This window comes from Geodermatophilus sp. URMC 61 (assembly GCF_052931555.1).
In genome coordinates this window covers 4,454,368-4,511,228 of record NZ_JBRFHZ010000002.1, presented here as the reverse complement: position 1 = coordinate 4,511,228, position 56,861 = coordinate 4,454,368, and the positions used below count along the sequence as shown (strand labels likewise).

General features: G+C 75.1%; 52 protein-coding genes (2 of these 52 only partly in view). 27 read left to right on the top strand and 25 right to left on the bottom strand.

All coding sequences use genetic code 11. The features are described from left to right. From ACU610_RS21115 to ACU610_RS21105, 3 genes are all read left to right on the top strand, one after another. Positions 1 to 210, top strand: partial view of a PaaI family thioesterase gene (locus tag ACU610_RS21115; protein ID WP_446769656.1) — the final stretch only. It extends 216 nt beyond the left edge of the window; 210 of the gene's 426 nt are visible here — the last part of the coding sequence; its start codon lies beyond the left edge, outside the window; it ends in the stop codon at positions 208 to 210. 95 nt (positions 211 to 305) lie between these two features. Then, a complete protein-coding gene (locus ACU610_RS21110) occupies positions 306 to 1,907 on the top strand; it encodes a 4-coumarate--CoA ligase family protein (RefSeq protein WP_446769655.1) in 1,602 nt (533 codons plus the stop codon). A 42-nt stretch (positions 1,908 to 1,949) separates the two neighbouring features. After that, the gene (locus ACU610_RS21105) at positions 1,950 to 2,918 is read left to right on the top strand and encodes an alpha/beta hydrolase (RefSeq protein WP_446769654.1); all 969 of its coding nucleotides are present in this window, start codon (positions 1,950 to 1,952) and stop codon (positions 2,916 to 2,918) included. Positions 2,919 to 2,993: 75 nt separating this feature from the next. On the opposite strand, the gene ACU610_RS21100 is transcribed toward ACU610_RS21105, so the two are convergent. Continuing rightward, positions 2,994 to 4,001: an AraC family transcriptional regulator gene (locus ACU610_RS21100; protein ID WP_446769653.1), complete on the bottom strand. Its 1,008-nt coding sequence runs from the start codon at positions 3,999 to 4,001 to the stop codon at positions 2,994 to 2,996. Positions 4,002 to 4,152: 151 nt separating this feature from the next. Between ACU610_RS21100 and ACU610_RS21095 the strand changes: the two genes are divergently transcribed. Together ACU610_RS21095 and ACU610_RS21090 are read left to right on the top strand one after the other, a co-directional pair. Further along, positions 4,153 to 4,875, top strand: coding sequence for an NAD(P)-dependent oxidoreductase (locus ACU610_RS21095; protein WP_446769652.1), 723 nt, complete (start codon positions 4,153 to 4,155; stop codon positions 4,873 to 4,875). A gap of 92 nt (positions 4,876 to 4,967) precedes the next feature. Then, positions 4,968 to 5,960, top strand: a complete 993-nt coding sequence (locus ACU610_RS21090) for an NAD(P)H-quinone oxidoreductase (protein ID WP_446769651.1) — start codon at positions 4,968 to 4,970, stop codon at positions 5,958 to 5,960. A gap of 58 nt (positions 5,961 to 6,018) precedes the next feature. On the opposite strand, the gene ACU610_RS21085 is transcribed toward ACU610_RS21090, so the two are convergent. Continuing rightward, on the bottom strand, positions 6,019 to 7,242 hold the full coding sequence (locus ACU610_RS21085) for a cysteine desulfurase-like protein (protein ID WP_446769650.1): 1,224 nt from the start codon (positions 7,240 to 7,242) through the stop codon (positions 6,019 to 6,021). A gap of 88 nt (positions 7,243 to 7,330) precedes the next feature. Between ACU610_RS21085 and ACU610_RS21080 the strand changes: the two genes are divergently transcribed. Next, a complete protein-coding gene (locus tag ACU610_RS21080; protein WP_446769649.1) occupies positions 7,331 to 7,885 on the top strand; it encodes a bacterial proteasome activator family protein in 555 nt (184 codons plus the stop codon). 150 nt (positions 7,886 to 8,035) lie between these two features. Here ACU610_RS21080 and ACU610_RS21075 read toward each other — a convergent pair whose 3' ends face one another. From ACU610_RS21075 to ACU610_RS21055, 5 genes are read right to left on the bottom strand one after another with little or no spacing between them, the layout of a single operon-like run. Next, positions 8,036 to 8,395 (bottom strand): glycerol dehydratase reactivase beta/small subunit family protein, encoded by a 360-nt coding sequence (locus ACU610_RS21075; protein WP_446769648.1) that lies wholly within the window; start codon positions 8,393 to 8,395, stop codon positions 8,036 to 8,038. After that, on the bottom strand, positions 8,380 to 10,275 hold the full coding sequence (locus tag ACU610_RS21070) for a diol dehydratase reactivase subunit alpha (RefSeq protein WP_446769647.1): 1,896 nt from the start codon (positions 10,273 to 10,275) through the stop codon (positions 8,380 to 8,382). Before ACU610_RS21070 ends, ACU610_RS21075 begins: the two co-directional genes overlap by 16 nt. After that, positions 10,272 to 10,871 (bottom strand): propanediol/glycerol family dehydratase medium subunit, encoded by a 600-nt coding sequence (locus ACU610_RS21065; RefSeq protein ID WP_446769646.1) that lies wholly within the window; start codon positions 10,869 to 10,871, stop codon positions 10,272 to 10,274. The genes ACU610_RS21070 and ACU610_RS21065 overlap by 4 nt, the downstream gene beginning before the upstream one ends. A gap of 3 nt (positions 10,872 to 10,874) precedes the next feature. Then, positions 10,875 to 12,569, bottom strand: coding sequence for a propanediol/glycerol family dehydratase large subunit (locus ACU610_RS21060; RefSeq protein ID WP_446769645.1), 1,695 nt, complete (start codon positions 12,567 to 12,569; stop codon positions 10,875 to 10,877). A 35-nt stretch (positions 12,570 to 12,604) separates the two neighbouring features. After that, a complete protein-coding gene (locus tag ACU610_RS21055; RefSeq protein WP_446769644.1) occupies positions 12,605 to 13,051 on the bottom strand; it encodes a diol dehydratase small subunit in 447 nt (148 codons plus the stop codon). 173 nt (positions 13,052 to 13,224) lie between these two features. On the opposite strand from ACU610_RS21055, the gene ACU610_RS21050 reads away from it, so the two are divergent. Next, the gene (locus ACU610_RS21050) at positions 13,225 to 13,632 is read left to right on the top strand and encodes a GlcG/HbpS family heme-binding protein (RefSeq protein ID WP_446769643.1); all 408 of its coding nucleotides are present in this window, start codon (positions 13,225 to 13,227) and stop codon (positions 13,630 to 13,632) included. A 98-nt stretch (positions 13,633 to 13,730) separates the two neighbouring features. Next, positions 13,731 to 15,251 (top strand): GAF domain-containing protein, encoded by a 1,521-nt coding sequence (locus ACU610_RS21045; RefSeq protein WP_446769642.1) that lies wholly within the window; start codon positions 13,731 to 13,733, stop codon positions 15,249 to 15,251. A 139-nt stretch (positions 15,252 to 15,390) separates the two neighbouring features. Here ACU610_RS21045 and ACU610_RS21040 read toward each other — a convergent pair whose 3' ends face one another. From ACU610_RS21040 to serS, 4 genes are all read right to left on the bottom strand, one after another. Further along, positions 15,391 to 16,986: a methyl-accepting chemotaxis protein gene (locus ACU610_RS21040; RefSeq protein WP_446769641.1), complete on the bottom strand. Its 1,596-nt coding sequence runs from the start codon at positions 16,984 to 16,986 to the stop codon at positions 15,391 to 15,393. Positions 16,987 to 17,140: 154 nt separating this feature from the next. Continuing rightward, the gene (locus ACU610_RS21035; RefSeq protein WP_446769640.1) at positions 17,141 to 17,944 is read right to left on the bottom strand and encodes an HAD-IIB family hydrolase; all 804 of its coding nucleotides are present in this window, start codon (positions 17,942 to 17,944) and stop codon (positions 17,141 to 17,143) included. Further along, positions 17,937 to 18,863 (bottom strand): HAD family hydrolase, encoded by a 927-nt coding sequence (locus tag ACU610_RS21030; protein ID WP_446769639.1) that lies wholly within the window; start codon positions 18,861 to 18,863, stop codon positions 17,937 to 17,939. The genes ACU610_RS21035 and ACU610_RS21030 overlap by 8 nt, the downstream gene beginning before the upstream one ends. After that, on the bottom strand, positions 18,860 to 20,161 hold the full coding sequence (serS, locus tag ACU610_RS21025; protein ID WP_446769638.1) for a serine--tRNA ligase: 1,302 nt from the start codon (positions 20,159 to 20,161) through the stop codon (positions 18,860 to 18,862). Before serS ends, ACU610_RS21030 begins: the two co-directional genes overlap by 4 nt. A 192-nt stretch (positions 20,162 to 20,353) precedes the next feature. On the opposite strand from serS, the gene ACU610_RS21020 reads away from it, so the two are divergent. The 4 genes from ACU610_RS21020 (at position 20,354) to ACU610_RS21005 (ending at position 23,402) form a co-directional block, all read left to right on the top strand. Beyond that, on the top strand, positions 20,354 to 21,070 hold the full coding sequence (locus ACU610_RS21020) for a hypothetical protein (protein WP_446769637.1): 717 nt from the start codon (positions 20,354 to 20,356) through the stop codon (positions 21,068 to 21,070). Positions 21,071 to 21,172: 102 nt separating this feature from the next. Beyond that, positions 21,173 to 22,606, top strand: coding sequence for a GuaB1 family IMP dehydrogenase-related protein (locus tag ACU610_RS21015; protein WP_446769636.1), 1,434 nt, complete (start codon positions 21,173 to 21,175; stop codon positions 22,604 to 22,606). Then, a complete protein-coding gene (locus ACU610_RS21010) occupies positions 22,603 to 22,950 on the top strand; it encodes a metallopeptidase family protein (protein ID WP_446769635.1) in 348 nt (115 codons plus the stop codon). Before ACU610_RS21015 ends, ACU610_RS21010 begins: the two co-directional genes overlap by 4 nt. 122 nt (positions 22,951 to 23,072) lie before the next feature. Further along, positions 23,073 to 23,402, top strand: a complete 330-nt coding sequence (locus ACU610_RS21005) for a GroES family chaperonin (protein ID WP_446769634.1) — start codon at positions 23,073 to 23,075, stop codon at positions 23,400 to 23,402. A gap of 209 nt (positions 23,403 to 23,611) precedes the next feature. Here the strand turns inward: ACU610_RS21005 and ACU610_RS21000 are convergent, their stop codons facing one another. Beyond that, positions 23,612 to 24,085 (bottom strand): MarR family winged helix-turn-helix transcriptional regulator, encoded by a 474-nt coding sequence (locus tag ACU610_RS21000; protein WP_446769633.1) that lies wholly within the window; start codon positions 24,083 to 24,085, stop codon positions 23,612 to 23,614. A gap of 78 nt (positions 24,086 to 24,163) precedes the next feature. Between ACU610_RS21000 and ACU610_RS20995 the strand changes: the two genes are divergently transcribed. Then, positions 24,164 to 26,299, top strand: a complete 2,136-nt coding sequence (locus tag ACU610_RS20995; RefSeq protein ID WP_446769632.1) for an MMPL family transporter — start codon at positions 24,164 to 24,166, stop codon at positions 26,297 to 26,299. A 109-nt stretch (positions 26,300 to 26,408) separates the two neighbouring features. On the opposite strand, the gene pheA is transcribed toward ACU610_RS20995, so the two are convergent. Continuing rightward, complete coding sequence (pheA, locus tag ACU610_RS20990; protein ID WP_446769631.1) at positions 26,409 to 27,344, bottom strand: prephenate dehydratase; 936 nt, start codon at positions 27,342 to 27,344, stop codon at positions 26,409 to 26,411. Positions 27,345 to 27,458: 114 nt separating this feature from the next. Here pheA and ACU610_RS20985 point away from each other — a divergent pair, with 114 nt between their 5' ends. Both ACU610_RS20985 and ACU610_RS20980 read left to right on the top strand, forming a co-directional pair. Beyond that, complete coding sequence (locus ACU610_RS20985; RefSeq protein ID WP_446769630.1) at positions 27,459 to 29,114, top strand: GGDEF domain-containing protein; 1,656 nt, start codon at positions 27,459 to 27,461, stop codon at positions 29,112 to 29,114. Positions 29,115 to 29,218: 104 nt separating this feature from the next. Further along, positions 29,219 to 31,939 (top strand): diguanylate cyclase domain-containing protein, encoded by a 2,721-nt coding sequence (locus tag ACU610_RS20980; RefSeq protein ID WP_446769629.1) that lies wholly within the window; start codon positions 29,219 to 29,221, stop codon positions 31,937 to 31,939. Positions 31,940 to 32,057: 118 nt separating this feature from the next. On the opposite strand, the gene yczR is transcribed toward ACU610_RS20980, so the two are convergent. Beyond that, on the bottom strand, positions 32,058 to 33,491 hold the full coding sequence (yczR, locus tag ACU610_RS20975; RefSeq protein ID WP_446769628.1) for a MocR-like transcription factor YczR: 1,434 nt from the start codon (positions 33,489 to 33,491) through the stop codon (positions 32,058 to 32,060). A 58-nt stretch (positions 33,492 to 33,549) separates the two neighbouring features. Between yczR and yczE the strand changes: the two genes are divergently transcribed. After that, the gene (gene yczE, locus ACU610_RS20970) at positions 33,550 to 34,173 is read left to right on the top strand and encodes a membrane protein YczE (protein WP_446769627.1); all 624 of its coding nucleotides are present in this window, start codon (positions 33,550 to 33,552) and stop codon (positions 34,171 to 34,173) included. Here yczE and ACU610_RS20965 read toward each other — a convergent pair. After that, positions 34,166 to 35,314: an MFS transporter gene (locus ACU610_RS20965; protein ID WP_446769626.1), complete on the bottom strand. Its 1,149-nt coding sequence runs from the start codon at positions 35,312 to 35,314 to the stop codon at positions 34,166 to 34,168. The genes yczE and ACU610_RS20965 overlap by 8 nt on opposite strands. 279 nt (positions 35,315 to 35,593) lie before the next feature. Here ACU610_RS20965 and ACU610_RS20960 point away from each other — a divergent pair, with 279 nt between their 5' ends. The 6 genes from ACU610_RS20960 (at position 35,594) to ACU610_RS20935 (ending at position 40,698) form a co-directional block, all read left to right on the top strand. After that, the gene (locus tag ACU610_RS20960) at positions 35,594 to 36,193 is read left to right on the top strand and encodes a TMEM165/GDT1 family protein (RefSeq protein ID WP_446769625.1); all 600 of its coding nucleotides are present in this window, start codon (positions 35,594 to 35,596) and stop codon (positions 36,191 to 36,193) included. A 111-nt stretch (positions 36,194 to 36,304) separates the two neighbouring features. Then, positions 36,305 to 37,792: a diguanylate cyclase domain-containing protein gene (locus ACU610_RS20955; RefSeq protein WP_446769624.1), complete on the top strand. Its 1,488-nt coding sequence runs from the start codon at positions 36,305 to 36,307 to the stop codon at positions 37,790 to 37,792. A 107-nt stretch (positions 37,793 to 37,899) separates the two neighbouring features. Next, the gene (locus ACU610_RS20950) at positions 37,900 to 38,280 is read left to right on the top strand and encodes a hypothetical protein (protein WP_446769623.1); all 381 of its coding nucleotides are present in this window, start codon (positions 37,900 to 37,902) and stop codon (positions 38,278 to 38,280) included. A 41-nt stretch (positions 38,281 to 38,321) separates the two neighbouring features. Continuing rightward, positions 38,322 to 39,311 carry an ABC transporter ATP-binding protein gene (locus ACU610_RS20945; RefSeq protein WP_446769622.1) on the top strand — a complete coding sequence of 330 codons (990 nt, stop codon included), beginning with the start codon at positions 38,322 to 38,324 and terminating at the stop codon, positions 39,309 to 39,311. A 32-nt stretch (positions 39,312 to 39,343) separates the two neighbouring features. Further along, the gene (locus ACU610_RS20940; protein ID WP_446769621.1) at positions 39,344 to 40,177 is read left to right on the top strand and encodes an ABC transporter permease; all 834 of its coding nucleotides are present in this window, start codon (positions 39,344 to 39,346) and stop codon (positions 40,175 to 40,177) included. Positions 40,178 to 40,251: 74 nt separating this feature from the next. Further along, entirely contained in the window at positions 40,252 to 40,698 is a 447-nt protein-coding gene (locus tag ACU610_RS20935) for a DUF1905 domain-containing protein (protein ID WP_446769620.1), read from the top strand. Positions 40,699 to 40,838: 140 nt separating this feature from the next. Here the strand turns inward: ACU610_RS20935 and ACU610_RS20930 are convergent, their stop codons facing one another. After that, a complete protein-coding gene (locus tag ACU610_RS20930) occupies positions 40,839 to 41,744 on the bottom strand; it encodes a haloalkane dehalogenase (protein WP_446769619.1) in 906 nt (301 codons plus the stop codon). Between the two features lie 11 nt (positions 41,745 to 41,755). After that, positions 41,756 to 42,367: a DinB family protein gene (locus ACU610_RS20925; protein WP_446769618.1), complete on the bottom strand. Its 612-nt coding sequence runs from the start codon at positions 42,365 to 42,367 to the stop codon at positions 41,756 to 41,758. A gap of 92 nt (positions 42,368 to 42,459) precedes the next feature. On the opposite strand from ACU610_RS20925, the gene ACU610_RS20920 reads away from it, so the two are divergent. Further along, positions 42,460 to 43,212 carry a MerR family transcriptional regulator gene (locus ACU610_RS20920; protein WP_446769617.1) on the top strand — a complete coding sequence of 251 codons (753 nt, stop codon included), beginning with the start codon at positions 42,460 to 42,462 and terminating at the stop codon, positions 43,210 to 43,212. Between the two features lie 106 nt (positions 43,213 to 43,318). Here the strand turns inward: ACU610_RS20920 and ACU610_RS20915 are convergent, their stop codons facing one another. The 3 genes from ACU610_RS20915 to ACU610_RS20905 are packed head-to-tail and all read right to left on the bottom strand — an operon-like array spanning position 43,319 to position 46,207. After that, on the bottom strand, positions 43,319 to 44,623 hold the full coding sequence (locus ACU610_RS20915; protein WP_446769616.1) for a (Fe-S)-binding protein: 1,305 nt from the start codon (positions 44,621 to 44,623) through the stop codon (positions 43,319 to 43,321). Then, positions 44,620 to 46,002: an FAD-binding oxidoreductase gene (locus tag ACU610_RS20910; protein WP_446769615.1), complete on the bottom strand. Its 1,383-nt coding sequence runs from the start codon at positions 46,000 to 46,002 to the stop codon at positions 44,620 to 44,622. Before ACU610_RS20910 ends, ACU610_RS20915 begins: the two co-directional genes overlap by 4 nt. Before the next feature lie 55 nt (positions 46,003 to 46,057). Further along, entirely contained in the window at positions 46,058 to 46,207 is a 150-nt protein-coding gene (locus ACU610_RS20905) for a hypothetical protein (protein WP_446769614.1), read from the bottom strand. A 15-nt stretch (positions 46,208 to 46,222) separates the two neighbouring features. Here ACU610_RS20905 and ACU610_RS20900 point away from each other — a divergent pair, with 15 nt between their 5' ends. Then, a complete protein-coding gene (locus tag ACU610_RS20900; protein ID WP_446769613.1) occupies positions 46,223 to 47,929 on the top strand; it encodes an FAD-binding oxidoreductase in 1,707 nt (568 codons plus the stop codon). 125 nt (positions 47,930 to 48,054) lie between these two features. On the opposite strand, the gene ACU610_RS20895 is transcribed toward ACU610_RS20900, so the two are convergent. After that, positions 48,055 to 48,660 carry a hypothetical protein gene (locus ACU610_RS20895; protein ID WP_446769612.1) on the bottom strand — a complete coding sequence of 202 codons (606 nt, stop codon included), beginning with the start codon at positions 48,658 to 48,660 and terminating at the stop codon, positions 48,055 to 48,057. A gap of 5 nt (positions 48,661 to 48,665) precedes the next feature. After that, complete coding sequence (locus tag ACU610_RS20890; RefSeq protein WP_446769611.1) at positions 48,666 to 49,433, bottom strand: SDR family oxidoreductase; 768 nt, start codon at positions 49,431 to 49,433, stop codon at positions 48,666 to 48,668. Between the two features lie 94 nt (positions 49,434 to 49,527). Here ACU610_RS20890 and ACU610_RS20885 point away from each other — a divergent pair, with 94 nt between their 5' ends. From ACU610_RS20885 to ACU610_RS20875, 3 genes are all read left to right on the top strand, one after another. Beyond that, a complete protein-coding gene (locus ACU610_RS20885; protein ID WP_446769610.1) occupies positions 49,528 to 50,754 on the top strand; it encodes an arginine deiminase in 1,227 nt (408 codons plus the stop codon). A 137-nt stretch (positions 50,755 to 50,891) separates the two neighbouring features. Then, positions 50,892 to 52,394, top strand: coding sequence for an MFS transporter (locus ACU610_RS20880; RefSeq protein ID WP_446769609.1), 1,503 nt, complete (start codon positions 50,892 to 50,894; stop codon positions 52,392 to 52,394). Continuing rightward, positions 52,391 to 53,824: a M20/M25/M40 family metallo-hydrolase gene (locus tag ACU610_RS20875; RefSeq protein ID WP_446769608.1), complete on the top strand. Its 1,434-nt coding sequence runs from the start codon at positions 52,391 to 52,393 to the stop codon at positions 53,822 to 53,824. The genes ACU610_RS20880 and ACU610_RS20875 overlap by 4 nt, the downstream gene beginning before the upstream one ends. 81 nt (positions 53,825 to 53,905) lie before the next feature. On the opposite strand, the gene araA is transcribed toward ACU610_RS20875, so the two are convergent. The 3 genes in view from araA to ACU610_RS20860 are tightly spaced (at most 14 nt apart) and all read right to left on the bottom strand, a layout consistent with a single transcriptional unit that may run on beyond the window. Beyond that, a complete protein-coding gene (gene araA / locus ACU610_RS20870; protein WP_446769607.1) occupies positions 53,906 to 55,414 on the bottom strand; it encodes an L-arabinose isomerase in 1,509 nt (502 codons plus the stop codon). 14 nt (positions 55,415 to 55,428) lie between these two features. After that, positions 55,429 to 56,112, bottom strand: a complete 684-nt coding sequence (locus tag ACU610_RS20865; protein ID WP_446769606.1) for an L-ribulose-5-phosphate 4-epimerase — start codon at positions 56,110 to 56,112, stop codon at positions 55,429 to 55,431. Beyond that, positions 56,109 to 56,861, bottom strand: partial view of a xylulokinase gene (locus tag ACU610_RS20860; RefSeq protein WP_446769605.1) — the end only. It continues 924 nt past the right edge of the window; 753 of the gene's 1,677 nt are visible here — the last part of the coding sequence; the start codon falls outside the window, past its right edge; it ends in the stop codon at positions 56,109 to 56,111. The genes ACU610_RS20865 and ACU610_RS20860 overlap by 4 nt, the downstream gene beginning before the upstream one ends.

Below are 56,861 nucleotides of genomic sequence, written 5' to 3'. Positions count from 1 at the left end.
TTGCTGCCGGAGGGGTCGGTGGGCTTCACCACCATCGAGCTGAAGAGCAACTTCCTCGGCACCCTGCGCGAGGGTCGGGTGACCACCGTGGCGACCAACGCGCACGCCGGACGGACGACGCAGGTGTGGGACGCCGTGGTGACCGCGGACGGCACGGGGAAGACGATCGCGTTGTTCCGGTGCACCCAGTCGGTGCTCTGGCCGCGCTGACCACCCGTCCGGGTACTCACCGGTAACCCCGTTGGAGCCGCGACCACCAGGGATGTGAGACTGGCGCCACACCGTCGTGCGAAGGAGTGCTGTCCGTGGCGCTGGCCAGTCGTTACCCCGACGTCGAGATCCCCGACGTCTCCGTCCCCGAGTTCGTCCTCGCCGCCGGGCGCGAGAAGCCCGACGCGCCCGCGCTCATCGACGGCCTCAGGGGCGACGTCATCACCCACGGACAGCTGGCCGCCTACGTCGACCGCGTCGCGGCCGCGCTGCACGCCCGCGGCCTGCGCAAGGGCGACGTCGTGGCGGTCTTCTGCCCCAACACCCCGTGGTTCCCGGTGGTCTTCCACGGCATCGCCGCCGCCGGCTGCGTGATGTCGCCGATCAACTCGCTGTACACGCCCGACGAGATCGCCTTCCAGCTGCGCGACTCCGGCGCGAGGATCCTCGTCACCGTCTCGCCGTTCCTCGACCGGGCGCTGGCGGCGGTGGAGAAGTCCCCGGTCGGCGAGGTCGTCGTCATGGACGGCGCTGAGGGCCACGCCTCGCTGGTCGACCTGCTCTCCACCGACGCACCGTCGGTCCAGGTCGACATCGACCCGGCCGACGACCTCGTCACGCTGCCCTACTCGAGCGGCACCACGGGCCTGCCCAAGGGCGTCATGCTCACCCACCGCAACCTGGTGGCCAACGTGGCGCAGTGCCGGCCGCTCATCCAGCTCGGCTCGGACGAGCGGATCATCGCCGTCCTGCCCTTCTTCCACATCTACGGGCTCACCGTGTTGATGAACCAGGGCCTGGCCTGGGGCGGCGCGGTCGTGACGCTGCCGCGCTTCGACCTCGAGGACTTCCTGCGCACCATCCAGGACCACAAGATCACGCGGGCCTTCGTGGCGCCGCCCATCCTGCTGGCGCTGGCCAAGCACCCGCTGGTCGACCAGTACGACCTCTCCTCGCTGACCTCGATCACCTCCGGCGCCGCCCCCCTCGACGAACAGCTCGCGCTCGCCGCCGAGAAGCGGCTGCGGAGGGGCGCGGACAGCGGCGTCACGGTGGCGCAGGGCTACGGGATGACCGAGCTGTCGCCGGTCTCGCACACCACCCCCGACCTCGGCTCCGAGCCGCCGGGCGTGCCCGCCGGGTCGGTCCCCAAGGGCTCGGTCGGCTTCGCCGTCCCGAACTCCGAGTGCCGGCTGGTCGACCCCGCCACCGGCCAGGACGCCCCCACCGGCGAGCGCGGCGAGCTCTGGGTGCGCGGCCCGAACGTCATGAAGGGCTACCTGAACAACCCCGAGGCGACGGCGGACACGATCGACGCCGACGGCTGGCTGCACACCGGTGACGTCGCGATCGTCGACGAGAACGGCTGCTACACCGTCGTCGACCGGGTCAAGGAGCTGATCAAGTACAAGGGCTACCAGGTGGCCCCGGCCGAGCTCGAGGCCGTGCTGATCAGCCACCCGGAGATCGCCGACGCCGCGGTCATCGGCGTCCCGGACAAGGACAGCGGCGAGGAGCTGCCCAAGGCCTTCGTCGTCCGGTCGCCCGGCTCGGCGCTGACCCAGGAGGCGGTCATCGAGTACATGGCCGGCAAGGTGGCGCCGCACAAGAAGATCCGCATCGTCGAGTTCATCGAGGCGGTGCCGAAGTCAGCGGCCGGCAAGATCCTGCGCAAGGACCTCCGCGCGGCGGGCTGAGGACGGCGGGGACGGGGCCACCGGGACGGGGAGGGCTGGCCGATGGCACGCATGGACCTGCGGGTGCGGCTGCTGGGACTGCTGTCCCGCCGCTTCTCGATCACCCGCTTGGACGCCGAGGGGATCGCGCAGGCGCAGGCACGGCACCTGGGCCACAACCGCGTGGTCGACGTCGTGTTCGGCGGGGTGGCGCCCGGCACCGAGCAGGAGGACGTCGAGGTGGCGGGCCAGGTCGGGCGCCTGCCGGCGCGGGTGCACCGACCAGCGGGCGAGGAGGGTCCGCTGCCGCTCGTGGTGGACTTCCACGGCGGGGGCTGGGTGCTCGGCGACCTCGACGGGGTCGACTGGCACTGCAGCAGCGTCGCGGCCGCGGTGGGGGCGGTCGTGGTGTCCGTGGACTACCGGCTCGCGCCCACCCATCGCTGGCCGGCCGGCTCCGAGGACTGCTACGCCGCGCTGTGCGACGTGGTGGCCCGCGCGGCGGAGTTCGGCGCCGACCCCGACCGCGTGGCGGTCATGGGCGACAGCGCCGGCGGCAACCTCTCCGCCGTCGTCGCGCTGATGGCGCGGGACCGCAACGGACCCCGGATCGCCTTCCAGGGGCTGGTCTACCCCGCCACCGACCTCACCCTGTCCAGCCCGTCGATCGAGGAGAACGCGGACGCGCCGGTGCTGACCAAGGCCGACTGCGTGGCCTTCCGGGACCTCTACCTGGGCGGGCAGGACCCGCGCGATCCGTACGCATCGCCGCTGTTCGCGACCGACCACTCCGGACTGCCGCCCGCCCTGGTCCAGGTGGCCGAACACGACCCGATCCGCGACGACGGCCTGCGCTACGCCGCTGCGCTGCGGGCGGCAGGGGTGCCGGTGCGGACGACGACGTACGTCGGCATGCCGCACGGCTACCTCAGCTTCCCCGGTTTCTGCCGCAGCGCCCCGCAGGCGATGGCCGAGCTGTGCGCCGAGCTGGCTCTCCACCTCCGCACCGAGGCGCCGGCGGCCCGCTCCTGAACGAGGCCCCCTGCTCCCCACCGCTCGCAGGCCCGCGGCGGGCCCCTGCAGGGGCCGGCGAGGCCGCCAGAGGTCTCAGTCGGCCGCACCCGCTGCGGCCGGCGGTTCGGTGAGTCCGGCGTCCCGCCGCGTCGCCGTGACCGGAGGGACGCCGACCACCCGCTTGTAGGCCCGGGAGAAGGCGGCCTCCGACTCGTAGCCGAGGTGCCGGGCCAGCTCCCCGACCCGCGCACCGTCGGCCAGGGCGACGGTGGCCAGGTGCATCCGCCAGCGGGCGACGTAGTGCATGGCCGGTTCCCCGGCGAGCTCGGTGAACCGGGCGGCGAACGAGGAGCGGGACATCCGCGCCTCGCGGGCCAGGCGGGTCAGCGTCCACGCCGTCCCCGGGTCCCGGTGCAGCTGCGCCACCGCGCGGCCCACCTGCGGGTCCCGCAGGGCCCGCAGCCAGCCCGGCCCGGTGGCCGCGGTGTCCAGCCAGCCCCGCACGGCCTGGATGACGACGACGTCGGCGAGCCGGGTGACCACCGCCTCGGCGCCGGGCCGGTCGTGCCGGGCCTCGTCGGCGATCACCCCCAGCAGCACCGGGAGCCAGCCCCCGCGTGCCGCGTCGCGCCCGTCGACGTGCAGGACCGGCGGCAGCAGCCCGAGCAGGTGCGCGGCCCCGGGCCGGTCGGGTTGGACGACGCCGCAGACCAGACCGGTGCGGGCACCGCCGCCGTCGAGCCGCAGCACCGAGTAGTGCTCCCCGAGGTAGTGCTGGGGCAGCACGTCCGCCCGGCCGGCGATCCGCGCGCCCGGGTCGCTGCGCAGCAGGTGCCCTCGCCCGTGCGGCACCAGCGCCAGGTCCCCGGGGCCGAGTACGGACCGCACACCGTCGACCTCGAGCACGCAACCGCCCTCCGTGACGACGTGGAAGCTCATGCAGCCGTCGAAGGAGGGCATCTCCAGGCCCCACGGGGCGGTGACCTCCGCACGGCAGTAGAAGGTGCCCCGGATGCGCAGGTCCGCGAGCACCCCGCCGATCGGGTCGACCGGCACCCACGGGCGGTCGCGAGGTGGAGCGCGCAGCTCCCCGGTGGTCATGCGTCCAGCCTGGCCAGGCGGGCACCGGGCGTCCAGGCCGTCCGGACGAACGGGCACGGACCCCGGACGCGCGGTCATGGGCGGCACGGCCCGGGCTCGCCAGTCTCGGGGTGCCGGTCAGCAGGCCGGTACTCCGGAGAGGAGCAGGGACGTGAAGGTGCTGGTCGTGGGGGCAACCGGGGGATCGGGCCGGCCGGCGGTGGAGGCGCTCGCCGGCCGTGGGCACGAGGTGACCGCCTTCGCCCGCCGGGCGAGCGCGGTGTTCGGGGACCGTGCCGGGGTCCGGGCGGTGGACGGCGACGCCACCGTGCCGGGGGACGTCGGACGCGCCGTCCGCGGGCAGGACGCGGTCGTGGTGACGCTGGGCATCAGCGAGCCGCCGCTGCGGGTGCGGCTGCTCGGCAGCGCGGGGACCGCGCTCGACGTGCGCTCGCGCGGCACCGCGACCGTGGTCGCCGCCATGCGGGAGCACGGCGTGCGGCGGCTGGTCGTCCAGTCCTCCTACGGCGTGGGAGAGACGCGCGACCGGCTGCCGCTGTCCAGCCGGCTGGTGTTCGCCCTGCTGCTGCGCCCGCAGATCGCCGACCACGAACGGCAGGAGCGGATCGTCCGCGGCAGCGGGCTGGACTGGACGCTCGTGCAACCGGTGTACCTGACCGACGGCGACGAGCCGGCCGCCCTCTCCCGCACCGGGGACGTCGACGGCATGCGGGTGTCACGGCGAGCGGTGGGCGGGGTCCTCGCGGACCTGGCCGAGACCCACGGTGGGTACGGGCGGGTCCTGGCCGTGTCGGGGGCCACGGCGGGAGCACGCAGCGGCGCACTCCCGGGCCTCCCCGAGCCCGTGGGGGAGAACGGGGGTGGCCCTGCCTGAGCTCGGGTGGGGTGGGGGGACGGCCGGCCCCTGCTGGGTCCCGCCGCGAGCCTGCGAGCGGTGGAGGGCAGGGGTCCTTCTAGGGTCGGGCCATGCGCGCGGTGACCCTCAGCGGATCCGGTGGCCCAGAGGTGCTCGGCTGGGGCGAGGCCCCCGACCCGGTGCTGCGGCCCGGCGAGGTGCTCGTCGACGTCGTCGCCACCGCGGTCAACCGGGCCGACCTGCTCCAGCGGGCCGGCTACTACCCGCCGCCACCCGGGGCCAGCGAGATCCTCGGCCTGGAGTGCAGCGGGGTCGTCAGCGAGATCGGCGAGGGCGTGACCGGCTGGTCGGTCGGCGACGAGGTGTGTGCCCTGCTGTCGGGCGGCGGCTACGCCGAACGGGTCGCCGTCCCCGCCGGGCAGTTGCTCCCCCGCCCCGCCGGGGTGGAGCTGGCCACTGCGGCGGCGCTGCCCGAGGTCGTGTGCACCGTGTGGTCCAACGTGTTCATGCTCGCCCGCCTGCGCCGCGGCGACACGTTCCTGGTGCACGGCGGGTCCAGCGGCATCGGCACCATGGCCATCCAGCTGGCCGCCCGCGCCGGCGCCCGCGTGTTCACCACGGCGGGCACCCAGGCCAAGCTCGACGTCTGCCGGGAGCTGGGCGCGGAGGTGGGCGTCAACTACCGCGACGAGGACTTCGTCGAACGGGTGCTGGAGGAGACCGACGGGGCCGGCGTGGACGTCGTCCTGGACAACATGGGCGCCAAGTACCTGGCCCGCAACGTCGACGTCCTGGCCACCGGTGGACGGCTGGTCTGCATCGGGATGCAAGGCGGCACCAAGGCCGAGCTCGACCTCGGCAAGCTGATGCGCAAGCGCGCCTCGGTGCACGCCACGACGCTGCGCTCCCGACCGGCCACCGGGCCCGGCGGCAAGGCCGAGATCGTCGCGGCGGTGCGCCACGACGTGTGGCCCGACGTCGAGCGGGGCGTGGTGCGGCCGATCGTCGACCGGCGGCTGCCGATGTCGCAGGCCGCCGAGGCGCACCGGGTGGTGGACGCCAGCGAGCACGTCGGGAAGGTCCTGCTGCTCACCCAGGCATAGGAGGCAATGCATGCGTCCGCGACCCCCGGGACGTATGCATCGGTTCCAATGCCTCGAGTCAGCGCGGGCGTAGCGCGGCGACGGCGTCGACGATGTAGCCGACCTCCTCGGCCGTGTTGTAGTGCATCAGGCCCAGCTGCACGGCGCCGCCCTCCTCGTTGGCCCCGAGCGCGTCGAACAGCTCCCGCGCCGAGAGGTCGCCGTCCCACGCGCAGATGCCCCGCCGGGACAGCTCGTGGGCCACCTGCCGCGGACGCATCCCGGGGACGGTGAACGACAGCGTCGGCGTGGTCTGCGGAGCCGAGCCGATGACCTGCACGTGTCGCATCGCGCGCAGGGCCTGGTCCAGCCAGTCGAACAGCCCGCGTTCGTAGGCGGCCACCGCGGTCATCGAAGCGCGCAGCCGGTCCCGCCGGGTGCCGGTCGCGATGTCGTCCAGCGACGCGAGGTGTTCGACGGCCGCGGTGACGCCGGCCAGCAGCTCGAAGGCGTATCCGCCGCTCTCGAACCGGTCGGGCACCCGGTCGGGCACCGGCGCCAGCTTCTCGGGCTCCAGCTCCGCGAGCAGCCCCGGGTCGGCCACGACCGCGCCCACGTGCGGGCCGCACCACATGTCGGCGGCGACGACGAGGAAGTCCGCACCCATGGCCCGGGCGTCGAGCAGGTGGTGCGCCGCGGCGTGCGTGCCGTCGACGTAGACCAGCGCGCCGACCGCGTGCGCGCGGCGGGCGATCGCCGCGACGTCCGGGCGGGTGCCGATCGCGGAGCTGGCCGCCGTCACCGCGACCAGCCTGGTGCGGGGGCCGAGCAGCTCGTCGTACTGCCAGTCGGGCAGCTCGCCGGTCTCGATGTCCACCTCGGCCCAGCGCACGGCCACGCCGGCACGGGCGGCCAGCTCCACCCAGGGCCGCACGTTGGCGTCGTGGTCGAGCCGGCTGACCACCAGCTCGTCGCCGGGCCGCCAGGTCCGGGCCAGCGCGCGGGCCATCGTCCAGGTCAGCCGGGAGGCGTCCGGCCCGAGGACGACGCCGGCGGGTACCCCGCCGACCAGGTCGGCGACCGCGGTGCGAGCGCTGGCGACCAGCCCCTCCGCGCGGGCGGACGCCGGGAAGACCCCGCCGCGGTCGGCCACCGGCACCCGCATCGCCTGCGCCACCGCCAGCACGACGTTCTCGGGCAACAGCGCCCCGGCCGACCCCTCGGCGTGCACCAGACCGTCGGAGAGCCCCGGGAACAGGCCCCGGACGCGGGCGACGTCCAGCCGCCCCTCCCCCGGTCCCATGGGCCTCGACACTAGACGTTGCCTCCCGCGGTCGGACCCGGACCGGGCCGCCCCGGCAGGCCGCCGCGACGCCGGGGAGGATGGAGGCATGACCGCACCTGACAACGGCAGTGGACGCCCTCAGCAGGTCGTCGTGGTCGGCCCCGACGGCCGGCCCGTCGGCACGATGCCCGTGCCCGACGGCGGAGCCGCTGGTGGGGACGGCGAGGGTGGCGGCACCATCGGCGACATGGTCGAGCAGCCGGCGAAGGTCATGCGGATCGGCACGATGATCAAGCAGCTGCTCGAGGAGGTCCGGGCCGCGCCTCTGGACGACGCCAGCCGCAACCGGCTGCGCGACATCCACGCCTCCTCGATCCGCGAGCTCGAGCAGGGCCTGGCCCCGGAGCTGCGCGAGGAGCTGGAGCGGATCACGCTCCCGTTCAGCGAGGACGCCACGCCGTCCGACGCCGAGCTGCGCATCGCCCAGGCCCAGCTGGTCGGCTGGCTCGAGGGCGTCTTCCACGGCATCCAGACCGCGCTGTTCGCCCAGCAGATGGCCGCCCGCGCCCAGCTGGAGGAGATGCGACGCCGCGCGCTGCCCGGCGGCTCGCAGCCGGCCCCCGGCCCCCTTGCGCACCCCGGCGGCGGCCAGTACCTGTGACGCTGTCGGCCTACCGGACGACACCGCGGCCAGGTGCCGTGCCCCGGCCGCTGTCGCGGTGATCATCGGAGGTCACCGTTCCCGTTCCTGGCTCAGGACCGGTGGTGGGTCAAGAACCGGAACGACGAGCTGAGCTGATCATCGGGGTCGTCAGACCAGCGGGAGGTGCTTGACCACCCGGGCGGCGATCCGGCCCACTCGTCGCCCGTCCGAGGACGGCGCCCGGGCCGGTGTGGTGACCACCGGCGTCCGCTCGGGCAGGGTGCTGTGGTGCACGGCGGCGGCCCCGGCCGCGTCCAGGCCGATGCCCACGCCCAGCCGGGACTCCGCGGCGGCCGCGTGGGCCAGGGCGGTGGCGTCGTCCGGGCCGGGGACCTCCGTGACGTCCGTGGGCACCCCCTCCTCCTCGACGCCGGCGCAGACCTGCCGCAGCACCGCCGCCGGAGCCCCGGGGTGCCGGTACACCAGCACGGCCGGCCGCGGGCCCGGCGCCGTCACCTGCTCGGGCACCGGGCCTCCTCCGCCAGGAGAGCAGCGTGCGCCCGCACCAGGCCGGACGCGACCGCGTTGCGCGGCCCCTCGGTGCCCAGCACGTTGCCCGTCCCGCACACCACCCCGTGCGGGGCCAGCGCGTCCGCGATCAGGTCGGGGATCTCGAAGTCCAGGGCCGACCCGCCCAGGAGCACCACGAAGTCGAGCGCGCGGAGGTTGGCCCCCGGCGCCACCTGGCGCAGCGCCCGCAGCGCGTTGACCACGAACACGCGACGCTTCGCCTCACGGCGCACCCGCCGGACGTGGTCCAGGCCGTGCCGGGTGGGGACCGGGGCGGGTCCGTCCGGGGTCAGCACCACGACCCGCGCGAACACGTGCGGGGGCAGCGGCTGGTCGAAGAACTGCACGGTGCCGTCCTCGTGGCGCACGTGGAAGAAGCTCTCCACCTTGGCCAGCGGGAACCGCTTGACGCTCTCGGCGGCCTCGCGGTCGTCGAGCGCGAGCTCGGAGTCGATGAGCTTGGTGACCAGCTCACCGGCTCCGGCCACGTGCACGGCCGTGCACTCGCCGTCCCGGGTGAGCAGGGCGGCGTCGGTCGAGCCTCCGCCGAGGTCCAGGACGGCGACCGGCCGGTCGACACCCGGGGTGGTGAGCGCACCGCCCACGGCCATCTCGCCCTCGACGCCGCCGATCTCTGCGGCCGCTCCCAGCTGCTCGGACACCAGGTCCGCGACCAACCGCATGCGGCTGCGGCTGGTGCTCACCATCGCCGCCAGCGCCACCGCGTTCTCCAACGCCACCTCGCCGGCCAGCCCGCCGCGCACCTCGGCCGGGACGAAGGTGTCGACCGCGAGCACGTCGCGGATCGCGATCTCCGACACCGGCACGTCCGGCTGCCCGGCGACGTCCATGACGTCGACCATCGTGTCGCGGACCTGGGCGAGCATGCCGCCGACGTGGGTGCCCGGCTCGCCGCGCGCGTCGTCCAGGGGCTGCACCCGGGCGACGGTGTCCATGATCGCCTCGGCCCCGGCGTCGACGTCCACCCGGAGCGTCTTGCCCGCGCCGTGCAGCACGAGCTCACCCACCGGGATCCGGCGGTCGGTGACGTCCCCGGTCGGGGTGCGCACGACCACGGCCGAGCGGTTCCCGGTCAGCGCTCGTGCCACCGGGGAGACCTGCCGGGTCTGTGCCGGGTCCAACTCGAACACGGTGGCCAGCCCGTAGGAGTTCGACAGCGTCCGGATCGTCCGCCCCGGGGCGGCCACCTCGACGGCGGCGAGCATCCCCAGCGGGACCCGCTCCACCGCCGCGACCTCGTCCACGACCGGGATCGGCCGCTCGAGCCGGTTCGTCACGAGCACCGCGTCGTCCCCGGCCAGGACGGCGGCGACGACGTCCACCCCCGCGCGGACGGCCGCGTTGACGGTGGCGGCGACGTCGTCGAAGTCGACCTCCGCGGGGACGACGCACACCACCGGCCGGCCGGGCTGCTGCTCCGGGAGCGCGCCGATCGGCACGGTGGTGCCGACCCCCAGTCCCTCCCCGCCCGGGGTCGCCGGGTTGTGCCCGATCATCGTGGACTCGGTGATGATCGTCTCGGTGATCGTCTCCATGGCCAGCCCGCTGATCACCGGCGTCGCCTCGTTGAGCAGGACGGTGCGCACGTCACCGACTCGCCGCCCGGCTCGTTCCAGGGCTCCCCGGATGGCGGTGACCGCCCCGGCGGTGTTGTCCGGGGTGCCCTTGACGCCGGTCGTCCTGGTCAGGTCGGTGGCCAGGTAGCTGATCGAGCCGTCCGACCCGATCGAGGCCAGGCAGGCCTCGGTCGTCGAGTTGCCGATGTCCACGCCGACGACGAGCCGCGCCGGCGGCCGGCCGGGGTCGACCGTCGTCACCCCAGCGGGCGCGACCCGACCCGCCCGAAGACGGGTTCGACCTCGACCGCCGGGCGGCCGGCCTGGATGCACTCGAACTCCTTGAGGTGCAGCAGCGCCGCCTTGGCCTGCCACCGGGGGCGGGCCATCTGGTCGTTGCGCGTCGGCACCGGCTGCGGCGACTCGCCCTTCGCGTACTGCGCGGCGTTCGCGCCGATCATCCGGAACACCGGCGGGTCCAGGAGCGGGGACTGGGGGAAGAGCTCCAGGTTGCTCAGCCGGGGGAGGTCCCTCTGGTGGATCATCGTCGTCCCGCGGGACAGGATCCCCACGGCGATGCCGGACCCGGACAGCTTCGCGCCGCCGTGGGCGATCGCGGCCAGGTCCGCGGTGTCGAACACCCGGATGACGCGCGCCGTGACGCCCTGCTCCTCGATGCCCGCCAGCACCTGGCGCAGCACCTCGGCGTGCGGGACGTCGACGATGGTCTTCGTGAAGTGCCCGGCGAACGCCGGTGACACCGCGATCACGACCTCGTCGGGGCGGGTCCCCCGGCCGGCCGGGCCGACCTCGCGCAGCGTCACGGTGCGGTCGGACGCCGTCGTGGGAGCGGTCATGGCTCAGCCCACCTCGGTCTCGGGGTTCGTGGCGGAGGTGACGTGGCGCAGCTTCTTGAGCTCCTCCCAGCGTTCCCCCGACAGCCGGTAACCGGTGCCCGGGCCGGCGTAGTCGTTGACGTCGTTGATGGCCGACAGCGGCGTGAAGTCGGCGGTGAGCACCGCCGAGGTCTGCAGCAGGTCACCCGAGACCCGCTGCCGCAGCACGTTCAGCAGGCTCTGCGCCACGTCGGGGAAGCCGGTCGTCTCCAGGCCCTTCACCAGGTCCAGCCCGGTGATGCCGCGTTCCATGACCGACTGCGCGCCCTTGAGGTCGGAGAGCACGTCGCGCAGCGGGTAGTCGTTCGAGGAGTTGGCGTAGGTGGCCGCCTCCACCTCCTCGTCGGTGATCGGCGGCAGGTCCAGGTGGGCGAACAGCGCCTGCAGGGCCCGCGCCGCCTTGTTGCGGGCCTGCAGGATCTCGGCCTCCCGGACGTGCCGCAGCCCGCCGTCGACCTGCAGGTCGCGCTGGATGGTGTTCCAGTCGTCGTAGTCCTCGGTGTCGAAGTTGGACCCGGCGAACATGTTGTCCGCGTTGGGGACCGCCGAGTACCCGGAGCAGACGAAGTCGGTGCCGGGCAGCAGCTGGGGCATCATCCGTGCGGTCCGGCGCATCGACGAGTGCGAGAAGGACTGGTCGTTCCCGGAGGCACACTCCAGGTCGACCATGCTGGCGACCAGGTTCTCCGCGGCGACCGCGCGGATGCCGCCCGGCACGGCCCCCGGGACGCCGATGCAGCTGATCGAGCCGTTCTGCAGTCCCTGCACCCCGGCGCCCTTGGCCATGAGGATGCAGCGGATCTCCAGGTACAGCATGGACCTGCCCTCGGCGTTGCCCATCTGCACCTCCGACCCGGTGCCGGACGTGAAGCGCATCTTGATGCCGCGCGAGGCGTAGGCCGAGGCGAGGAACGCCTTGGACCAGGGGGTGTCGTCGCCGTCGACGAACACCGACTCGGTGCCGTAGATCGAGATCGTCTCGGCGTAGGCGGTGATGCCGCGCATGCCGAGTTCGAGCTCGGTGGCCTCCTCCAGCGCGCACTGGGTCAGCACGCCCCCGCGCCCGACCTGGGCGCCGACCTGCAGCGCGATGGCGACCAGCGGGGCGTAGCGCACCACCCCGAGGGTGGTCTCGAGCTCGGCGAACCCGCGCAGCGCGCCCTCCGCGGCGTCGGCGGCCACCTGCACGGGGTTGTCCCGCGCGCTCGTGGAGTGCGCCTGGTTCGCGGGCGTCCGCCGGGCCCGCATCTTCTGCATCGCCTGCATGATCTCGACGACGTTCATGAGCTTGACGACGTCGAGGACCTTGGCCGGCGTGAGCCCCCGGGTCACCGCCAGCACCTCGCTGCGGGAGACACCCGGGTCGATGAGCATCCGCGCGATCTCGACCGACGGGATCGCCGTGCACGCCTCGGCCGACGCCACGTCGATCGCGTGGTTGGCGATGAACGTGTCCATGAAGTCGAAGTCGGCCCGCGCCCGGCCGTCGAGCTCGACGATGCGGCCGTCCTCCACGCGGACGCTCGGCGCCGGGTCGAAGTCGCTCTCCATCGCGACGAGGCCCTTCTCGGGCCACTCCTCGACGAACCCGTCGAGGTTGACCGGACGGCTCTCGAGGACCTCGGTGCGCGTCGAGGTCCGGGGCTTCGTGCTGGTCATGGGCGGGACGTCCCCTCTCGGTCCGGCGGAACGGGTCAGCCGACGTCGGCGGTCGGGCGGGCGAGGAGGTCGCGGCGCGCGTAGACCTCGGCGGCCTCGCGGACGAGAGCGGCACAGACCGGCGCCCCGTACGTCCCCTCCAGGCGGTCGGCCAGCTCCCCGAGCTGCGCCGCCGTGGACGCACGCGGGCGGAGCGCGTTGTACATGGCCAGGACCTCCTCGTCGGGGATGGCCGTCATCTCGGCGGCCCGGCGGAAGTTGGCGGCCAGCTGGGGACGACCGCTGGCGTCGGCGAGCTGGGCCTGGAGCTGCAGCGTCTCGGGAGCGATCCGCAGGTCCTCGGCCGACAGCTCACCGGAGACGACCGCGTCCATCGTCAGGGCCGTGATCGGCTTGCCGGTGGGCGTGCGCAGCAGCTCGGGACGGTTGATCGACAGGGGGTAGTCGGCAGCGGTCAGCTCGGGAGGCGGCTGGGCGCTCATCGCAGGCTCACTCCTCGGTTGGTGCTCGCATCGACGCGCCACTGTGGCACGCGCCACGTTGCACCGACGTTGCCCCGGCCCGGCCCTGAGCAGGACCTGGCCACCCGGAGAGGGCGGCACCTACCCGACCGGAGAGGTGTCCGGCCCGGCCCGGTGCGGTTGGCTCCCCGGGCATGGGTGCCTCGTTGACGTACGACTCCGCCCGCCGCGTCCTGGACGCCGGGATCGCCTGCGCCCAGGAGATCGGCCAGCCGATGAACATCGCCGTCGTCGACGACGGCGGTCACCTCCTGGCGTTCGGACGGATGGACGGCGCGATCAAGGCGAGCATCGACATCTCCACCCGCAAGGCGGTCACCTCGATCCTCATGGCCCTGCCCACGGAGGCCCTCACCCCGCTGGTGCAGCCCGGCGCGGAGCTCTACGGGCTCGAGCAGACCGCCGGCGGCCTCGTGGCCTTCGGCGGCGGCGTGCCGCTGTACCGCGACGGCGAGATCGTGGGCGCCGTCGGCGTGAGCGCGGGGTCGGTGGAGCAGGACGTCGCCGTCGCGAAGGCGGCCGCCGCCGCGCTGGAGGGCTGAGGCCGGCACCTCCGGCGCGCCTTGCTGGGCGGACGGGCATGGGTGATGATCCGCGGCAGGCCGGCGCCGCCCGCCCGGCGAGGACGCTCGGGGGTGTCATGACCCGCTCTGCCCGGCACCGGCTCCCGTGCACCGGCCCCGACGTCCTCGGTACCGATGCCGCCGCCCACGCCCGGCAGCTCGCCGAGACCTTCGACGCCGTGCTCGGCAGCGGTCCGGTCCGCCGGGCGCCCCGCCCGGTGGTCTCCGCCTCCTGGGAGCGCAGCCTCGCGGCCCGCGTCGACCCCGACCGACGGACCCCGCCGGTGGTGCACGCCCCCGACGAGCTGGGCGACATCCGGGCTGCCCATCCGCTGGGCGCCGTCATGCCCCTGGTGCGGGACAGCCTCGTCGGCATCGCCGAGGACGCGGTCCACCTCGTGCTCGTCACGGACGCCGCGGGCCACGTCCTCTGGCGGGAGGGTGCCGTCGAGCTGCTCGGCCCTGCCGACCGGGTCGGTCTGTTCCCGGGCACCAACTGGAGCGAGGCCGCCATCGGGACCAACGCGATGGGCACCACGCTCGTGCTCGACGCGCCGGTGCAGATCCACTCCGCCGAGCACCTGGTCCGCACGTACCACTCGTGGACCTGCGTGGCCGCGCCGGTGCACGACCCCGACACCGGCGCGGTCCTGGGCGCGGTCGACGTCAGCGGCCCGCTGCGGACCATGCACCCGTCGCTGGCCCAGCTGGTGGCGACCACCGCGCAGCTGGCGGAGACCGAGCTGCGGGTGCGACTGGCCGAGTCCGACCAGCGCTTCCTGCTGCGCAACGCGCCGCACCTCGCCTCCCTGCGGGGCACGCCCGGCGCGCTCGTCACCCCCACCGGCCGGGTGCTCGCCACCGAGCCCTCCGGCGGGTGGCCCGAACGCGTCGACCTGGACGGGGCGACCGAGTGGGTCCTGCTGCCGGGCGGCCGGGAGGCGCAGGTCGAACCCCTCGCCGAGGGCTACCTGCTCCGCGCGCCGCAGCGCCCGTCCCGGGCGCCGGGCCAGGTGCGCCCGTCCGCGCTGTCGCTGAGGGTCACGGGCAACGGCGCACCGAGCGCGGTGCTCGACGGTCGCGCCGTCCCCCTGCCGCTGCGGGCGGCGGAGATCCTCACCGCCCTCGCCCTCCACCCCGAGGGCCTCACCGGGGAACAGCTCGCCTACCTGCTCTACGGGGACGACGGCAACCAGACGACCGTGCGCGTCCAGGTGCGCAGGCTGCGCGCGCTGGTCGGCGCCGACGTGCTGCGCACGCGGCCCTACCGGCTCGTGGGCGCGGTGGACAGCGACTTCGGTTCGGCCCGCCGTGCCCTCCGGGCCGGACAGGTGGCCGCGGCGCTGCGGGCGTGCGCCGGTCCCCTGCTGCCGCGGTCGGACGCTCCGGAGATCCGGCAGCTGCGCGAGGAGCTCACCGCCGGGCTGCGCTCCGCGGTGCTGGCCACCCGGGACGTGGAGCTGGTGCACGCCTTCGTGCTGCACCCGCAGGGCCAGGACGACCTCGACGCCCACGACCGCCTGCTCGCCCTCCTGCCGGCCGGGGACCCGCGGGCGGCCGGCGTGGCCCTGCGAGCGGCCCGGCTCCGCGCCGAGTGAGCAGACGACGACGGCGCCGTCCCCGGGCGGGGACGGCGCCGTCGTCAGGGCGCGGGGTCAGCGGGTGGCGCGGTGGACGGCGTCCTGCAGGGCAGGAGTCGGGCCGGGTGCCCGGCCGCCCCGGGCACCCGGCCCCTGGTCAGAACCGGAAGCCGTCGACGAGGCCGCGCAGTCGCGCGGAGACGTTCGCCAGCTCCTCCGCCGCCTCCTGGGAGGCCCCCACGTGCTCGGACGTGGCACGGGCGACGGCCGCGACACTGTCGATGCCGGTCGCGATCTGCCCCGACCCGGTGGCGGCCTCGGCGACGTTCCGGTTCATCTCGGTGGTCGTCGCGGTCTGCTCCTCGACGGCGGAGGCGATCGAGGTCTGGTAGTCGTCGATCTGCGCGATCACCTCCGCGACGTCGGCGATCGCGCGCACCGCGCTGCCGGTGTCGGCCTGGATGGCCTCGATCCGCCGGGCGATGTCCTCGGTGGCCCGGGCCGTCTCCTGCGACAGCTCCTTGACCTCGTTCGCGACGACGGCGAACCCCTTGCCCGCGTCGCCGGCACGCGCCGCCTCGATCGTGGCGTTCAGCGCCAGCAGGTTGGTCTGCTCCGCGATCGTCGAGATCACCTTGACCACGTCGCCGATGGTGCGGCTGGACTCGCCCAGCCGGGACACCGTCTCGGTCGTCGTCCCGACGGCGACCACCGCGCGCCCGGCGACCGATGCGGCCTCGGCAGCGTTGTGCGCGATCTCGCGGATCGAGGCGCCCATCTGCTCGGAGCCCGCGGCGACCGTCTGGACGCTGTGCGAGACCTCCCCCGCCGCGGCCGCGACGACGGCGGCCTGGGCCGAGGACTCCTCGGCGCCGGTGGCGATCTGCGCGGAGAGGCCGCCGACCCGGGCGCTGGCGGTGCTCAGCGCGCCGACGGCCTCGTGGAACGTGGCCATGAGGCGGCCGAGCGACTCCAGGGCGGTGTTCGCCGACCCGGCCAGCCGGCCGATCTCGTCGTCCCGGTGGACCTCGAGCCGGCGGGTCAGGTCGCCCTCGGCCACCGCGGCGAAGGCCTGCCCGGCCTCGGCCAGCGGCCGGGTGATGCCCCGGATGATCCGCCAGGCGATGACGACCGCGAAGACGGCGGCGGCCGCGCAAACGAGCACCATCGTGAGCAGGAAGCTCCCGGCGATCCCGCGCGCCTCGTCACTCAGCTGCGCGTTCATCGCCTCCTCCAGGTCGATGAGGACGTTGATCGCAGCCAGCCACTCGACGAACGCCGGCTTGGCCTGCCCCGTGAGCAGGGCGAGCGCCGCGGCGTCGTCCCCGGCCCGGGCCAGGTTGACCACCTGCTCGACGAGCGGCAACGTCTCGCCCTCGATCCGCTTGATCTCGGCGAGCGCGGTCACCTCGTCGGCGCCGACGTTGCCCTCGACGGCGAACATCTCGTCCATCGGGCCGGCCGACGCGGCGTACTTGGCGGCGAGCTCCTCGATGAGCGCGACCTCCTGCTCGAGCTCAGCGGGCGTCGTCGCCAGGACGACGTCGCGCAGCGCGATCGCCCGGTCGTGCACACTGCCGCGGAAGTTGATGGCGTACCGCTGCTTGACGCTGTTGAGGTCGTTGATCGTGGTCAGGTGGCTGTCGACGGTCTCCACCCGCCACACCCCGACGCCGGTGAGGCCGACCATCGCGAGGACGACGACGAGGAAGCCGAGGACGAGCCGCCGGCTGATGGACAGGTGCTTTCCCATGGCGTTCTCCGGACTGACCGCGGTGCCTGTGGTGGAGGTGCTCTGCGCAACAGGTCTCGGAGTCCGGAGCGCCGGGTTGAGTCGCTCCAGGTGGAGAATCGATAACGGTCGCCGACCGGCGGTCGGTCAGTGGTGGACGGCTGGTGCTCCGCGACTACAGCGACGTCAGGAACGCGGCGACGCCGTCGTCCTCGTTGGTGCCGGTCACGTCGGTGGCCGCGGCCAGCAGGTCGGGGTGGGCGTGCGCCATGGCCACCGCCCGGCCGCCGCCCTCGCGCACCCAGTCGAACGCGGCGATGTCGTTGGGCATGTCGCCGAAGACGACGACGTCCTCGGGACCGACGCCGTGCTGGGCGGCCACCTTGGCGATGCCGCTGGCCTTGGTGACGCCGCGCGCGGAGATCTCGGCGAGCGCGTCGGTGGAGGAGTTGGTGACCGTCGCGGTGTCGCCCACGACCCGCTCCACGAGCGCGACGAAGTCGTCGCGCGGCAGGGTCTCGTGGCGGGCCAGCAGCTTCGCCACGGGCGCGGCGACCATCTCCTCCAGCGTCGCCACCGCCACGCCGGGCGCGTCGACGTCCCACCGCGGCTGGTACACCGGCTCGTGGCGGAACTCCAGGCCGTACTCGACGGCGAACCAGGTGTCGGGCTGGTGCCGGCGCAGCTCGGCGGTGACCTCCTGCAGCACCGCCGGCTCCAGGGCGTCCTCCTCGAGCACCTCGAACGCGGCCAGGTCCAGCAGGACGGCGCCGTTGCAGCACACGGCCGTGCCGTACCGCAGCACCTCACGGATGCGCACCATCCAGCGCGGCGGCCGGCCGGTCGCCAGCACGACCGGCACGCCGTCCGCGCGCCAGCGCTCCAGCTCGGCCACCGTCGCGTCGCTGACGGTGTCGTCCCAGCGCAGCAGGGTGCCGTCCATGTCGGTCGCGATGAGCCGCGGCTTCCAGTCAGACACCCGGCCGCCTCCCGTCGAGCAGGGCCTCCAGGTACCGGGCGACGCCGTCGACGTCGTGCCCGCTGGTGACCAGTGGCGTGGCCGCCCGGACGGCGGGGTGCGCGTTGGCCACCGCGACCGCCCGGCCGCCGGCGGTGCGCACCGCCTCGATCATGGGCAGGTCGTTGGGCATGTCGCCGAACACGAGCACGTCGCCGAAGCCGACGCCGTAGCGCTCGAGGGCGATGGCCAGGCCGGTCGCCTTGGTGATGCCGGGCGGCAGCACCTCGATGAAGCCCAGCCCGGCGTGGGTGACCTCGGCCTGGACCGGGTCGACCACCTGACGGGCGCGGGCGAGGAGCTCGTCCTGGCCGAGGGTCTGGGAGCGGAGGAAGACCTTGAGCACCGCCCCGGTCGGCAGCACCTGGTGCCGGGGCAGCAGGTGCGCCGGCTCGGGGTAGGGCCAGTCGAAGCCGTGCTGCACCCGCAGCGGGGAGTGCACCTCGCCCTGCTCGGCGGCGTCCTCCACCGCGATGACCAGCTCACCGGCGACCGCCTCGATCCGCTCGATGACCGCGGTGGCCTGCTCGCGCGGCAGGCCGACCGTGCGCAGCACCTCGTCGCGCTCCAGGTCGACGACGAAGCCGCCCTGGGCGAGGACGGCGATGCCCCGCCCGTCGAGCGCGGCGCGGACGCTGTCGAACAGCCGCGGGCCTCGGCCGGTCACCCCGACCACCGGGATGCCGGCGTCCCAGCACGCGGTCAGGGCCGCCCGGGTGCGCGGGCTGACCTCCCCGTCGGAGGTGAGCAGGGTGCCGTCGAGGTCGCTGGCCACCAGCTTCGGCCGCCAGGTGCCGAGGTCGCCCAGCTCGACGACGTCGTCCGCTCCGGCGCCGGCGGTACCGGTGCTGGGGAGCACGCCCGGCCGGTCAGCCGTCATGCGACCGGCGCCGGCACCGGCGCCGCGAGCGTCATGCCAGGGGTGAGCGCCTCCACGCCGCCCAGCCAGGGGCGCAGCGCCTCGGGGACGTACACCGACCCGTCGGCGCGCTGGTGCACCTCGAGCAGGCAGGCGATGGTGCGGGCGATCGCGCACAGCGTGCCGTTGAGCGTGGCCGCGGTCTGGTTCTTCCCGTCGGCGTCCCGGTAGCGGGTGTTGAGCCGCCGGGCCTGGAAGGTGGTGCAGTCCGAGGTCGAGGTGAGCTCGCGGTAGGTGCCCTGCGACGGGAACCAGGCCTCGATGTCGTACTTGCGGGCGGCGCTGGTGCCCAGGTCGCCGGCGGCGATGTCGACGACGCGGTAGGGCAGCTCGAGGGCCTGCAGGAACTGCTCCTCCCAGGCCAGCAGCCGCAGGTGCTCCTCCGCGGCCTCCTCGGGCCGGCAGAAGCTGAACATCTCGACCTTGTCGAACCAGTGCACGCGGATGATGCCGCGGGTGTCCTTGCCGTAGGAGCCGGCCTCGCGGCGGAAGCAGGACGACCAGCCGGCGTAGCGCAGCGGCCCCCCGGAGAGGTCGAGGACCTCGTTGCCGCGCATCCCGGCCAGCGCGACCTCGGAGGTGCCCACGAGGTAGAGGTCGTCGCGCTCGACCCGGTAGACCTCCTCGTCGTGCTCGCCGAGGAAGCCGGTGCCCTCCATGGCCGCGGGCTTCACCAGCGCCGGGGCGACGACGGGGGTGAAGCCAGCCGACACCGCCTGGCCGATCGCCAGCTGGGCCAGCGCGAACTCCAGCATCGCGCCCGGTCCGGTGAGGAAGTAGAAGCGGGCACCGGAGACCTTGGCCCCGCGCTCCATGTCGATCGCGCCGAGCGCCTCGCCGATCTCCACGTGGTCGCGCACCGGGAAGTCGTAGGTGGGCACCTCGCCGACGGTGCGCAGGGTCACCGCGTCGTCCTCACCGCCGGGCGGGACGCCGTCGTGCACGACGTTGGGGATGCGCAGGTGCGCCTCGCGCAGCGCGGCGTCGGCCGCCCGCAGCGCCTCCTCGGCCTCCTTGACCTCGGCGGCGAGGGTGCGGGCCCGCTCGAGGACCGCGGGCCGCTCCTCCGGGGACGCCTTCTTCACCGCCTGCGAGGCCGCCTTCTGCTCGGCGCGCAGGTCGTCGGCGCGCTTGACGGCGTCGCGACGGGCGGCGTCGGCGGCGAGCAGCTCGTCGACCCGGGACTCGTCGACCCCGCGGGCTCGCTGGCTGGCCTTGACGAGGTCGGGGTGCTCACGCACCAGGCGCAGGTCGATCACCCCCCGATCGTACGGAGCCCGCGCCGCGGGGACCGGTTCCGGCCGGAGACGCTCACCCCTCCCGGCGAGATCGCGATGTCGCACGGCTACGGGCCCGGGAGCGTGCGAGATCGCCGATCTCGCCGGTCGCTCCGCATCCGGACAGGACCCGGGGGCGAAGAGCTGGCAGGACGCGACCGGGAGGAGACCGCCGTGGCCGCACCGCTGCCCGGCCGCCGCGGGCGCTGGCTGCTGCTCGGGACAGCGCTCGCCCAGGCGGCGAGCCCACCCCTCGCCGGCTTCGAACAGGGGTCCGGCAGCGACCCGGTGGTGGTGCCGCCGGGTCCCTTCTTCGCCATCTGGGGTCTCGTCGTGCTCGGCTGCCTGGCCGCCGCGGTCCACGGGTTGCCGTTGCGCCGGGCCACGACCGACCCGTGGCGCCGGGTGCAGGTGCCGCTGTCGACCGTGCAGGCCGGGTTCGTGCTCTGGCTGGTGGCCGCGGCGCAGGCACCGGTGCTGACCGTGCCGGTCTTCGCCGGGATGCTCGCCACGTTGCTCCTCTGCCTGCGGCTGGTCGTGCGGACCCCCGCCGACCGGTGGACGCGGGTGCTGCTCGGCGGCAGCGTCGGCCTCTACGCCGGGTGGGCCAGCGCCGCCGTCTGGGTGAACGCGGCGACGCTCCTGCCCGACCGGGTCGGCGACGGCACGGTCGTCCCGGGCCTGCTGCTGGCCGGGGCCGCCCTCACCGCCGCGGTCGTCGCCTGGCGGGTGCAGGGGCAGCCGGCCTACGTGCTGGCTGCGGGCTGGGCGCTGCTCGGCGCGCTGGTGTCGAGCCTCCGGGCCGGCGCGACGGTCCTGGGGGCGGTCGCCGGCGCCGGGCTGGTCGCCGTGGCCGCCGTCGCCGTCCTCGCTCCCCGCCGTCCCACGTGAGGGCTGCGGCACCGTCGTCCTCCAGCGTCCCTGACCCGCCGAGAGCTGGGTCGCACTCGTCGGCGGCCTCCGGCCCCCGCGCCGTGCGGGACAATGGCTGTCATGCGTTTCCTCGGTGGTACCCGGCCGGCGACCGACCTGACCTACGCCGACGTCTTCATGGTGCCCAACCACAGCACCGTGGGCTCCCGGCTGGAGGTCGACCTGACCACCCCGGACCGCGTGGGGACGACGATCCCGGTCGTCGTCGCCAACATGACCGCCATCTCCGGACGGCGGATGGCCGAGACCGTGGCGCGCCGCGGCGGGCTGGCCGTGCTGCCGCAGGACATCCCCGTGGACGTCGTCTCGGAGGTGGTGTCCTGGATCAAGACCCGGCACCCGGTCTACGACACCCCGATCACGCTCTCCCCCACCTCGACCGTGGCCGACGCGCTGTCGCTGCTGACCAAGCGGGCGCACGGCATCGTCGTGGTGGTCGAGGACGGCGTCCCCGTCGGCGTGGTCACCGACGGCCAGTGCCAGGGCGTGGACCGGTTCACCCAGCTGTCCCAGGTCATGACGGAGGACCCGCTCACCGTCCCCGCCGGCACCGACCTGCCCAAGATCTTCGACGTCCTCTCCGGTGAGCGGATCAGCGCGGCGCCGGTGGTCGAGGGCGACCGGTTGGTCGGCGTGATCACCCGCAAGGGCGCGCTGCGCTCGGCGCTCTACCAGCCCGCGGTGAACGCCGACGGGCACCTGCTCACCTCCGCCGCCGTCGGCATCAACGGCGACGTCGCGGCCAAGGCCGGCGCGCTGCTGGCCGCGGGCGTCGACGTCCTGGTCGTGGACACCGCGCACGGGCACCAGGAGAAGGCGGTCGAGGCGGTGCGCGCGGCCCGGTCGGTGGCCGGGTCCGCGCCGGTCGTCGCCGGCAACGTGGTCACCGCCGAGGGCACGCGCGACCTGATCGAGGCCGGGGCGGACGTCGTCAAGGTCGGGGTGGGCCCCGGCGCCATGTGCACCACGCGGATGATGACCGGCGTCGGCCGGCCGCAGTTCTCCGCGGTCGAGGAGTGCGCCGCGGCGGCCCGCGCGCTCGGCAAGCACATCTGGGCCGACGGCGGCGTTCGCCACCCGCGCGACATCGCGCTGGCCCTGGCCGCCGGTGCGGCCAACGTGATGGTCGGCTCCTGGTTCGCCGGCACCTACGAGAGCGCCGGCGACATCCACGACGACGGCTCGGGCCGGCTGTACAAGGAGTCCTTCGGCATGGCCTCGGCCCGCGCGGTCAAGGCCCGGACGGCGACCCAGAGCGGCTTCGACCGGGCGCGCGCCGGCCTGTTCGAGGAGGGCATCTCCTCCTCGCGGATGTACCTGGACCCGGCCCGCCCGGGCGTCGAGGACCTGATCGACGGCATCGTGGCCGGGGTGCGCTCGTCGTTCACCTACGCCGGCGCCCGCACCGTCGACCAGTTCCACGAGCGGGCGGTGGTGGGCGTGCAGAGCGCGGCCGGCTACGAGGAGGGCCGGCCGCTGCCGACCTCCTGGTGAGGCCGCTCCCGCTGCCGGTGTTCGAGGGCCTGGTCGCCGACGCCCTCGACCAGGTGCCGCCGGAGCTGCTGGCGCTGATGGACAACGTCGTCGTCCTGGTGGAGGACCGCAACGAGGAGGAGCCCGACCTCCTGGGCCTCTACGAGGGCTACGCGCTGACCGAGCGCGGCTGGCAGTACGGCGGCGCCCTGCCGGACCGGATCATGGTCTACCGCGAGGCCATCTGTGACGTCTGCTCGACCGCCGAGGAGGTCGTCGAGGAGGTCACGATCACCGTCGTCCACGAGATCGCGCACCACTTCGGCATCGACGACGACCGGCTGCACGAGCTCGGCTGGGCGTGAGGACCCCATCCCCCGCACCCCTCGCAGGCTCGGGATGGGGCCGTTCCCCTCACCTCCCCGCGCGCGGCGCGCTCCGGGAGCGGGCCGCTCGAGCGCCTCACGGCCGCGTACCGTGCTCACCCGTGGCTGAGGGCAAGGGCAGCGGGCTGCCGATCAAGATGCTGCACGACCGCATCCTGGTCGCGCTGCGCAAGGAGGACGGTGAGCGCCGGTCGAGCGGCGGCATCCTCATCCCGGCGACCGCGCAGGTGGCCAAGCGGCTGGTCTGGGGCGAGGCGCGCGGCGTGGGTTCCAGCGTGCGCCAGGTGAAGGTCGGCGACCAGGTGCTCTTCTCGCCCGAGGACCAGCACGAGGTCGAGGTGCACGGCGAGGAGCTGATCATCCTGCGGGAGCGGGACGTGCACGCCGTCGCCGCCGAGCGGATCGAGGAGTCCACGGGCCTGTACCTCTGAGCGCTCGGCAGGGACGACGCCGGTGGAGGACGCAGCGCTCGCGGTCCCCTGGCCGGTGCTCGACCCGGACCGGCTGGACGAGCGGCGCGCCGAGGTCGGTCCCGAGCCGTCGGCCACCCACGTCGCCCGCTGGCTCTGATGCCCCGCAGGCACGCAGGCATAGGAAGCAATGCATACGTCCCGAGGGGCAGATGTGCATGCATTGCCTCCTATGCCCTGGGGTCGGACCGCGCGTGCCGCTCGATGACCGCCGTCATCTCCTCCAGGAAGCGGCGGACGACGGCCAGCTCCTCGTCGGTGTAGTCGGCCATCGCGGCGAGCAGGTCGCGGTTGAGTCCGCCGAAGAACTGGCCGCCCGCCGTCATGGCGCTCTCGGTCATCTCCAGCTCGACCCGCCGCCGGTCCGCCACGTCGCGCACCCGCCGTACGTGACCGAACCGCTCCAGTCGGTCGACCAGCGCGGTCACCGACGCCGAGCTCAGCTCCACGGCCTGCCCCAGCGTCCCGGCGGTCAGCGCCTCGCCACGGCGGGCGGCGTCCATGATCGCCACCAACGCGCGGACGTCGGTCCGGCCCAGCCCGTGGATCGTCGCAAACCGCTGCCCGACCGCGTCGAGCTCCACGTTCAGCCGGCGCAGGAGGAGAGCGACCTCCTGCCGCTCCCCGTCGACGTCCTCGGACATCCACCACCTCCCTTGGCGCGCCGCCACCGCCCGCCGTAATCTCTCGACGATCGAGATTATCGACCATCGAAGGACATCATGCGCTCCGTCGCCCGCTCGCTCGTCCCCCTCGTCCTCGTCCTCCTCTGGCTCGGCCTCGCCGGCTCGCTGGGGCCGACCAGCGGCAAGCTGACCGAGGTCCAGGAGAACGACTCGGCGGCGTTCCTGCCCGACAGCGCGGAGTCGACGCGCGTCACCGAGATGCAGGCCGGCTTCCGGACCGAGCGGAGCCTCCCGGTCATCCTGCTGTGGGAGAGCGACGACGGCGCGCTGGACGAAGCGGTGCTCGCCGACGTCGCCGAGCGCGCGGACGAGGCGGTCGCGCTGGCCCAGGACGCCGGCGCGCTCATCGGCGAACCCTCGCCGCCCCTCCCGTCCGAGGACGGCGCGGCCGCGCAGGTGGTGCTCCCGTTCAGCCCCGACCTCGGCGACCGGCTCGGCGAGGTGGTCGGCGAACTGCGGGACCTACCCGGCGTCGACGGCACGACGACCTACGTCACCGGACCGGGCGCGGTGTTCTCCGACTTCGCCGACGGCTTTTCGGGGATCGACGGCCTGCTCCTGCTCGCCGCGTTCGGTGTCGTCCTGCTCATCCTGCTGGTCGTCTACCGCAGCCCGCTGCTGCCGCTGCTGGTCATCGGCACCGCCGGCATGGCGCTGGTGGTGTCCCTGGCGGTGGCCTACCTCCTGGCCCGCGAGGGCTGGATCGAGGTCAACGGCCAGAGCCAGGGCATCGCGTCGATCCTCGTCGTGGGCGCGGCCACCGACTACGGCCTGCTCCTCGTAGCCCGCTACCGGGAGGAACTGCGCCGCGAGGAGTCCCGGTCGACCGCCATGCGAGCGGCGCTCAGACAGTCGTGGGAGCCGGTCGTGGCCAGCGGTGCCACGGTGGTCCTCGGCGTCCTGTGCCTGCTCTTCTCCGACCTCGGCTCCAACCGCGGCCTCGGACCGATCTCCGCGGTCGGCATCGCGTTCGCGGTGCTCGCCGCGCTCACCTTCCTGCCGGCGGTGCTGGTGCTCTTCGGCCGGGCCGCGTTCTGGCCGTTCCGTCCGCGGTACGGCGACGAGCACGTGCACGGTCGGGGCTGGGAGCGGGTGGCGACCGCGGTCGGCCGCCGTCCCGCACGGGTCCTGGTGTGGGCGCTGGCCGGCCTGTTCGCCCTGGCCGCGTTCCTGCCCACGTTCGACGCCGAGGGCATCCCGTTGTCCGAAGCCGTCCGCGGCGGGTCGCAGTCGGCCGCCGGCCAGGAGGCCCTGGCCCGGCACTTCGACGCGGGCGGCGCGAGCCCGGCCAGCATCCTCACGCCGGCCGACGGCTGGGAGGACGTCGCGGACGCGGCGGCCGGGGTCGACGGCGTCGTCGAGGTGGCGCCCTACACCGGCGAGCAGGCCGGCCCGCCCGGGGTCGGCGGGGGCGAGCCGGTCGAGGTGGACGGACTGGTCCGGCTCGACGCCACCCTGACCGACGCCCCGGACAGCGAAGCGGCGCAGGTCACCGTGGCGGACCTGCGGACGGCGGTGCGCGAGGTCGACCCCGCGGCGCTGGTCGGCGGCTCCACCGCGAGCGACCTGGACACCCAGGAGACCGCGGCGCGCGATCTGGCGGTGATCGTCCCGCTGGTGCTGCTGGTCATCACCGTGGTGCTGGCCCTGCTGCTGCGGTCGGTCGTCGCACCGCTGCTCCTGGTGGCCACGGTGGCACTGAGCACCGCCGCGACCGTGGGCGTCGGCGCGCTGGCCTTCGACCACCTCTTCCAGTTCCCCGGCAGCGACCCGCAGGTGCTGCTGATCGGGTTCGTGTTCCTCGTCGCCCTGGGGATCGACTACAACATCTTCCTCATGACCCGGGCGCGCGAGGAGTCGCGACAGCACGGGACCAGGGACGGCACGATCCGGGCGCTGGCCGTCACCGGCGGGGTCATCACCAGCGCGGGGCTGGTCCTGGCCGCCACCTTCGGCGCGCTCACCGTGCTGCCGCTGGTCATCCTCATCCAGCTCGGGTTCCTGGTCGGCTTCGGCGTCCTGCTCGACACCTTCGTCGTCCGGACGCTGGTCGTGCCGTCGGCGGTCGCCCTGCTCGGCGACCGCACCTGGTGGCCCAGCCGACTGGCGCGGCGGCGTCCTGCCCCCGAACCCGAGCGCGAGCTGGCCCCGGCCGCCTCCTCCCCGGGTTGATCATGGGGATGGTGCAGGCGACACGCGACGACACGCCGCAGGAGCCCGCGACAGCCCCATGACCAACTGGGGCAGCGGCATGGAGCAGGGCGGCCGGCGCGCAGCCGCCTCACACGCGGCCGGCGCGCACCAGCTCGAGCCAGCCGGCGGCCTCCTGGAACGCCGCGTCGGTCGACACCGGGGTCACCGGCTTGTTCTCCCGGCCGTCGGCGCGCGGGTAGGAGCCGAGGAAGCGCAGGTCGTCGCAGACCCGGTGCAGGCCGGCGAGCGCCTCCCCCACCCGGGCGTCGGCGACGTGCCCCTCGCAGTCGAGGGAGAAGGAGTAGACGCCGAGCCGCTCGCGGGTCGGCCGCGACTCGATGCGGGTCAGGCTGATGCTGCGGACGGCGAACTCGGCCAGCACGTCCAGCAGCGCGCCGGTGCGGTCCCCGACGACGGCGACCAGCGAGGTCTTGTCGTTGCCGGTCGGCTCGGGCAGCGGTCCCGGCGGCGCGACCAGCACGAACCGGGTGACGGCGCCGGGCCGGTCCGCGACGTCCTCGGCCAGTGCGGTGAGCCCGTACCGCTCCGCGGCGATCGGCGCGCAGACCGCGGCGTCGTGCTCGCCCGCCGCGACCTGCCGGGCGGCCTCGGCGGTGGAGGTGGCCGGCAGCGGGACGACGTCGGGCAGCAGCCGCGCCAGCGACCCTGCGGTCTGCGCCAGCGCGTGCGGGTGGCTGACCACCGAGCGGACGTCGGCCAGCGTGGTCCCCGGGCGGCCGGCGAGGACGAAGGAGACCGTCAGGAACACCTCGCGGGTGATCAGCAGCGAGTCGCCGTAGGCCAGGCCGTCCATGGTGGCCGGCACCGAGCCCTCGACCGAGTTCTCCATCGGGACGAGCGCGGCGTCGGCGTCCCCCGACCGGACGGCGGCCAACGCTGCCGGCACCCCGGCGGCGGGCCGCCGGACACCCTCGTCGGCGCCAACAGCGCTGATCAGGGCCGATTCGGTGAAGGTACCCTCGGGGCCGAGATAGGCGTACCGCGTCGGAGGCGTCCCAGGCACCCGACGAGGGTAGAGCGGTCCGGGAACGGCGGATGCCCCAGCCGCGGGAGCTGCCACGTTCGTTCCCGGACCCGTGGCCGCGCAGCGGCCGGACACCGTCGTGGGAGGCAGTGCGTGAGCCCCGGTCCGGAACGCCTTGCCGAGGGCGACCTCGACGATGCGCTCTGGCGTCTGCTGTTCGCGAGCGACCGCGACGACCCCGCCGCCTTCACCGCCGAGCACGACCGCGCCGCCGCGACCCTGGACGCCGCCACCGACCCGTGCTGGACCGCCTGGCGGCACGCGCTGGCCGCCCGTCGCGGCCTGGTCGACGGCGACCCCGAGGCCGTCGCGGCCGAGGTGTCCGCCGCTCGCGAGGCCCTGAGCGCCTGTCCGCCCTCCGCGCAGACGGCGCTGACCCTGGCCCACCTGGCCCACGTGGAGGTGGCCGCCGACCACGTCGACACCGGGATGGTGCTGGCCATCGACGCCAGCCTGCTGGCCGAGTCGGCAGCGGCCGACGGGCCCTCCCGCGCTCTGCACCAGGCCCACCTGTGGCTCTCGCTCACCCTGGCCGCCCTCGACCTGGAGGAGCTCGCCGTCGCGCAGGCGCTGCAGGGCTCCCGGGTGGCGGACGAGCTGCCGGGTGTGCCCGACCGCTGGCGGCTGCTGCAGCTGTGCGCTCAGCAGCACGCCGAACTGGCGCAGACGCTGCACCGCCGGGGCCAGGCCGAGCGCGCCCGCGGGCTGGCCGGGACGGCGGTGGACTGCGCCGAGGCCGCGCGCGCCCTGGACTGGGAGCCCGCGCCCGGCGACCAGGACCTGCTCGACCTCGTCCAGGCGTGGGCGTTGGCCGGCCGCGGCGAGGTGGAGGACGCCCTCGGTCCCATGCGCCGCGCGCACCGGCGCGTGCACCGGGACGGCGGGACGTGGCTGCGCGGCTACGCCGACCTGGTGCTCGCCCGGCTGCTGACCCGGCTGGCCCACGACCGGTCCGGCGGTGGGCACGACGCCGAGGCCGGCGACCTGCTCGTCGACGCTGCCGGGGCCTTCGCCGCCGCCGGCGACCGCCGGCGCTACCGGCAGTGCCTGCTCGAGCTGGGCCAGGGCACCGCGGCGATGGGCCGCCCGGCCGAGGCGCTGCACTGGCTCGAGGCCTACCGCGCCGAGACCGGCCGCGCGCACACCCGCGGCCGGGAGCTGTGGGCGGAGATGTTCGTGCGGCGCAGCCGGCTGCGCGAGGCCGAGCGGCAGACCGCGCACCTGCGCCGGGTGGCGCTCGAGGACCCGCTCACCGGCCTGGGCAACCGGCGCAGCGCCGAGCGCCGGCTGGGCGGCATGCGGGCGGGCACCGAGCCGGTGTCGCTGGCCGTGGTCGACATCGACCGGTTCAAGGCGGTCAACGACGACACCTCCCACTCGCACGGCGACGAGGTGCTGCGCCGGGTCGCCGGCCTCCTGCGCGAGCACTGCCGCACGGGCGACGAGGTCTACCGCTGGGCCGGCGACGAGTTCCTCGTCGTCCTGCCGAGGGCGACCGAGGCCCAGGCGCTGGCAGCCGCCGACCGGCTGCGCGCCGCGGTGGCCGACGCCGACTGGGGTGACCTCCAGCTGCCCGAGCCGGTGACGGTGAGCATCGGCGTGGCCACGACCCCGACGGCCGAGGACGAGCCGCTGAGCTGGCGCTCGCTGTTCGACGCCGCCGACCTGCGCCTGTTCACCGCCAAGCGCGGAGGACGCAACCGGGTGCGCGCCGACGGTGGCCGGACCGCCGACGAGGGCAGCCCGTGACGGCGCAGACCCGGTGGGACGGCAGTGACGGGAGTGCCCCGGCCCCCCGGCGTGCCCCCCGCACGGTGCTCGACTCCATTGACAACGGCAGGCACAGTGCGCTCGTGCCTCCCGGAGCCCTGCACCACCGGGTGACCGCCGCTCTCTCCAACTGGCAGCTCGACGACGCCGAGGAACTGCTGGCCGACGTCGGCACCGACTCCTCCCCCTACGTGGCCCCCGCGCCGCGGGACGGCGGCCCCGACCGTCCGGCCGACCTGGGCCGGGCCTGGGCCGACACGCTGCGTGCCGAACTGCTCGTGCGACGGCTGCGGAGGGCCGGCTTCACCCTGGTCGGCGACCCCGTCGAGCCCGCGTCCGGACCCGGCGCGGCGGCCGGGCTGGACCTGCACGCCGGCGTGGCCGAGCTGATCGACGGCGCTCCCGCGACGCAGGACGGCGACCCGCGCGCCTCGCACGCGGCGCTGGCCATCGCGCTGGTGCGCTCGGCCAAGGCCGCCTTCGACGCCACCGAGGACGAGCTGCAGCGGGCCGCCGGCCTGGCCCGGCACGCCCGCATCGAGCTGCTCTCGCGGCGCATCGACGCCGCCATGGACGAGGCGGTCGAGGCGGCCAGCCTGCTCGACGCCGTGCTGCCGCCGTCCGCCCTGCTGGTGGAGACGCTGACCACCCTCTCCGGTGTGCTCGCCGACCTCGAGCTGATGCCGCTGGCGCTGGACTACCAGCGCCGGGCGCACGAGACCGCCGTGGCCGCGGCGGCCGTCCCCGGCGCGCTGCGGACGGAGGACGGCGCGCCCGACCTCCTCGTCGCCCGAGCGGCCAGCGCCCTCGGCGAGCTGTGCGCCGAGCTCGGCGAGGCGCTGCTCGACGACGGCGCCCCCGACGCGGCCGCCCCCCACTTCGCCGAGGCCCGCGAGCTGGCCGAGCAGGCGCTGGCGCTGCTGCCGCCGGAGTCGGCCGAGGCGGTCGTGGCCGCGCAGGTGGTGCACGGCTGGGCGCTCGTGGGGCTGGGTGAGCACGCCGCCGCCGTGGGGTCGCTGGAGGCCGCCGTCCGGAGCACCGCCGCCGGCGACCGGGCGCTGCACACGGCAGCGCAGCTCGCCCTGGGCCGCGCGCTGCGCCGGCAGGGGAACGGCCGCGACGCCGACGAGCAGCTGGCCCAGGCCCTCGCCACGGCTACCGAGCACGGCCTGCCGCGGCTGCGCCGGGCCGCGCTGCGCGAGCTGTGCACGCTGCACGCCGAGCTGGACGACGCCGGGCGCGCACTGCCCTACCTGCAGGCCTACCTGGCCGACGAGCTGGACCGGGTCGACGAGCGGCGCACCCGCTGGGTGGAGCTGTTCGGCCGGCGCAAGAGCCTGCTGGAGACCGAGCGGGCCGCCGGGCAGCTGCGCCGCCAGGCCTACGAGGACCCGCTGACCCACCTGCCCAACCGCCGCTACGCCGAGGCCACCCTCGACGGGCTGCTCAGCAGCGGTGCGCCACCGGCGCTGGCCGTGGTCGACGTCGACCGCTTCAAGCAGGTCAACGACGCCGTCGGCCACGCCGGTGGGGACGAGGTCCTGCGCCGGGTCGCCGAGATCCTCGTGGCCGGGTGCCGCGACACCGACGAGGTGTGCCGCTGGGCCGGTGACGAGTTCGTCGTCCTGCTGCCCGACACCACCGCCGAGCAGGCCGAGCTCGCGCTCGAGCGCTGCCGCCGCGCGGTCGCCGAGACCGACTGGGCCGCGCTCGGGATGCCCGTGCCGGTGACCATCAGCGTCGGCATCGCCTCGGCGACCCGCGGCGACGACCGGCGCACCCTGTTCACCGCCGCGGACGGGGTCCTCTACGACGCCAAGCGCAGCGGCCGCGACCGCGTCGTCCGGCTGTCGGCGGTGACCCAGACCCGGGCCGCCAGCGGTCCGCCGGACACCCTCCCCGGCCCGGCTGGGACTGCTGTGACGGACGGGTCCTCCCGGGACGACACGGCGCCCGCCGGCTCCCCGGAGCAGGTCGCGACGACCCCTAGGGTCCCTGCCGTGCAGCCTTCCCCGCTGACCGACCCCGCCGCCGTGACCAGCGGTTTCGCCCCCCTGCTCGTCGAGCCCGGCGACCCGCCGCTGGGGCTGGGCAGCCCCGCCGAGCCGGCCCTGGCCCCGGTGCCGCCGGCCGCCGCGCCGCTCCTCGAGCCACCCGTCCCGCCGGCCGCACCGGCCCGTGGGACGCCGACCGAGCCCGACGTCGTCTGGGCACCCGGCCGCAGCACCGAGCAGGTGCTCGCGCTGGTCCGCCAGGCGCGCCGGCAGTTCCCGGACCGGCCCGCGGTCGTCGTCCGGGCGCCCGCCGAGACGCTGGTCGCGCTGGCCAGCGAGCACGACGCCTACACGACGGTCGACGCCGCCTCGATGTCCGCGGCGGTCGGCCCGCTGCCCGAGCCCGTCGGCCGGATCGGCGTGCTGTGCGGGGTCGGCGGTGACCTCGCGGTGGCCGCCGAGGCCGCCTTCGCCGCGCGCGTCACCGGCACCGCGGTGCTGCGGGTGGACGACGTCGGCGGTAGCCGGTTCCGCGGCGGGCTGCCGGGTGACGCGCTGCCCGAGGACGTCGACTGCCTGGTCGTCGTCGCGGGCCTCGACGCCTCGCTGGCCGGCCTGCTCGGCGCGCTCACCGACGTGCCGATCGTCGCCGTCCCGACGTCGACCGGGCAGCCGGGCTCCTTCGGCGGGTTCAGCGCGCTGCTGACGATGCTGAACTCGGCCGCGCCCGGCGTCGTGGTGAGCAACATCGACAACGGTCACGCCGCCGGTGTCTTCGCTGCCCGCATCGCCCGGAGAGCACGGCGCTGATCGTCGCGGAGGTGATCGGCTGAGCTCACCGTCGCGGGTCCGGGCTCACGACCGGTGGTGAGCCCGGACCCGCTGGGACCAGCTCACCTGATCATCGGGCGAGGGAACCACCGGCGGGTCAGACCACCGGCTGCGGCTCGTCGGCGACGTCCGCCGGCGGCCGGGCCCCGGTCGCCTGCGCGTCGGCCCGCGCCAGCAGGGCCACCGCCCGGCGCAGGACCTCCGGCGGCTGCGTGTAGGGCAACCGCAGCCGGTCGTCGAGGGCGTGACCGGTGCCGAACAGCGGGCCGGCGGCCAGCCGCAGCCCCAGCCGCTCGGCCGCGGCGACCACCGCGCGGGAGCGGAGCGAGGGCAGCCCGCACCACAGCACCAGGCCGCCCGCGGGCACGGGCACCCGCCACTCGGGCAGCCGGTGCCGCAGCTCAGCGGTGAGCACCGAGCGGCGCTCGCGCAGCTGCCCGCGCCAGGCGGCCAGCGACTCGTCCAGGCCGTCGAGCAGCGCGCAGGCGGCGAGCTGCTCGACGACCGGCCCGGACATCGACGTCCGGACGGCGACCGCGGTCAGCCGGCGGACGACGTCGGCCTCGGCGCGCACCCACCCCACCCGCAGACCGCCCCACGCCACCTTGCTGAGCGTCCCCACCGACAGCAGTCCCGGGCCGAAGGCGGCCAGCGGCGGTGGCGCCGCCGTGTCGAGCCCCAGCTCGGCGAACGTCTCGTCGACCACTGCGGGGACGCCGCTGCGGCGCAGCGCCCCGGCCAGCCGCTCCCTGCCGGCTCCGTCGAGCAGGACGCCGGTCGGGTTCTGGAAGTCCGGCATCAGGTAGGCAGCCGCCGGCCGTACGGCGGACAGGGTGCCCACGGCCGCGTCGAGCCAGGCGGCGGGCTCGTCGGGGTCGAGCGCGACGGGGAGGACGCGGGCGCCGAGCGCCCGGGCGGCCTGCAGGGCGTTGGGGTAGCTCGGCTGCTCGACGAGCACCCGCTGCCCGCGCCGCAGCAGCACCTGCAACCCGATCGAGACCCCGTGCAGCGCGCCGTTGGTGACCAGCACCTGCTCGGGGGTCGTGGGCAGGCCGCGGGCGGTGTACCGCGCGGCGATCCGCGCCCGCAGGTCGGGCAGGCCGGCGGGGTGGTAGCCGTGCGTGGTCAGGAAGCGGGGCAGCTCCTCGAGCGCCGCGGCCAGCGCGGCCGGGACGGCGGCGGGGGCCGCGGGAGCGGCGTGGGCGAGGTCGATCGCGCCGTCGTCCACCGGCCCGGGCACCCACGCACCGCGGTGCGGCCCGGCGGGCAGGACCGCGAACGTCCCGGCGCCCTGCCGGGCGGTGGCCCACCCGTCCTCGCGCAGCCGGGTGTAGGCGGCGGTGACCGTGGCCCGGCTGACCGCGAGGGCCGTCGCCAGCTCCCGCTCCGCCGGCAGCCGCGTGCCCAGGGGCACCCGACCGTCGGCGACCAGCCTGCGGATGCGGCCGGCCAGCGCCGCGTAGCGCGGTGGCCGCTCGGTGGCGAGGTCACCGACGAGCGCGGCGAGCGACCGCGCGGACGTCGTCTCCATGCCACCTCCTGCGGATTGGCCTGTGGTTGGCAGGCCAATCCTGGCGGAGGATCGGGGCATGCACCAGCTCCTGACCATCCGGCCGGCCCGCCGCCTCGTCCAGCTCTACGCGGGCCTGGTCCTCTACGGGGTGTCGATGGCCCTGCTCGTGCGCTCGGGGCTGGGCGTCATGCCGTGGGACGTGCTGCACCAGGGCCTGTCCCGCCAGCTCGGCTGGTCGCTCGGGGTCGTCACGATGGTCGTCGGCGCGCTGGTGCTCCTGGCCTGGATCCCGCTGCGCGAGCGGCCGGGGCTCGGCACGGTGAGCAACGTCGTCGTCATCGGGCTGGCGCTGGACGCCGTGCTCGCCGTCCTGCCCGAGCCGTCGTCCCTCCCCCTCCGGGTCGCGCTCGTCGGCCTCGGCATCGCCCTCAACGCGGTGGCGACCGCCGCCTACATCGGCGTGCACCTCGGGCCCGGCCCGCGGGACGGGCTCATGACCGGCCTGGTCCGGCGCAGCGGCCGCTCGGTGCGGCTGGTGCGCACCTCGATCGAGGTCGCCGTCGTGGCGGTGGGCTGGCTGCTGGGCGGCACGCTGGGCGTCGCCACCGTGCTGTACGCGCTGACCATCGGCCCGCTGGTGCACGTGCTGCTCCCCCGGCTGTCGGTGGACCTCCCCCGCGCCCCGGCCTCCGTCAGCTGACCGGCGGCCGGCGCAGGCCCGCCGCCACCAGGGGGACGACGGCCAGCACGAGCACCGCCACCGCGACGATGCCGCCCAGCGCCCAGGCCGCGAAGACCAGCAGGCCGGCCAGTTCGATGCCCAGGCCCGCCACGGAGGTCACCGTGGTCCGCCGGCTGCTGTCGATCCGCTCCTGCAGCCGGGCCTCGGCGACCACCAGCACCGCCAGGTAGAGCGCGTAGGACACCGCCACCACCGCCAGCGCCCACGGCCCCGGCACCGCGGCCGCCGCCCCGAGCAGCACGCCGGCGAGGAGCAGCAGCACGGGCAGCGCCCGGTCGGGCAGCCGGTCGGCCCGGCCACCCAGCGCGGCGCCGAGCGTCCCGGCCAGCGTGATGCCGAGGACGGCGGCCGGGACGGCGGCCGTCGGCACCCCGCGGTCGCCGGCGAGCACCGGGAAGTACTCCTCCATCGCGTCCAGCCCGCCGACCAGCGCGACCGCGAGCACGGTGAGCCGCAGGGCGGGCACGCGGACGACCTCGGCCACGCCGCAGCGCAGGGTGCCGAGCACCGACTCGCCGTCGGGCTCCCGGGCTGCCTCCGGGAACCGCAGGGCGAGCGCCGCCCAGACCAGGCAGATCGCCGCGCTGGCCCAGCCCACCAGCGGGTAGCCGCCGAGGGCGTACAGCAGGCCGGCCGCGGCCGCTGTCGGGATCTGCACGAGCAGCTCGGCCGACGTCATCCAGCCGTTGACCCGGGCGAAGGCGCCCGCGGCGCCCACCTCGGCCAGGCCGTCGTAGACCAGGGCCTCGACCGTGCCGGAGACCAGCGCGCCGGCCACGCCCCAGACGGCGAAGCCGGCGGCGAACCCCCAGAACCCGGGCGCCACCGTCCACACCACGAAGGCGGCTGCCTCCAGGACCCCGCCCAGGACCAGCGCGCCCCGGCGGGACCACCGGTCGGCCAGCGCACCGGCCGGGACCTCGGTGACCAGCGCGGTGACCGACCAGGCGGCGAACAGCAGCGACAGCTCGGGGGTCGAGACGCCGGTGTCGAGGAACAGCAGCGCGTAGAGCGGGTAGAGCGGCACCAGCTCGGACAGCGCGGCCCAACCCACCGCCAGGCGGGCGAGCGGCCGGGCGGCGGGCGGCAGGGGCGTCACTGCCGGGCGTCAACGAAACGGCACGGCGCGGACGGTAGCGCGGGTCACCCCGGCCCGCAGCCGAGTTCCGGGCACCGCTGGGCTAGGCTCGTCGACCGAGAAGGGGAGTAGCCCCCCGTCCGCTGGTCGACACGCTGGCGCCTCCGGGCGCCCGGTCAGCGGGCCCACGCTCGGCCGTGGGTGGGCGAGACCTTCGACCGCAGTCGCCATCGCCGGCAGCTGCCGGTCGGAGGCTGCCCGCATCCGTCCCGGCAGCGCCCTGACGGAAGTGAGAACCCCGTGTCCCTGACGGTCGTGCTGACCGCCTTCGTGCTCGTCCTGCCGGTCGAACTCCCGGACAAGACCCTGTTCGCCAGCCTCGTCCTGGCCACCCGGCTGCCGCACTGGCCGGTGTTCGTTGGCGTCGGAGCGGCGTTCGGCCTGCAGGTGGCGATCGCGGTCACGGCGGGCAGCCTGCTCTCCCTGCTCCCCCAGGCCCTGGTCAGCGGCGTGGTCGCCGTGCTCTTCCTGGTCGGCGCGGTGCTGCTGTGGCGCAGCGCGACGAGCGGACCGGAGGAGGCCGACGACGTCGCCGCCGGACAGGAGGGGACGTCGTTCCTCCGGGCCGCCGCCATCTCCTTCGGCGTCCTGTTCGCCGCCGAGTGGGGGGACCTGTCGCAGCTGGCCACCGCCGGGCTGGCCGCGCGCCTGGACGACCCGGCGTCGGTCTTCGTCGGCGCCTGGGCCGCCCTGCTCACCGTCTCGGGCCTGGCCGTGTTCCTCGGCAAGAAGCTGGCCGACCGGCTGCCGGTGGCGCTGATCCGCCGGGTGGCCGCGGTGCTGTTCCTCGTCTTCGCCGTGGTGGCCGCGGTCGAGACGGTGCGCACCCTCGCCGGCTGACCACCGTCACCCGTCCGGGTCGGCACCGACCGGGACGCCTCAACGACGGGCGCGGTCCTGCCGTTCGCAGTGGCGGGCGACCTCCCGGTCACCCGCCAGGAGGGCAGGACCGTGACTTCGTCGACCGCGACCGACCTGCGGGCTCGGCAGGCCGAGCTGCTGGAGCAGTTCGGCCTGCTCGACGGCCCGCCCGATGCCGAGCTGGATGCCGTGGTCCGGCTGGCCAGCGCCGTCACCGGGCTGCCCCACGCCGCGGTCAACCTCCTCGACGCCACGACCCAGCACACCGTCTCCGCGCACGGCTTCGCCGCCGGTGGGAGCCCGCGCGAGGAGTCCCTGTGCTCGGCCGCCCTCTCGCCCCTCCCCGGGGTCCGGTCGGTCGGCGACCTCGCCGCCGAGCCGCGGTTCCGCGACAACGCGTGGGTGGACGGCCGGAGGGGCCGCCTGCGGGCCTACGCCGGCGCTCCGCTCGTGGTCGAGGGGACGGCGATCGGCACCCTCTGCGTGTTCGACGACCACCCGCGCGCGTTCACCGCGGCCCAGCTCGACCGGCTCGCCGACCTGGCGGCCCTGGTGGTGGGCGTGTTCCACCGCCGGCAGCAGGTGCTGGAGCTGGCGGTGCTCGCGGTGGAGAGCGAGACGGCTCGCCACCAGGCCGAGGCCGCGCACGCCGCTCTCGAGCGCACCGAGGCGTTCAACCGGGCGCTGCTCGAGGCCATCCCGGTCGGCGTCGTCGCCGCGGACGCCACGGGCCGGCTCACCACCTTCAACCGGCTCAGCCGGGAGTGGCACGGCCTGGGCGATCAGCCGATCGGCCCGACCCCGATCTCCGACAGCGACATCCCGGCCGCCTTCTCCCTCACCGCGGCCGGCGGGCAGCCCCTGCGCGTGGAGGAGCTCCCGCTGCAGCGGGTGTTCGCCGGGGAGGAGGTGCGCGACCAGGAGCTGGGCATCGCCCGCCCGGGGGCGCCGCTCCGGCGGCTCTCCGCGTCGGGTCGCCAGGTCCGGGACCCGCACGGCCGGCTGCTCGGCGCCGTCGTGGCGATGGCCGACGTGACCGCGCAACGCGACCTGGAGTCCGCCCTCCGCTCGGCCGCCCTGCACGACCCGCTCACCGGCCTGCCCAACCGGACCCTGCTGCTCGACCGGCTGGACCAGGCGCTGCACGCCGCAGGCCACGGCGGCACCGGCACGGCGGTCCTCTACTGCGACCTCGACGGGTTCAAGGCGGTCAACGACGTGGCCGGGCACGCGGTCGGCGACGAGGTCCTCGTCGAGGCCGCCCGCCGGCTGCGCGCCGTGGTGCGCCCCGCCGACACCGTGGCGCGGATCGGGGGCGACGAGTTCGTCGTCCTGTGCCCCGGACTCGGCTCCGCGGGGGTCGCCGACCGGATCGCCGCCCGCATCGCGGAAGCCTTCGCGACGCCCATGGCCTCCGACGGCGACGCCGAGCACCGGGTCGGGGTCAGCATCGGCATCACCGTGTGCACCGGGGCCGACACCCCGGAGACCGCGCTGGCCGCCGCGGACGCCCGGATGTACGAGGTCAAGGCCGCGCGGCGGTCCCGCGGCCGGCTCGCCGCCGTGCCGCGGCGCTGACCGGGCGGTGCGCTGCGCCGTCGACGGAGAGGCCCAAGGCCACTCCACGGCCGTGGGCGAGCGACCTAGCCTGGCGTCCCCACGGAGGAGGCACCGAGGAGGTCGCCGTGCCCGTCATCCCCGATCTGCCCTGGACCGCCGAGCACGTCGGTGACGGCCCGGGCGTCGTCATGGTCACCCATCTGCACCTGCGCCGGTTCCGCGACATCCCGGCGTTCTTCCGCGACTCGCTGGCCATCCGGAGCCAGACCATGGCCGCCGCGGGCGCACGCTCGCTGTACCTGCGGGCCCAGCCCCTGGCCCGCCACTTCACCACCGTGTCGTGGTGGGACGACGAGGACTCGGTCCGTGCCTTCGTCCGGACCGACCCGCACCGCGCGGCGATGCGGCGCTGGGGCCCGGAGATGCGGGAGTTCAGCAACCGGTCGTACCCGGGCACCGACGGCACCGTCCCCACGGTGCAGGCGGCCGCTGCGCTGTCCGCGTAACCCGCTCGGTTCCCGCCGCCCCGGTGGCAGCATGGCCGCCGATGGACACGGGCGGAGCACAGCGACCGGCTGACCTCGCCGTGCAGGTGACCGACCTCGTCAAGCGCTACCCCGGCCGGCCGGTCAACGCCGTCGACGGGATCTCGTTCACCGTGGCGCGGGGCGAGGTCTTCGGCCTGCTGGGCCCCAACGGCGCGGGCAAGACGACGACGATCGGCGTCCTCACGACCCGGGTGCTGCCGACCTCGGGCACCGCCAGGGTCGCCGGGGTGGACATCGCCGCCGACCCGGTCACCGCACGCAGCCGGCTGTCGGTGGTGCCGCAGCGGTCCAACCTCGACCGTGCGCTGACCGCCCGCCAGAACCTGGTCTTCCACGCCGCCTACCACGGCGTCGGCCGTGCCGAGCGCAACCGCCGGGCCGACGCGCTGCTCGAGCAGCTCGGCCTGGGCGGGCGCGGCGGGGACAAGGTCGACGACTACTCCGGCGGGATGGCCCAGCGGCTGCTCATCGCCCGCGCGCTCATGCACGCCCCCCAGGTGGTCTTCCTCGACGAACCGAGCACCGGGCTGGACCCGCAGGCCCGGCTGTTCGTGTGGGACCGCATCCGCGAGCTCCGGGCCGGCGGCGTCACCGTCGTCCTCACCACGCACGACATGGACGAGGCGGCCGCGCTGTCGGACCGGGTCGGGATCATGGACCACGGCCGGCTGCTCGCCCTGGACACCCCCGCGGCGCTCACCCGTTCACTGCCGGGCAGCGCCACGCTGGACATCGACGTGGAGCGCGCGCCCGAGGACACCGACGACGCCGTGCTGGCGGCCCTCGGCCCGCTGGCCGAGCGGGTCGAGCAGGTGGCCGACGGCTCGGGGCTGCGCGCCCGGCTCTACCTCTCCGGGGACGCCGCAGCGCTGGTCGGCCCGGTGTCGGAGGCGCTCGGTGCGCGGCGCGCCCGGCTGACCGGCGTACGGATCGGCGAGCCCAGCCTCGAGGACGTCTTCCTGTCCCTGACCGGACGGGAGCTGCGGTGAGCACGGACACCTCCTCGGGAACAGGGGCTGCGATGAGCGCCGACACCGCCGTACCGGGGCTGGCCGCCGGGGTCGGCAGCGCCGCACCGGGCCGGCCGGACGTCGGCCGGGCGTTCGGCGCGCTGCTGTGGCGCGACGTCTTCGTCACCGGCCGCGAGCTGGTGCCCTTCCTGCTGCAGGTCGTGCTGCAGCCGGTCTTCCTGCTGTTCGTCTTCGGCAAGGTGCTCGTCGAGCTCGGCTTCGCCACCGACCAGTACTCCGACGTGCTGCTGCCCGGCGTCATCGCGCTGACCGCCTTCCTCACCGCGCTGCAGAACACCGCCTTCCCGCTGGTCATCGACTTCTCCTTCACCAAGGAGATCGAGGACCGGCTGCTCGCGCCCCTGCCCACCGCGCTGGTCGCCGTCGAGAAGATTGTGTTCTCGCTGCTGCGGGCGCTGGTCGCCGCCGCGGTCATGTTCCCGATCAGCCGGTGGGTGCTCGGCACGCTGCCGGTGCAGTGGGGCGACCTCCCGGTGCTCACCGCGTTCCTCGTGCTCGGCTCGCTGGTCGGCGCGGTGATGGGCATGACGCTCGGGACGTTCGTGAAGCCCAACCGGATCAACGTCGTCTTCGCCGTCGTCCTCACGCCGTTGCTGTTCACCGGGTCCACCCAGTTCCCGTGGCAGTCCCTGGACACGCTGCGCTGGTTCCAGGTGGTCTGCGCACTCAACCCACTGACCTACGTCAGCGAGGCGCTGCGCGCGGAGATGGCGCCGGGCGTGCCGCACCTGCCGCTGTGGCTGTGTGCGCTCGCGCTGTCCGGCTTCCTCGTCGTCTTCGGCGTGGCGAGCCTGGTCGGCTTCCGCCGCCGGGCGCTGGACTAGAGAAGGACCCCTGCCCCCACCTCTCGCAGGCTCGCGGCGGGTCCCTGCAGGGGGCCGCACCTATCCTCCCGACCGTGGAGTTCCGGACGACGGTCGTGCTCGGCGGGAAGACGGCGACGGGTCTGCAGGTGCCCGACGACGTCGTCGCGGCCCTGGGCGGTGGCAAGCGGCCGCCGGTGACCGTGACGATCGGCGGCCACGGCTACCGGAGCACGATCGCGCCGATGGGCGGGGCGTTCTGGATCCCGCTGGCCGCGGAGCACCGCGAGGCCGCCGGCGTGCAGGCCGGCCAGGAGGTCGACGTCCGGGTCGAGCTGGACACCGCGCCGCGGGAGACCCCGCTGCCCGACGACCTCGCCGCCGCGCTGGACGAGGAGGCGACCGCCTTCTTCTTCGCCCTGGCACCCTCGCACCGCAAGGAGTGGGTGCGCTGGGTCGAGGAGGCCAAGAAGCCGGAGACCCGCGCCGCCCGCGTCGAGAAGACCGCGGCGGCGCTGAAGGCGGGCAGGAAGACGCGGTGACCACCTGGGGGACCTGCGTCCCCACGTCGAGACGCGGGACACCCACCTGGGGAACCTCTCCCCCTGCCCACCCCTGTGGGCAGGGGGAGAGGTTCCCCAGGTGTACATCCGTCCGCTCGCCGCCCTTGCGGAGGCTTCGCTCAGTGGAGCGTCGGGATCCACTCGGCCAGCGCCCGGCCGATCTCGTGCGGCGAGTCCTCCGGCACGAAGTGGGCACCGGGCACGGTCACCTCGGTCAGCGCCTGCCACTTGCGCACGAACGCCCGCGGCCGGCCGACCAGGATCGAGCCCGGGTCGGCGTTGAGGAACAGCTTGGGGACGTCGCTGGTGCGCAGCCACTGGCCGTACCGGGCCACGACGTCGCGGACCTTGGGCGGCACGTTCTCGATCGGCAGCTGCCGCGGCCACTCCAGCGTCGGCCAGCGGTGTGCGGGGTCGGCGAAGGGCTCGCGGTAGCGGGCGTGCGCCTCCGGGCTCAGGCCGCGGGCCACCGACGCCGGCAGGATGCGCTCGACGAACACGTTCTTCTCGAGCACCGCGGCCTCGCCGTCCGGGCCGCGCATGGTGCGGAAGATCTTCCGTGCGTCGGCCGGCCAGTCGGCCCAGGTCAGCGGGACGACGAGCGCCTCGGTGAACGCCAGGCCGCGCACCGCGTCGGGGTGCCGGTGGGCCCAGTCGAAGCCCAGCGCCGAGCCCCAGTCGTGCAGCACGAAGGTGACCCGCTCGGTGGCGCCGACCTCATCGAGGAAGCGTTCGAGGAAGCCCGCGTGCGCCGAGTACGAGTAGGTGCCCCGGTCCGGGCTGGGCAGCTTGTCGGACTCGCCCATGCCGATCAGGTCCGGCGCCAGGCAGCGGCCGAGGTGCTGCACGTGCGGGATGACGTTGCGCCACAGGTAGGACGACGTCGGGTTGCCGTGCAGGAAGACGATCGGGTCGCCCTCCCCCGCCTCGACGTAGGCCATCTGCAGGTTGCCGTCGGCCCGCCGGTCGACGCGGACGCGCTTGCGGGGGAACGGGTCCTCGGGCGAGACGTCGTCGGCTGCCATGCGTGCGATCCTCACCCATCCTCGCGCGCGGCACCGCTCGAGGCGGCGACCCCGGCCGCCTGCCGCGCGGCGGCCTCGATCCGCGCCCGGAACGCCGCCCACTCGTCGGCGCTGCGCTCGGGCAGGTTGCTGTTCTCGGGGCTCATCCCCGCGGCGCCGTCGATGAGCTCGCGCAGGACGTCGGCGTGCCCGGCGTGCCGGGCGACCTCCACGCCCACGTGCACGAGGACCGTGTGCAGCGTCGGGTGCCGGCGCTCCGCCCGCCACCAGGGCACCTCCCCGACGGCGTCCAGCGGCAGCGCCTCGACCGTCGCGTCGGCGTGGGCGGCCGAGAACCGGTACAGCTCGACGACGGCGTCCCGGCTCTCCTCGGGGGTCGCCCACATGTCGGCGTCCGGCTCGCCGCCGTCGTCCCACGGGTAGGCCCGGCCGCTCGGCCGGCCGAAGACCTCGCCGAAGTAGCCCAGCTGCACGTAGCCGACGTGCTTCACCAGCCCGAGCAGGTTGGTGCCGGTGGGCGTCATCGGCCGCCGGACGTCGTACTCCCCCAGCCCGTCCAGCTTGGCCAGCAGATCGGCCCGGCGGTCGCGCAGGTATCCCAGGAGGGCACCCTTCTCGTCCACGGGGACACCCTGCCGCACCCCGGGGGACATCGCGCTTGACCCTGACGCCACGTCAGGCTGTGCAGTGGTCCCCGTCAGGGAGGAGGGACATCGTGAACGTGGGCGAGGTCGCGGCGCTGGCCGGGGTGACGGTCCGGACGCTGCACCACTACGACCGGATCGGACTGCTGTCGCCGTCCGGCCGGACGGCTGCGGGCTACCGGCGGTACTCGCCGGCGGACCTCGACCGGCTGCACCAGGTGCTGGTCTACCGCGAACTCGGGTTCCCCCTCGAGGAGGTCGCGACCCTGCTCGACGACCCCGCCGCCGACCCGGCCGAGCACCTGCGCCGCCAGCACCGGCTGCTGCTCGACCGGCTGGAGCGGACGCGGGCGATGGTCGCGGCCGTCGAGAAGGAGATGGAGGCGAGACAGATGGGGATCTCTCTGACCCCGCAGGAGCGGTTCGAGGTCTTCGGCGAGCACGACCCGGCGCAGTACGAGGCGGAGGCCGAGGAGCGCTGGGGCGACACCGAGGCGTGGGCGCAGTCCCAGCGGCGCACCCGCGGCTACACCAAGGAGGACTGGGTCCGGATCAAGGCCGAGGGCGAGGACGTGGAGCGGCGCTTCGCCGAGGCGATGCGGTCCGGCGTCCCGGCCGACTCGGAGCAGGCGATGGACGTCGCGGAGGAGCACCGGCAGCAGATCACCCGGAACTTCTACGACTGCCCGCCCGAGATGCACGCCGGCCTGGGCCGGATGTACGTCGAGGACGAGCGGTTCACCGCCCACTACGAGCAGATCGCCCCGGGCCTGGCGCAGTACGTGAGCACCGCGGTCCGGGCCAACGCCGCCCGCCAGGGCTGACCCCCCACGCGAGATCTGCACACTCGCTGCCTCCGGACCCCCGATGGGCGCCAGTGTGCAGATCTCACCGGTCACCGCGGTGCGCTGGCGTGACCGGCCGGAGGGGTCAGCTGCGGTGCGTCTCGTCCGGGCCGGCGGACCCGTCGAGGGCGTCGGGCCGGCCGGCGCCGGCCGCCCCCGGGTCGTCGGGCAGCGGCCGGTCGGTCAGGTGGGCCGTCAGCCCGGCCGGCTCGTCGGCGGGGACCTCGGCGCGCCGCCCCGGCCGCACCCCGAGCCGCAGCCGGCGGCCGGGCAACCCGCCGGCCTGCGCGGCGGCGAGCAGCTCGGTCAGGTGCAGGACGCGGACGCGGGAGCGGCGGCGCCGCAGGCCGGTGACCAGCTGCCGCTGGCAGCCGGGGTTCACCGCGACGACGTAGTCGACGCCGGCCGCCTCGATCTGGTCGAGCTTCGGGGCCAGCACCCGGCGGCTGTCCCTGGGCCGCAGCAGCGAGTAGGTGCCGGCCGAGCCGCAGCACTGGGCCGCGCCGGGCAGCTCGACGTAGTCCGCGACCGCGGCGATCAGCTCCCGCGGCTCCCGCCAGACGTCCATCCCGTTGCGCAGGTGGCAGGAGTCCTGCAGCGCGACCCGCGCGCGCCGTCCGTCGATCCGCAGCTCGCCGAGGGACGCCGAGCCGTCGCGGGCCACGTACTCGGAGAACTCCAGGACCCGGTCGCGGCCGAGCACGCCGGACAGGTGCGCCGCGCAGCCGCCCGCGGTGGTGACGATCGTGCCGGGCAGCTGCTCACCGAGCCGCCGGGCCATGGTGCGGCCCAGCTCCAGGTCGCCGTTGTGCGCGTGCAGGGCGCCGCAGCAGCCCTGGTCCGCCGGGGCGTCGAGTTCCGGGCGCAGTCGCCGCGCGGCCCGGCTCACCCCGGGGAACAGCGCCCGCTCGAAGCAGCCGAGCATGAGGTGCGGCCCCTGCGCCGACGACGTGGCAGTGCGCGCGTGCCCGCGGAAGGTGCCGAGGCGGCGCACCAGCCAGTTGCGGACGACGACGTTGGTGAGCACCCGGGCCAGCGGCGGCCGGTGTCGGCCCTGCCACTGGTGGGAGCGCCAGTGCTCCAGCAGTTCGCCGTACTGCACGCCGGCGGGGCAGACCGGCTCGCACGCCCGGCAGCCCAGGCAGAACGAGGACTCCTCCCGCAGGGTCGGGTCGTCGTCCTCCAGGACGCCGGTCTCCAGCGCGCGCATCAGCGTGATCCGCCCTCGCGGCGAGGACTTCTCGTCCTTGCTCAGCGCGTACGTCGGGCAGGCCGGCAGGCAGAACCCGCAGGAGATGCACCGGTCGAGGAGCTCCGGCGGGAAGATCCCGCGCGCGGCGGCCCCGGCAGCGCCCGGCGCGTCGGTGGCACCGGACACCTCGGCGGTCACGACCCCACCTTCCCGGGGTTGAGGATGCCGGCCGGGTCGAAGGCGGCCTTGATCCGTTTCGTCAGGGCCATCTGGTCGTCTCCCAGGCGGTCGCGCAGATAGGGCAGCTTGGCCGCGCCCACGCCGTGCTCCCCGGTGATGGTGCCGTCCAGCTCGAGGGCGGCGGCGAAGATCTCGGCGAAGGCGGCATGGGTGCGCTCGGCGGCCGCGGGGTCGCGGGCGTCGATGACGGCGGTGGGGTGCAGGTTGCCGTCGCCGGCGTGGCCGAAGGTGCCGATCAGCAGGTCGTGCCGGGCGGCGACGGCCTCGATCCGGTCCACCATCTCGGCCAGCCGCGGGCGGGGCACGGTGACGTCCTCCAGCACGGTCATCGTGTTCAGCCGGGACAGCGCCGGCAGGGAGCAGCGGCGGGCCGCCAGCAGCGCCTCGGACTGGGCGACCTCCTTGGCCACGGTGACCTCGAGGGCTCCCTCGTCGGCGCACAGCTCGCCCATGCGGGTCAGGTTGCGTTCCACGGCGTCCGGTTCACCGTCGTCCCCGAAGAGCAGCAGCGCCCCGGCGTCGGTGCGCAGCCCCAGCCGGGCGTAGTCCTCCACCGCCCCGATGCAGGTGCGGTCGAGGAACTCCAGCGTCGCGGGCACCACACCGTGGGCGAGGATCGCGGTCACCGCGCGGCCGGCCTCGGCCAGCGAGGAGAAGTAGGCGACCCCGGTGCTCGCGGTGCTCGGCATGGGCAGCAGCGCGAGGGTCACCTCGGTGATGACGCCGAGGGTGCCCTCCGAGCCGGTGAGCAGGCGGGTCAGGTCGTAGCCGGCGACGTCCTTCCACAGCCGCCCGCCGGTGCGGATCACCTCCCCGGTGGGCAGCACGACCTCGAGACCCAGCACGTAGTTGCGGGTGACGCCGTACTTGAGGCCGCGCAGACCGCCGGCGCAGGTCGCGACGTTGCCGCCCACGGTCGAGACGGTGCGGCTGCCCGGGTCCGGCGCGAACAGCAGCCCCTTGGCGGCGGCGGCCTCGGCGACGGTGGCCGTGGTGGCGCCGGGCTCGGCGCGGACCAGCAACTCCTCCGTGCTGACCTCGAGCACACGGTCCATGCGGGTGAGCACCAGCAGGATGCCGCCCTGCAGCGGCACGGTCGCCGCGCACAGGTTCGAGCCCGCGCCGCGGGGCACGACCGGGACGCGGTGGGCGGTGGCCAACCGCAGGACGGCGGCGACCTCCTGCGTGCGGGCCGGGAACACCACCGCGTCCGGCGGGGACGAGAACAACGGTGTGGCGTCCCGGGCGTACGGGGCGACCTCGCCCTCGCGGTGCCGGACGTGCTCCCGCCCGACGATCGACTCCAGCTCGGCCAGCACCCCGGGATCCAGTGCCACGTCGCACCCCCTCGCGGCGGGCGGGCGGGCCCCGCGCTCGGCCGCAGCGGGGAGCCTAGTGACGGACGCCGCTCCCTGCCCCCCGGGGTGGGACCGCCGGTCCGGCCAGGGTCACGACCACCACGTCGACCCGGGCCCCGGCGACGACGTCCAGGTCGACGGCCCGCCGGGCCGCGGACAGGTCGGCGGTTCCGGGGCCGGGCACCGGCAGACTGTAGCCGTGCCCGAGCAGCCGGAACTGACCATCCAGGGCTGGGGCCCCGCGGCCGGCCCACGCGACGCGACGGTGACCCGCAGGGCGGACGGCGGCCCCGGCTCCCCGGACTCCACCGCCTTCCCCGACCTCGCCGAGGTGCTGCCCAAGGCCGCCCGTCGGCACCTGTCCCGGGAGCTGGGCTGGACGCCGCGGCGCACGCCGCCGGTGCCGGTGGCCGACATCCGGGTGGCGCCCTCCCGGCTGGCCGAGGACTGCCGGCAGCGGCTGGTCGAGCTGCTCGGCGAGGAGCACGTGAGCACCGACCGCGAGGCCCGGCTGCGGCACGCCGGCGGGAAGAGCTACCTGGACCTGCTGCGCCGGCGGGAGGGGGACGCCTCCGACGCGCCGGACGCCGTCGTCCGGCCCGGCAGCACCGCGGAGACCGCCGCGCTGCTGGCGCTGTGCAGCGAGCTCGGCGTGGTCGCGGTGCCCTTCGGCGGCGGCACGAGCGTCGTCGGCGGGCTGTCGGGCATCGACGCCGACGACCGGCCGTCGGTCTCGGTCGACCTGGGCCGGATGGCCTCGGTGCACTCCCTCGACGTCGCGTCGTCCCTGGTCACCGTGGGCCCGGGCGTGCGCGGGCCGGCGCTGGAGGAGCACCTGGGCCGGCACGGGCTGGCCCTCGGCCACCTGCCGCAGAGCTGGGAGTTCGCCACCATGGGCGGCTACGCGGCCACCCGCTCGGCGGGCCAGGCGTCCACCGGCATCGGCCGCTTCGACGACCTGGTGGCCGGGCTGACGCTGGCCACGCCGTCCGGGGTGCTCGAGCTCGGCTCGCCACCGGCGTCGGCGGCCGGTCCGGACCTGCTCGGCCTGGCGCTGGGCTCGGAGGGAGCGCTGGGCGTCATCACCGAGCTGACGCTGAGGGTGCGGCCCGAGCCGCGGACGCGGCACTACGAGGGCTGGTCCTTCCGCAGCTGGGAGGCCGGGCTGGCCGGGCTGCAGCGACTGGCCCGCCACGAGCTGCTGCCCGACGTCGTCCGGCTGTCCGACCCGGACGAGACCCGCGCGCACCTGCGGGGCGCCTCGGGCGCCGGCGCGTCGCTGCTGCGCGGCTCGCTGCGGCTGCGCGGGCGGGCGACGGGCTGCCTGCTCGTGGTCGGCTGGGAGGGGCTGCCTACGGCGGTGCGCGCGCGACGGCGGGCGGCCTCGTCGGTGCTGCGGGGCGCGGGGGCGGCGCGGATCGGCACGCGCGTCGGGGAGTCCTGGCGGCGGCACCGGTACGCCGCGCCCTACACCCGCGACAGCCTGCTGGACGCCGGGCTGCTCGTCGAGACGCTGGAGACGGCGGCCACCTGGACGGCGCTGCCGATCGTCTACGACGCCGTCCGCGGGGCGTTGCGCGCGGCGCTGGGCCGGGGCGGGAAGCAGCCGCTGGTGATGAGCCACGTCTCGCACGCCTATCCGACCGGCGCCTCCCTGTACGTCACCGTGCTCGCCGACCGGGACGACGCGCTGCCCATCCAGCAGTGGCTCAGGGCCAAGCGCGCCGCGACCGACACGCTGCTGGCCGCCGGCGGCACGCTCACCCACCACCACGCCGTCGGGGCCGACCACCGCCCCTGGCTGGAGCGCGAGGTCGGCCCGCTGGGCGTGGAGGTGCTGCGCGCGGTCAAGCAGCGACTCGACCCGCGGGGCGTCTGCAACCCCGGCGTCCTGCTGCCCGACTGAGGAAGGACCCCGCCGACGACCAGCTGGGATCACGACCGCCGGTCCTGGCTCACGATCAGTGGTGAGCCAGGACCCACGACGACCAGCTGAGCTGATCATCGGTCGACGGCCCGGCACGGACGGGGTCAGGACAGCTGCACCGTCGTCGTCACCCGCGCGAGGCTCGGCCGCGGCGGCACCGACCCGAACCCGAAGGTGACCGGCGGGCGCACCGCGGCCAGCGCACCCAGGGGCTCGCCGTCCCACGAGGCCGCCAGCGCCGTGACGGCGTGCAGGTCCTGCACGCCGTACCACTCGGTGCGACCGTTGCCGGCCGAGCCGGTGGTGCGCAGGCCGGTGAGCAGCCGCGCCGGCCGGTCCAGCAGGCCCACCCACGCCGGCGTGCGGGCCAGGGGCGGCGGGACGACGCGCAGCAGCCAGCCCAGCGGCGGACGGCGGCCGGTCGACACCTGCAGCCGCAGCGGGCCGGCGTCGACCGCCCAGGTCCGCGGGTCCGGCCGGCGCACCGTCACCGGGACCAGCCGCACCTCGTCGAAGGCGTAGGTGGCGGCGATGAAGTCCGCGGCCTCCGAGGTGGGGGCGAGCAGCAGCCGGGTGCCGTCCGGCCGCTGCACCATGACGTCGGACAGCGGCCCCAGCGGCGAGCGCGGCCAGTGCCCGACGACGACGCGGGTGCCCGACGAGGTGCCGGCCCCGAGGATCCAGCCGTCGAACCGCAGCCGCCGGACCATCGCCGTCAGAGGGTGGTCGCGCGGCCGCCGTCCACCGGGATGACCGCGCCGGTGACGTACGCACCCGCCCGGCTGGCCAGGTACACCGCGACGCCGGCCATGTCGTCGGGCCGGCCGATGCGGCCCAGCGGGGACGACGCGGCGATCTCGTCGCCGTGGGCGGCGAGCGTGGCGGCCATCATCTTGGACTCGAACGGTCCCGGGGCGACGGCGTTGACGGTGATCCGCTTGGGGCCCAGCTCCTTGGCGAGCACCCGGGTGAGGTGGTGCACGCCGGCCTTGCTCGCCGAGTAGGAGTAGGTGGGCAGGGAGGGCGCGTGCAGCCCGTCGATGCTGCCGACGTTGACCACGCGGGCCGGGTCGTCGTCGGTGCCGGCGGCCTCGAGCAGCGGCAGGAAGGCGCGGGTGAGGAAGAACGGCGCCTTGAGGTTGAGGTCGAGCACCTTGTCCCAGGCCGACGCGGGGAACTCGGCGAACGGCGCACCCCAGGTGGCGCCGGCGTTGTTGACCAGGACGTGCACCCGCTCCTCGCGGCGGCCCACCTCCTCGGCCAGGCGCACGCACTCGGTCTCGGTGGAGACGTCCGCGGGGATCGACTCCACCTTGCCGAACCGCGACAGCTCGGCGACGGCCCGCTCCCCGGCGTCGGGCTTGCGGGAGGAGACGTAGACCGAGGCGCCGGCCTGCAGCAGCCCGCGGGCCATCATCAGGCCGATGCCGCGGGTGCCGCCGGTGACGACGGCGACCTTCCCGGTGAGGTCGAACAGGTGCACGCTGGGCCTCCGCAGGCGTCGTGGGGACGTCGTCGGCCCCCGGCCGGAGCACCGTATCCAGCGGCCGGCACGCCTCCTGTGCCAGCCTCGGCGCATGACCGCACCCGCCGCCGTCCTGGGCGCGACCAGCGAGGTCGGGCCGCTGCAGACGGTGCTGCTGCACCGGCCCGGCGCCGAGCTGCGCCGGCTGACCCCGCGCAACAACGACCAGCTGCTCTTCGACGGCGTGCCGTGGGTGCACCGCGCGCAGGAGGAGCACGACGCGTTCGCCGCCGAGCTCACCGCCCGCGGCGTGGAGGTGCTGCACCTGGACCGGCTGCTGGCCGAGGTGCTCACGGTCCCCGCGGCGCGCGCCGAGCTCGTCGCCGCCGCCGTCGACGACCCACGGCTGGGCGCGACGCTCAAGCGGACCGCGGCCACGCACCTGGCCGACCTCGCCCCCGAGGACCTCGCCGGCGCGCTGATCGCCGGGCTGGCACACGAGGAGCTGCGGGGCGCCCGCGGCCTGGGCTACGAGCTCATGGACCGCTCGGACTTCGTCGTCCCCCCGCTGCCCAACCTGCTGTTCACCCGCGACTCGTCGGTGTGGGTGGGCGACCAGGTCGCGGTGACCTCGCTGGCCATGCCGGCGCGGCACCGGGAGAGCACCATCACCGCCGCCGTCTACGCCCACCATCCGCGCTTCGCCGGCGCCGAGCAGCTCTACGACGCCTCGCTGGAGCACCTGGAGGGCGGCGACGTGCTGCTGCTCGCGCCGGGGGTGGTCGCGGTCGGCGTCGGCGAGCGGACGACGCCCGGCGGTGCGGAGCGGCTGGCCCGCCGCGTCTTCGCCCGCGGGCTGGCGCACACGGTGCTCGTCGTCCCGATCGCGCAGCAGCGGGCGACCATGCACCTGGACACCATCGCCACGATGGTCGACGCCGACGCGATGGTCATGTACCCCGCCGTCGCCGACTCGCTCGTGGCGTGGACGGTCACCAGCGGGGACGTGCCGCCGGACGACGCCGACAGCACCGACCTGTCGGTCACCGGGCCGGAGCCCTTCGTGCGCGCCGCGGCCGCCGCCATGGGCATCGAGCGGCTGCGGGTGATCGACACCGGCCTCGACCCGGTCACCGCCGAGCGCGAGCAGTGGGACGACGGCAACAACACCCTCGCGCTCGCCCCGCGGCTGGCGGTGGCCTACGAGCGCAACACCGTCACGAACGCCGCACTCGAGGCGGCCGGCATCGAGGTGGTGCGGATCGCGGGCTCGGAGCTGGGCAGCGGCCGCGGGGGGCCGAGGTGCATGTCGTGCCCGGTCCGCCGTGACCCGCTCTGAGCACACCCGGTCAGCTGACGACCCGACCACACGGAACGGGGGGGTCCTCCGCACCGCGGACCCCGATCGGGAACGGCGATCACTACGCTCCGGACCGTCCGCACCACCGCCGGTGGCGCAGCGGGAAGGGACGGCGGATGACGGGAACGGCGCGGCCGACCGGGCGCATCGCGGGCCTCGGCGGGGGTCTGGTCGGCTACCTCGTCTTCGTCGAGTTCACCAGCGGCGTCCTTCAGGGCTACTACGTCCCGCTGCTCACCGACGTCGCCCGGCACCTGGGCATCCACGACGCCGACGTGAACTGGCTGGAGGCCGCCCAGCTGATGCTCTCGGCGATCGCCGTGCCGATCCTCGCCAAGCTGGGCGACCTGCACGGGCACCGCCGGATGCTGCTGGCCTCGGCGGCGGTCGTCGCGGCGTCGACCGCCGTCCTCGCGCTCGCCCAGGACTTCGCCCTCTTCCTGGTCGCCTGGGCGTTCCAGGGCGTCTACACCGCGTGGCTGCCGCTGCAGGTCGCCCTGATCCACCACCGGTCGCGCCGCCTGGTCGACCCGGCGGCACGCACCCGCCGGGCGACCGGCCTGATCGTCGCTGCCCTGCAGCTGGGCGCGATCGTCGGTGCCCTGGGCGGCGGGCTGGTCGGCAGCGTGCTGGCCGGGCGGTTCTGGCTGGTGCTGCTGGTCCCCGGGCTCCTCGTCGTCGGCGTCTGCGCCGTGGTGGCGCTGCGCGTGCCCGAGAGCGAGCACCGCGAGGCCGGCAGCGTCGACGCCACCGGCGCGGCCCTGCTCAGCGTCGTCCTGCTCGTCCTCACCGGCGGGCTGACCTTCGTCCGCCTCAACGGCGCCGGTGAGCCGTGGCCCTGGCTGGTCACCGCACTGGGGCTGCTCCTCGTCGTCCCGTTCGTGCGCTACGAGCTGGGCCGCGACGACCCGCTCGTGGACTTCCGCGTCCTGCGCAGCCCGTCGATGTGGCCGGTGCAGCTGACCGCCGGGCTGTTCGGCGTCAGCGTGCTCGGCGCCCAGGGGCCGCTGTCGACGTTCGCCCGCACCGACCCGGCGGTGTACGGCTACGGGCTGGGCCTGTCCACCGGCACGGTGTCCGTCGTCATCGGCGGCTACGTCGTCTCGATGCTGCTGGGCGCGAGCCAGTTCTCGCGGATCTCGCAGCGCACCAGCCCGCGGGCCACCCTGATCGGCGCGGCCGGCCTGACCGGCACGGGGTACCTGCTGCTCGTCCCCTTCCACGGGTCGCTCGTCGAGGTGCTGACCTCGATGGTCGTGGCGGGGCTCGGCTCGGGGGCGCTCGTGGCGGCGTTGCCGGCGGCGGCCGCCGCGGCTGCGCCCGCCGGCCGGACCGGTGTGGCCACCGGCCTGACCAACACCACGAAGGTCCTCGGCGGCAGCCTCGCCTCGGCGGTGTTCGCCGTGGCCCTCGCCTCCGGCGCACCGGTCCTCGTCGACGGCGCCGAGGGGACGGCGGGCTCCCTCGCCGGCTACGTCACCGTCTGGGTCGTCTGCGGGGCGACGGCGCTGGCAGCGGCCGCCGCGCTCGTCGTCGTCCCGCGGCTGGCCTTCTCCGACGCGCCGGCCGCCGACCTGCGCTCGGTGGCGCCCGCGACGGACGGCGGGGACCCGGCGTGAAGCGCGCACTGGCCGCCGCGGCCTGCGGCGCGGCCGTCTCGGCGGCAGCGCGGCGGGTCGCCCGATTCCGCCCGCCGGAGGTCCTCCCCTCCCCTGCTGACCTCGACGGCCTGGACGCCGACGCCGCGGCCGCCCGCCTGGCCGAGCTCGTCCGCATCCCGACGGTCTCCTCCCGCGACCCCGGCGCGGTGGACGCCGCCGCCTTCGCGAGGTTCCGGGAGCGGCTGGGCGAGCTGTACCCGGCGACCCACCGGGCGCTGGAGCGCGAGGTGCTCGGCGACGGCGCGCTGCTCTACCGGTGGCGCAGCGGCACCGACCTGCCGCCGCTGGTGCTGATGGCCCACTACGACGTGGTGCCGGTGGCCGGCCAGGAGTGGTCGCGCGACCCCTTCTCCGGGCTGGTGGAGGACGGCGTCGTGCACGGGCGCGGCGCGATCGACGACAAGGGCGCCCTCGTCGCCATCCTCGAGGCGGTCGAGTCCCTCGTCGTCGCCGGGTTCGCCCCGGCCCGCGACGTCCTCCTCTCCTTCGGGCACGACGAGGAGGTCGCCGGCGTCGGCGCCCAGCTGGCGGTCGAGGCGCTCACCGCACGCGGCATCCGCCCGTGGGCGGTCCTCGACGAGGGCGGTGCCGTGGTGAGCGGCGTCTTCCCCGGCGTCCCCCGCCCGACGGCGGTCGTCGGGCTGGCCGAGAAGGGCCTGCTCGACGTCGAGCTGGTCACGACCGACGCGGGTGGCCACGCCTCCGCCCCCGTCCGCGGTGGCGCCCCCGCCCGCCTGGCGCGCGCCATCCTGCGGATCGAGGACGCGCCCTTCCCGGCACGGCTGCACGACGTCGTCCTCGGGATGGTCGACGCGCTGGGCAGGCACGCCCCGCTGGGTCACCGGGTGCTGTTCGCGCACGCGCGACACCTGCGACCCCTGATGGCGACGCTGCTGTCGCGCGCCGGGCGGGAGGCCGACGCGCTGGTCCGCACCACCGTGGCGATCACCCGGTTGCAGGGCAGCAGCGCCGCCAACGTGCTCGCCACCCGCGCGAGCGCCCACGCCAACATCCGGATCGCACTCGGCGAGACCGTCCAGTCGACCGTCGACCGGCTGCGCCGGGTCATCGACGACCCCAGCGTCGAGCTCCGGGTGGTCTCGGGCACCGACCCGTCACCGGTGTCGCGCGCGGACAACGAGGCATTCGCGCTGGTGAGCGCGGCGATCCGGTCGGTCTACCCCGACGCGGCCGTGGCGCCCTACGTGATGGTGCAGGCCAGCGACTCGCGGCACTTCAGCCAGGTGTGCGACAGCGTCTACCGGTTCATGCCGTTCGACCTGACGAAGGACGAGCTGGCCGCACTGCACGCCGCCGACGAGCGGATCTCGGTCGCGGCCCTGCACCGGGGCGCCGGCTTCTACCGGTACCTCCTCCGCCACCTCTGAGAGAGGACCCCCTCCTGGATCCCCTCGCGAGCTCGGGGATGCCAAGGAGGGGGTCACCAGCACGAGCGGAGGCAGTCCTCCTCAGAGGCCCTGGGCCAGCCGGTGGTAGGCGGCGCCCCAGCGCAGCTCCTTCGCCAGCGAGCGGCGCGTGGTGTCGGCGTCGATGACCACCAGCTCGGTCGCGAAGACCTCGGCCAGGTCGGTGAGCTCGTCGGCGCCGATCGCGGTCGAGAGCACCGTGTGGTGCGGGCCGCCGGCGGTCAGCCAGCCCTCCGTCGCCGTCTGGAAGTCCGGCCGCGGCTGCCACACCGCGCGAGCCACCGGCAGGTTCGGCAGCGGCTCGTCGGGCTCGACGACGTCGACCTCGTTGGCCACCCAGCGGAACCGGTCGCCCAGGTCGCACCAGCCGACGACGACGCCCGCGCCCGGGGCGGCGGTGAACACCAGGCGCGCCGGGTCCTCGCGGCCGCCGATGGACAGGGGGTGCACCTCGACCCGCGGCCGGTCGCCGGCGATGGTCGGGCAGACCTCCAGCATGTGCGCGCCCAGGATCTTCGGCGTCCCGGTGAGGTCGTAGGTGTAGTCCTCCATGAACGAGGTACCACCGGGCAGCCCCGCCGCGGCCACCTTGAGGGTGCGCAGCAGCGCCGCGGTCTTCCAGTCCCCCTCGCCGCCGAAGCCGTAGCCGTCGGCCATCAGCCGCTGGACGGCGAGACCGGGCAGCTGGCGCAGCCCGCCGAGGTCCTCGAAGTTCGTGGTGAAGGCGGTGAAGCCGCCGTCCTCGAGGAAGCTGCGCAGCGCCGCCTCGATGCGGGCCTGGTAGCGCACGGCCTCGTGCCGCGGCGCGTCCGGCCGGCAGTCGTCGGCGAACTCGTACAGGTCGCCGTACTCCTCGACGATGGCGTCGACGACCTTGTCCTCGACGGCGTCCACCACCGCGACCAGGTCGTTGACGCCCCAGGTGTTCACCGACATGCCGAAGCGGATCTCGGCCTCGACCTTGTCCCCCTCGGTCACCGCGACGTTGCGCATGTTGTCGCCGAAGCGCGCCAGGCGCAGCGACCGGGCCGCGGCCGCCGCCGTGGCCGCCCGCGCCCACGAGCCGACCCGGGAGCGCACCCGCGGGTCGGACACGTGGCCGGCGACCGTCGTGCGCGGCATGCGCAGCCGGGTCAGCACGAAGCCGTACTCCCGGTCGCCGTGCGCGGCCTGGTTGAGGTTCATGAAGTCCATGTCGATCGTCGCCCACGGCAGGGCGGCGTCGGCCTGGGTGTGCAGGTGCAGCAGGGGCTTGCGCAGCGCGTCCAACCCGCTGATCCACATCTTCGCCGGGGAGAAGGTGTGCATCCAGGTGACGACGCCGACGCAGGAGGCGTCCTCGTTGGCCTCGCCCATCGCCCGCCGGATGGCGGCGGCGTCGGTGAGCACCGGCTTCCACACCACCCGGACCGGCACCTCGGCGGCCTCGTCGAGCGCCGCGGCGACCCGCTGCGACTGCTCGGCGACCTGCTGCAGGGTCTCCTCCCCGTACAGCCCCTGGCTGCCGGTTAGGAACCAGACCTCGTGCCCCTCGAATGGGTCGGCAACCACGGTGGTGGCTCTCCTCACTGTCCGTAGACGTTCTGGTAGCGCGCGTAGAGCGAGTCGATGTCCGACTGCGCGATGGGCAGGGGCTCGCCGAGCTGGCGGGACAGGTGCACGGTGCGGGCGACGTCCTCGGTCATGACCGCCGCCTTGACCGCCGCCTTCGCCGACGGGCCGATCGTGAAGACGCCGTGGTTCTGCATGAGCACCGCCGGCGACCGGGAGTCGCGCAGGGTGGCCACGATGCCCTGCCCGATCGAGTCGTCGCCGATGAGCGCGAACGGGCCGACCGGGATCGGGCCACCGAACTCGTCGGCCATCGCGGTGAGCACGCACGGGATCGGCTCGGCCCGTGCCGCCCAGGCCGTCGCGTAGGGGCTGTGCGTGTGCACCTGGCCGTTGACCTCGGGCATGTGCCGGTAGACGTAGGCGTGTGCGTCGGTGTCGCTGGAGGGCTTCTTGACCCCGTCGACGGCGTTGCCGTCGAGGTCGCAGACGGTGATGCCCTCCCAGGTCAGCTCGTCGTAGAGGACGCCGCTGCCCTTGATGACGAACAGGTCCTCCCCGGGCACCCGCTCGGACACGTTGCCCGAGGTCCAGGTGACCAGCCGGTTGCGGGTCAGCTCGGCGTGCAGGGCGGCGACGTGCTCGCGCTGCGCCTGGTGGGTGCCCTGCTCGGTCGGGGTGCGGGTGGTGGCGGTCATGCCGGCTGCTCCTCGGTCAGTGCGGCGGGGGTCGTCCCGGTATCAGCGGTCTGCGGCTCGGCCCGCCCGTGGCCGATCCCCACGTGGTCCACGGCGGCCTGCTCGACCGGGAGCCCGGCGACGTACCGCTGCATGAACGCGGAGAAGCCGGCGACGTCGGCCGGCTCGGGCTGAGCGGTCTGCAGGCTGGTGCCGGCGAAGACCGTCGTGTCCAGGTAGTCGGCCAGGTTCTGTCCCGGCGAGCGTCGGGTGGCGAAGGCAGCCAGGACGGCGATCCCCCAGGCGCCGCCCTCGGCAGCGACGTCCCCGACGGACACCGGGGTGTCGATCGCGGCGGCCAGGAAGCGCTGCGCCACGCCCTTGGTCCGGAACAGGCCGCCGTGCGCGAACATCCGGTCGAGCCGCACGCCCTCGGTCTTCTGCAGGACGTCCATGCCGATCCGCAGCGTGGCCAAGGACGCGAACAGGTGCGTCCGCATGAAGGTGGCGAGGTCGAACCTGCTGTCCGGGGACCGCACGAACAGCGGCCGCCCCTCCTCGAAGTCGGTGATCGGCTCCCCGGAGAGGTAGTTGTAGGCCAGCATCCCGCCGCCGTCGCTGGCCCCACCGAGCGCGGCGGAGAACAGGATCTCGAAGACCGCCGACGGGTCCACCTCGGAACCCAGCGCCCGGGCGAACTCGGTGAACAGACCGACCCAGGCGTTCACCTCACTGGCCCCGTTGTTGCAGTGCACCATGGCCACCGGGTC

Coding starts and splice junctions, on each gene's coding strand:
- yczE (WP_446769627.1), top strand. CDS start 33,550: ATGCACCAGCTCCTGACCATCCGGCCGGCCCGCCGCCTCGTCCAGCTC.
- ACU610_RS20940 (WP_446769621.1), top strand. CDS start 39,344: ATGAGCGCCGACACCGCCGTACCGGGGCTGGCCGCCGGGGTCGGCAGC.
- ACU610_RS21100 (WP_446769653.1), bottom strand. CDS start 4,001: ATGACCACCGGGGAGCTGCGCGCTCCACCTCGCGACCGCCCGTGGGTG.
- ACU610_RS20865 (WP_446769606.1), bottom strand. CDS start 56,112: ATGACCGCCACCACCCGCACCCCGACCGAGCAGGGCACCCACCAGGCG.
- yczR (WP_446769628.1), bottom strand. CDS start 33,491: ATGGAGACGACGTCCGCGCGGTCGCTCGCCGCGCTCGTCGGTGACCTC.
- ACU610_RS21050 (WP_446769643.1), top strand. CDS start 13,225: ATGGGTGCCTCGTTGACGTACGACTCCGCCCGCCGCGTCCTGGACGCC.
- ACU610_RS20885 (WP_446769610.1), top strand. CDS start 49,528: ATGACCGCACCCGCCGCCGTCCTGGGCGCGACCAGCGAGGTCGGGCCG.
- ACU610_RS20945 (WP_446769622.1), top strand. CDS start 38,322: ATGGACACGGGCGGAGCACAGCGACCGGCTGACCTCGCCGTGCAGGTG.
- ACU610_RS21105 (WP_446769654.1), top strand. CDS start 1,950: ATGGCACGCATGGACCTGCGGGTGCGGCTGCTGGGACTGCTGTCCCGC.
- ACU610_RS21085 (WP_446769650.1), bottom strand. CDS start 7,242: ATGGGACCGGGGGAGGGGCGGCTGGACGTCGCCCGCGTCCGGGGCCTG.
- ACU610_RS21030 (WP_446769639.1), bottom strand. CDS start 18,863: ATGACGGCTGACCGGCCGGGCGTGCTCCCCAGCACCGGTACCGCCGGC.
- ACU610_RS20930 (WP_446769619.1), bottom strand. CDS start 41,744: ATGGCAGCCGACGACGTCTCGCCCGAGGACCCGTTCCCCCGCAAGCGC.
- ACU610_RS21045 (WP_446769642.1), top strand. CDS start 13,731: ATGACCCGCTCTGCCCGGCACCGGCTCCCGTGCACCGGCCCCGACGTC.
- ACU610_RS21090 (WP_446769651.1), top strand. CDS start 4,968: ATGCGCGCGGTGACCCTCAGCGGATCCGGTGGCCCAGAGGTGCTCGGC.
- ACU610_RS21040 (WP_446769641.1), bottom strand. CDS start 16,986: ATGGGAAAGCACCTGTCCATCAGCCGGCGGCTCGTCCTCGGCTTCCTC.
- ACU610_RS21060 (WP_446769645.1), bottom strand. CDS start 12,569: ATGACCAGCACGAAGCCCCGGACCTCGACGCGCACCGAGGTCCTCGAG.
- ACU610_RS21080 (WP_446769649.1), top strand. CDS start 7,331: ATGACCGCACCTGACAACGGCAGTGGACGCCCTCAGCAGGTCGTCGTG.
- ACU610_RS21055 (WP_446769644.1), bottom strand. CDS start 13,051: ATGAGCGCCCAGCCGCCTCCCGAGCTGACCGCTGCCGACTACCCCCTG.
- ACU610_RS20880 (WP_446769609.1), top strand. CDS start 50,892: ATGACGGGAACGGCGCGGCCGACCGGGCGCATCGCGGGCCTCGGCGGG.
- ACU610_RS21000 (WP_446769633.1), bottom strand. CDS start 24,085: ATGTCCGAGGACGTCGACGGGGAGCGGCAGGAGGTCGCTCTCCTCCTG.
- ACU610_RS21015 (WP_446769636.1), top strand. CDS start 21,173: ATGCGTTTCCTCGGTGGTACCCGGCCGGCGACCGACCTGACCTACGCC.
- ACU610_RS21065 (WP_446769646.1), bottom strand. CDS start 10,871: ATGACCGCTCCCACGACGGCGTCCGACCGCACCGTGACGCTGCGCGAG.
- ACU610_RS20995 (WP_446769632.1), top strand. CDS start 24,164: ATGCGCTCCGTCGCCCGCTCGCTCGTCCCCCTCGTCCTCGTCCTCCTC.
- ACU610_RS20895 (WP_446769612.1), bottom strand. CDS start 48,660: ATGGTCCGGCGGCTGCGGTTCGACGGCTGGATCCTCGGGGCCGGCACC.